This is a genomic window from Streptomyces sp. NPDC016640, assembly GCF_043076215.1.
Taxonomy (GTDB): Bacteria; Actinomycetota; Actinomycetes; order Streptomycetales; family Streptomycetaceae; genus Streptomyces.
The window spans coordinates 390,169-446,677 of record NZ_JBIBRG010000004.1; the positions used below are offsets into that span (position 1 = coordinate 390,169).

A 56,509-nucleotide genomic window follows, 5' to 3' on the forward strand; every position below is an offset into this window, starting at 1 on the left:
ACCGTGGACAGCCCCGTGTCGACCGGTTCGAAACGGGCGTCCAGCTCGTGCTCGCGCGCCTCCCGGAGCGTCTTGGACCAGAACGCGTCGAAGTCCTCGGGCGCCGTGGACGCGCTGCGGTACTCGCGTAGTTCGTCGAGGGGGAGGTCGAACAGGGCCATCGGGAACCGCCTTCGTGAGGAGACCGTGGGAAGCGATGACACCGTACGTGGATCATCGGATGAATCACCAGAGGTGATTCGGGAAACCCCAGGTGGAAGCATAGAAAGCGATTTCTGACGGTGTGTCGGCGGGCGTGTTCGACGGCCGCGGGCGGGGGCGGCCGTACGGGACGGCGACTCCGGCGGCTTCCTCTACGGCGCGGGGCGCGGGCGCAACGGCCACGGCCGGGTGCCCGGACGCATCGGTGCGGAACGAGTGTTCCGGCCCGCCGCCGGCGGGCCGGAGGCGGTCAGCCGAAGCGCTCGATGCGGATCCGGTCCACGGGCTGGCCGGCCGCCACCAGCAGCCTGGAGGCGTGTTCTGCGAAGGAGTTGGAGCCGCACACATAGGCCTCCCATCCACCGGGAGGCTGCTCGGCCATGAGTGGCGCCACATGGGCGGCCGCCATACGTCCGACCGCCACACCCTCCGGCGCAGTGCGCGTGAACACCGCCGTGGTCTCCTCGCCCAGCTCGCGCGCGTAGATCAGCTCCTCGGGGCCGCGCGCCGACACCAGCAGCCGCAGCGGCAGGGTCAGGCCCCGGGCCCGGTGGTGCCGCACCATCGACATCAGCGGGACCACACCGGAGCCGGCGCCCACCAGCAGCGCGGGCCGGTCGCCGGGCCAGGCGAAGAAGCCACTGAGCGGGCCACGCACCTCGACCCGGTCACCGGGGCGGGCCACCGTGTGGAACCAGCCCGACACCTCGCCGTCCTCCACATGGTCCAGGGTCAGTTCGATGTGCCCGGAGTCCTCGGGCGCCGACGCGATCGAGTAGTGGCGCTGGGCCACGTAACCGTCCTCGGCGGTCAGCCGCAGCATCAGATGCTGGCCGGGCACATGCCCCGGCCAGCCGGGCACCGCGAACCGGAACGTGGCCGCGCGCGGCGTCTCGGGACGGATTCCGGTCAGGGTGGCCGTCCGCCACACGGAGGCGGTCCGCTCGCTCACACCGATGCGCCCGGGTACGGCGAACCGGGTGGGCGGAGTGAAGGGCTCGGGCCCGGTCGGCGGCACCGGAGCCACCGGCGCCGTCCGCGTCGTCTGCTCAGTCACCGGAATACCGCTGCTCCTCCCAGGGGTTGCCGCGCGCGTGGTAGCCGTTGCCCTCCCAGAAGCCCGGCTCGTCGTGGTCGAGGAGCCGCAGACCCGCTATCCACTTGGCGCTCTTCCAGAAGTACAGATGGGGCACCAGCAGCCGCGCCGGACCGCCGTGCTCGGGCGGCAGCGGCCGGCCGTCGTACTCCCAGGCGATCCAGGCCCGGCCGCCGGTGACGTCGGCGAGCGGCAGGCTGGTGGTGTAACCGGTGTGTGCGTACGCCACCACATGTGTGGCCGACCCATGGGGCCGGACCACGTCCAGGAAGGCGTCCAGCGAGACACCGGCGAACCGCACGCCGAACTTCGACCAGCTCGTCACACAGTGGATGGCACCCTCGTACGCCGAGGCCGGCAGCGCGTGCGCCTGCTCCCAGTCCCAGGTGCGGGGCCGGTCCACCAGCCCGTCGATCCGGAAGGTCCAGTCGGCGGGCGCGAGGTCGGGGGTGACCTCGGCGGACAGCACGGGCCATTCGTCGCCCGCGTCGTACTGACCGGGCGGCAGACCGGGGTCGTCCACGCGGGGTCGGCCGGTGAAGCCTCGGGTGATGTTCACGTGATCGGCGATTCCGTTGCGAGTGGTGCTCAAGTGTTTCCGTGTTCAACCGTACGCGGTGCCCGTGACCGCTGCGCTCCAGGGCCGGGATCCTCCGGCGTGCGGCCGGGGCCGGAGCGGCGGCCCGGCAGCCGTCTCCCCGGCCGGAACGCACCGTACGACCGGGAGATCGTCGGGTAGTGTGGCCGTCCGGCCGGGAACGCCCCGGCCCGGGATGCCGAGGGGGGTGAGACCCATTACCGCTGTGTCAGGTCGGGTGCTCTCCTGCCGAAGCGACGCGGACCACCGGTAGCAGGTGACCGCGAGAGCGCCCTTCGGATCCCGAAAGGCCCAGGCTCTTGCCGCACATGCCGTCTCCGTCTTCCTCACCCCTTTCCGCCCCCACGTCCCGGGACGCCGTCGTGGCCGCGCTGCGCGCCGCGGGCTGTGTCTTCGCCGAGGACGAGGCCGAACTGATCCTCGCCGCCGGCGCACCCCACGAGGTCGCCTCGATGGTCGGGCGCAGGACGGCCGGCCTGCCCCTCGAACTCGTCGTCGGCTGGGCGCGGTTCGGCGGACTGCGCATCACCGTGGAACCCGGTGTCTTCGTACCCCGCCGCCGCACCGAGTTCCTCGTCGAGCAGGCTCTCGCGCAGGCGCCCTCGGCGGCCGTCGTCGTGGACCTGTGCTGCGGTTCGGGCGCCGTCGGCGCGGCCCTGGCGGCCGGACTCGGCGAGGCCGAACTGCATGCCGCCGACATCGACCCGGCCGCCGTGCGCTGCGCCCGCCGCAACGTCGCGTGCCGGGGCGGCCGGGTCCACACCGGCGACCTGTTCGAGGCGCTCCCCGGCGAGCTGCGGGGCCGTGTCGACATCCTCGCGGCCAATGTGCCGTACGTGCCCAGCGCCGAGATCGGCCTGCTGCCCCCGGAGGCCCGCGACCACGAGCCGCGTGTCGCGCTCGACGGCGGCGCCGACGGCCTCGACGTGCTGCGCCGGGTCGCCGCCGGGGCGCCCGGATGGCTGGCGCCCGGCGGCTGCCTCCTGGTGGAGGCCGGCCGCCGGCAGGCGTCCGCCGCCGTCGACGCCTTCACCGCCGCCGGGCTGCGGCCCCGCCTGGCCGTCTGCGAGGAGCGGTACGCCCACGTCGTGATCGGTGTCCGGCCGTAGGCCGAGGACGCCGGGCGTCAGGTTCCGGACGACGTCGCGCGGGCGATGAGCAGGGCCACGTCGTCCATGTTGTCGGGTTCGTGCAGGGTGCGCAGGAGCAGGTCGCAGACCTCCTCCAGGGACCCGCCGGGGTGATCCAGGAGGGCGAGCAGCCGGTCCAGGCGTTCGTCCAGCGGATGCCGGCGCGTCTCGACGAGACCGTCGGTGTAGAGCACCAGCCGGTCGCCCGGATCCAGCTCGACGGTGGTCGTGGAGAACGCGACCCCGCCCACGCCCAGCGGCACCCCGGTGGGCAGGTCGAGCAGTTCCGGGGGGTGCCCGGCACGCACCCGCACCGGCGGCAGGTGCCCGGCGTTGGCGATGGCGCACTGCCGTGCGCGGGGGTCGTGGACGACGTAGACGCAGGTGGCGATCGCCTGGTCCAGGCCGCCGGTGATCCGGTCCAGGTGCTCGAGGAGCACGGCCGGGTCGAGGCCGAGGGAGGCCAGGGTGTGGGTCGCCGTGCGCAGCCGGCCCATGGTCGCCGCCGCGGGGATGCCGCTGCCCATCACGTCGCCCACGACGAGTGCCGTCTTGCCGCCCTCCAGCGGGATCACGTCGAACCAGTCACCGCCCACCTCACTGGTGGCCCCCGCCGGCTGGTAACGGGAGGCGACCTCGAGCCCGCCCGTCACCGGCGGATGGCTCGGCAGCAGACTGCGCTGCAGGGTGAGGGCGGTGTCGCGGGCGTTCTGGTACCAGCGGGCGTTGTCGATCTGGACCGCCGCGCGGGAGGCCAGTTCCCGGGCGAGCAGCAGATCGTCCTCGTCGAACGGACGGGGGTTGCGCGTACGGACGAGGTCGAGGGCGCCGAGGACCTCCCCGCGCGCGATGAGCGGCACCGCCAGGTACGAGTGGACACCCGCCCGGGCCAGCAGCTCGGCCGCCTCCGGCGAGCGGGCGATCCGCGCCAGATCCTCGTCCTTGACCTGCGGCACCATCACGGGCGACCCGGTGCGCACGCACTCGGTGAGCAGCCGGTCCGCCGCGTACCGGGCCACCCGGCCCGGCGGATCGGCCGCCGACGGCACGTCGTCGGCGGCGTCCGTCCAGCGGACCGCGAGCGCCCGGATCACCGCCGGTTCGCCCGGGCCGAGGGTGCTGCGACGGCCCTGCACCACGGCCTCCAGCAGATCCACGGCCGCCGCGTCGGCCAGCTCGGGCACGGCCACGCCGGCCAGTTCGCCCGCCGTGCGCTCCAGGTCCAGAGCGGTGCCGATCCGGGCCGTGGCGTCGGCGATCACGGCCAGCCGGCGCCGGGCGGTCTCCGCCTCGGCACTCGCCCGGCGCTGCTCGGTGACGTCCACCACCGACACGGCCACGCCCAGCACCGTGCCGAGCGCGTTCTCCAGCCGGTAGAGCGAGACCGACCATGCGCGGTCCTCGTCCGGATCGGCCGGGGTGCGGCCGGTCAGGGGCCGGTCGACGGCGGGCCGGCCGGTGTCCAGGACCCGGCGCGCGGCGTCCTCGATCGCGTCGGCGTCCAGCAGGGGCAGCACCTCCCGGACGGTGCGGCCCAGATGGTCCTCGGCCGGGACGCCGTTGATCCGCTCCAGCGCCGGGTTGACGGAGACGTAGCGCAGATCCGCGTCGAGCACGGCCAGGCCGATGGGGGACTGGGCGACGATCCGGGCGGACAGGGCGACGTCCTGCTCCAGGCGGCGCACGGTCGACTGGTCCACCGCGAGCCCCAGGGCGTACACCTCCCCGCGGTCGTCCAGCAGCCGCATGTTGCGGAACTCCACCAGCCGGGTGCCGCCGTCCTTGCGGCGGATCGGGAAGGCACCGGCCCAGCTCCGGCCGGTGCGCATGACCTCGGAGAACAGCTCCACCACGAGGTCCAGGTGCTGTTCGTGCACCATGATCCGGGCGGCGTACCGGCCCAGGGCCTCCCGCGCGGTGTAGCCGAACAGCTCCTCGGCCTGGGGGCTCCACAGCACGATCCGTCCCTCGGCGTCCAGGACCACCGAGGCCACGCGCAGCACGTCGAGCAGCCCGCTGGGACTGACCGGCCCGCGCACCGGTCCGCCACCGTCGGCCGGGGGTGTCCCCGCTGCACTCATTCCACGCCCGCCTTCACCGATCCTCACGGCACGCCGTCACGCTGCCGGCGCCCCTTGTCGTACCGCGCCGGGTGCTGTTCCGCGCCGCTCCCGTCGTCCGGTTCCAGCTTCCCCCACCATGGTGGGGGGTGCCCGCGAAGTCGTCACCGCGGCGCCGCCGCGCGGGTCGCGCCCGCCGGCGCCCCGGTGCTTTGCCGAGTGGCGAACGGGGTAGACGGCGTGGCAACGAAAGGAGCGATCACCATGGGCAGCGAACGACCGCACCCGGAGTCCGTCTCGGTCGAGATCAGCGGATGCAGCAAGGACGACGCCCGGATCGTCTTCGACGCGCTGTGCGCGTGCTTCGCGTCCGACCGGTGCTCGGACGACGCACCCCAGGAGTTCTCCGACACCCGCCCGATGGTCTGGCTCGGCACCTTCGACGTCTCCGACCCGCGCGAGGGCGCCCGGCCGGAGGCCCGGCTGTCGTCGTCGGTCGACGCCGACGTGCACGGCGGCTACTGGGCGATCGACCGGTTCCGCACCACCCTCGACTCCCTGTTCACGGTGCACGACCTGAGCACGGTGCCGGGGGACCAGGAGGAGGAGCTGCACGTCCGTCTCGAAAGCCGGTGACGTTGCGCCGTCCGCGCATCACTGTGCCCTCCGTCACGCTTATGCAACTAGTTGCATAATGCGGTGCGCGTGCCTTACAACTACAGGCACGACACCGCGTGCACGGAGGGCCCGATGAGCCGTTACCCCCACTTGCTGACCCCGCTCGACCTGGGCTTCACCACCCTGCCCAACCGGGTCCTCATGGGCTCCATGCACGTCGGTCTGGAGGAGGCCGAGGGCGGTTTCACCCGCATGGCCGAGTTCTACGCCGCCCGCGCACGCGGGGGAGTCGGCCTCATCGTCACCGGCGGCATCGCCCCCAACGACGAGGGGCGGCCCCACGAGGGCGGCGCCAGGCTCACCACCGAGGCGGAGGCCGCGCAGCACCGGATCGTCACCGACGCCGTGCACCGCGAGGGCGGGCGCATCGCGATGCAGATCCTGCACTTCGGCCGGTACGCCTACCACCGGGACCTGGTCGCCCCCAGCCCGCTCAAGGCGCCGATCAGCCCCTTCCCGCCCCGAGAGCTCACCGACGACGAGGTCGAGCGCACCATCGACGACTACGCCCGCGCCGCCCGCCTGGCCCGCGGGGCCGGCTACGACGGCGTCGAGATCATGGGCTCCGAGGGCTACCTGGTCAACGAGTTCATCGCCACGCGGACCAACCACCGCACGGACCGCTGGGGCGGCTCCTACGACAACCGCATGCGCTTCCCGGTGGAGATCGTCCGCCGGGTGCGCGAGGCGGTCGGCGAGGACTTCATCGTCATCTACCGGCTCTCCATGCTGGACCTGGTTCCCGGCGGCTCCACCCTCGACGAGGTCGTCACGCTGGCCAAGGCGGTCGAGGCGGCCGGCGCGACCATCATCAACACCGGCATCGGCTGGCACGAGGCCCGCATCCCCACCATCGCCACCTCGGTTCCGCGCGGCGCGTACACCTGGGTGACCGGGCGGCTCATGGGCGAGGTGTCGGTCCCGCTGGTCACCACCAACCGCATCAACACCCCCGAACTCGCCGAACAGCTCCTCGCCGAGGGCCGCGCGGACATGGTGTCGATGGCCCGCCCGATGCTCGCCGACCCGGACTTCGTCGCCAAGGCCGCCGACGGCCGGCCGGAGGCGATCAACACCTGCATCGGCTGCAACCAGGCCTGCCTCGACCACACCTTCAGCGGGCAGATCACCTCCTGCCTGGTCAACCCGCGCGCCTGCCACGAGACCGAACTCGTGCTGTCCCCGACCCGGCGCCGCAAGCGCGTCGCGGTCGTCGGCGCCGGTCCGGCCGGCCTCGCCTGCGCGGTGAGCGCCGCGGAGCGAGGCCACGACGTCACCCTGTTCGAGGCGGCGGGCGAGATCGGCGGCCAGCTCAACGTCGCCCGCAAGGTCCCCGGCAAGCAGGAGTTCGACGAGACCCTGCGCTACTTCCGCACCCGGCTCGCCGAACTGGCCGTGGACGTGCGCCTGAACACGCGCGTCACCGCCGGTGACGTGGCCGGCCACGACGAGGTCGTCGTCGCCACCGGCGTCACCCCGCGCGTCCCCGACATCCCGGGCGTCGACCACAGAAGCGTCCTCGGCTACCTCGACGTGCTCCGCGACGGCGCCCCCGTCGGCGACCGGGTCGCCGTCCTCGGCGCGGGCGGCATCGGCTTCGACGTCGCCGAGTTCCTCACCGACGGCGGCGACAAGGCGCACGAGGACCCCGAGACGTACTTCCGTCACTGGGGCGTCGACCTCGACCACCGCACCCCCGGCGGCCTCGTCGCACCCGAGCGTCCCGCCCCGCCGCGCACCGTCCACCTGCTGCAGCGCAAGACCTCCAAGGTCGGCTCGGGTCTCGGCAGGACCACCGGCTGGATCCACCGCACCGAACTCAGGCACCGCGGCGTCACCATGGTCGCGGGCGTGCGCTACGACCTGATCGACGACGCCGGGCTCCACATCACTGTCGACGGCGAGAGCACCGTCCTGGAGGTCGACACGGTCGTCCTGTGCACCGGGCAGGAGCCGCGCCGCGACCTGTACGAGGCGCTGGTCGCCGCCGGCCGGGCCGTCCACCTGATCGGCGGTGCCGACGTGGCGGCCGAGCTGGACGCCAAGCGCGCCGTCAAGCAGGGCACGGAGCTGGCGGCGGCGCTGTAGGGGCGCCCCGGGGCGTCCCTAGGATGAGCCCATGTCACTCCCGCACGCGATCCTCACCGCCCTGCTCGAGAAGCCGTCGTCGGGGCTGGAGCTGACCCGCCGGTTCGACAAGTCGATCGCCTACTTCTGGTCCGCGACGCACCAGCAGATCTACCGCGAGCTGGGGAAGCTCGAGGCCGAGGGCCTGATCCGGGCCCTTCCCGCCGAGCAGCCGGCGCGGGGGCAGAAGAAGGCGTACGAGGTGCTGCCGGCGGGGCGGGAGGAACTGGCCCGCTGGACCGCCGCGTCCCAGGACCCCAAGCCGCTCCGGGACGTGATGCTGCTGCGGCTCAGGGCCGCCGCCGTGGTCGGCACCGACGGCCTGGAGGCCGATCTGCGCCGCCACCGGGAACTGCACGAGCGGCAGCTGGCGACGTACCGGGAGATCGAGCAGCGCGACTTCCCGCCCGGCAAGGACGGGCCGGAGGACCGGCTGCGGCATCTGGTGCTGCGGGCCGGCATCGATCTGGAGACCTTCTGGACCCGGTGGCTCGACCACGCCCTGTCGGAGTTCGCGCGCCTGCCGGACGCCGGGGAACCCGAGCGGCCCGGCGCGCTCGGGACATGACCCCCGCAGCGGGGTGGGGCGACGCCGGCCGCCCGGCCGGAGCGCATCGGACACGGGCGGCCGGCGCCGGGTCTAGAAGGGGCGGGGCCCGGTGCGCCGGCGCAGGTACCAGGCCGTGGCGACGAGTCCGGCGCCGACCAGACCGCCGCCCGCCACCAGCGTCACCGTGCCGTAGTCCGTCGAGCCGCCGCCGATGCCGCCCATCACCCCACGGGTCGGCGAGGCCGTGGGCGTGACCGACGGGCCGGGCGCCGGGGAGACGATGACGGACTGGGTGCCCGCGGTGCTGCCGTTCGAGCACACCACGATCACCGTGTACGTGCCCGGCCCGACGCCGGACCAGGCGGCGGACTGTCCCGCGCTCGTCCCCGACAGCGCCGCCTGACGGCCCTGGGAGAAGTTCGTCCGGCCGCTGCTCAGCAGCGAGGCGGTGCCCCAGTGACCGTTGATCCGGGTGCACGCACTGGTGGCGACCGAGACCGTCGAACCGGTCGTGTTGACGGAGATCCCGGGATCCGCGGCGGCCGGACCGGCCAGGGCGAGGCAGAACGTGGCGGCGGCCACGGTCGGACCGGAACGGAGCAGTGGCTCGGAGTTGCGCATGTCGACTGCCTTCCGGCGGCACGGCCGGCGGTACATCCCTTGCGCCGCCGAGGTCGGGGAGCGCCCGTGCTGCCACGAGGCCAGCCAAAGGGCAGCGGGCCGGGCGCGCACCCCGGCCGCATCCGGGCAGGTGACGCCCTCCTCCGGCGGCCCGGTCGGGCCGGGTCAGCGCCGCGCTCCCGTCGTCACCGTGCGCTCCGCCGACCACCCGCCCCAGGTTCCGTCCGGCAGCATCGCCCGGATCCGCACCCGGTGGGTGACCCCCGCCTCACGCCCCACGTAGAAGCGGTACGTCGCCCGGTCGCGCGGTGCGTCACCGCCGTAGACGAGCGAGGTGGCGACGCGGCCGTCCAGGCGCACCTCGTAGGTGGTGATCACCCCGTCCACGCGCGGTGGCACCCAGTCCAGGACGAGGTGGTGGGCGCCGTCGGACCGCTCGCTCCCGGCGCGGAAACCGGTGGGGGCGGTGGCCCGGCCGTCCGCGCCGCCCGTCGTGGCGAGGCGTACGGTGGCGCCGGGCGGTGAGAGGTTGTCGGCCGCGTCCCTGGCCCGGACGGTGAAGGCGTACCGGGTGCCCGGACGCAGCCCCGTGACCACGGCGGCCCGCTGGTTCCCGCCGACGCTGTGGATCTTCGTCCCGCCCTGGTACACGTCGTACGAGACCACGCCCCGGTCGTCCGTCGAGGCGGACCACGACAGCTGGGCCGCCCCGCTCCCCACCGCCCGGCCGCGCAGCTCGGCGGGACGGGTGGGCGCGGTGCCGTCGGCCGTGTCCGCTCCGGGGGTCGTCGCCCGGACCTCCCGGCTGCGCGGTCCGAGCCGTCCGTCCGCGTCCCGTGCCCGCACCGTGAACACATAGGTGGTCGCGGGACGAAGCCTGGGGACATCCACCATGTGCTTGGAACCGGGTACCTCCTTGACCTTCGTGGTGCCCCGGTACACCTCGTAGTGACTCACCTCGGTGGCGACCGTGTTCCACATGACATGCACGCTGGTGGCGCTGCCGGCCTCGGCCGTGACGCCGGTCGGCGCGCCGGGCGGCCGCTCGCCGCCCGTGTCGTCCGAGCCTCCCCAGCGGCAGGAGACGACCAGCAGGGAGATGCCGAGGAGCACGAGAAGACGACGCGGGAACACGGCTGGGGGAACGCCACGCACGACTCTGCCTCCCGGGGTGGGGCACGGGATCGATCCGGACAATGGTCCGTACCAATATGGCGTGACTGACGCGATCACATCAAGAGGGTGGACGTCGGGGTGCTGTGCGGCTTTACGTATGCTGAAGGATCGAACGGGTCGAACCGCCCCTCGTGATCGGGTGGTTGGCGCTCGTGGCGCGGACCGCTGTCGTCGCAGATCCCGCGCCGGCGCGGGCGGCCGGAGGTCCGGGCCGACACCGGCGCGGACCTCCGGCCCCTGTCGCGGCCGCTGGTGCGATCGTGCGCTGTCCGGCCCTGTCGGAACCTTCGCGCCATCAGGCCGGGGCGAAATGGGGCAAAGTGCGCCGGGTGCGCGTCAGTGTCCCCGACGAGAGGCCCCTTTCACGTGTCCCGTGTCCAGTCGCTCGCCCTGGCCGTGGCCGGCGTCGCCCTGCTGGCCCCCTCGGCGCTCCCCGTCCACGTACCCGGGCCCGAGCCCGGGCCGCGCGCCGCGCCGGTCGCGCGCCGCGCGCCCTCCGTCTCCGCCGCCGACCTGCTGGCCGAGGTGGGAGGCTGCACGCCCGTCTCCCGCGGCCGCTACCGCGAGGACCGCGGCTCCCGGGCCACCGTACCGGTGTGCGGCACCCGTGACGCCGTGTTCTGGAAGGCCGACATGGACATCGACTGCGACGGCCGCCCCGGTCGCCGCTGCAACGCCCGTACCGACCGGTACTTCTCCGCCTCCACGGCCTTCCCGCAGTCCGACGGCCGTCCGCTGAGTTCCGAGGAACTGCCCCATGTGGTCGTGCCCGTGCCCAGCGGCCTGTGGAACCACCGGTCCCACGGCGTGCGCGGCGGGTCGGCCGTCGCCGTGGTGTACCGCGACCGGGTGCGGTACGGGGTCGTCGGCGACACCGGCCCCGCCGACATCATCGGCGAGGCGTCCTACGCCATGGCCGAGGCGCTCGGCGTCGACCCGGACCCGCACGGCGGCGGCGCCTCCTCCGGCGTCACCTACATCGTGTTCAGGAACAGCCGGGTGACCCCCATCGAGGACCACCGGGCCGCCGTGACGGCCGGGGAGCGACTGGCCCGGGAGTTCGTGGACGCCGACGGCTGAACCGGCCGGCGGGGCTTCGCAGGGCCGGGGCCCGGCCCCGTGCGGAAGGGGCGGGGGCGACCGCGTCACCCCCGCCCCTCACGGCCTCGCCCCCTCACACCTTCCGGTACGCGTACGCCTCCACGGCCGCCGCCTCCACCGCGGCCAGGTCCGCCCCCGTGGACGCCGTGACCACCGCGGCCACCGCTCCCTCCACGAACGGGGCGTCCACCAGCCGGGTGCGCTCGGGCAGTTCGTCCCCCTCGGCCAGCAACGCCTTCACGGTGAGCACCGCGCTGCCCAGGTCGGCCAGCACGGCGACACCGCCCCCGCGGTCGACGGACGCGGCCGCCGCGGCGATCAGCCCGGCGCTCGTGCCGAAGCCGCCGCCCTCGGTGCCGCCCGCCGGAGCCACCGCAACCGTGTTCCCGGCCCCCGCCAGCTGCTTCGCCAGCTCCGCCACCGACGCGGCCACCGACGCGCTGTGCGAGACCAGCACGATCCCCACCGGCCCCTCGTCACTCATCGCCGGCCTCCGCTTCCGCCGAGGCGCCGACGAGCCCGGCGATCAGCAGCGCCGCCGACGTGGCCCCCGGATCCTGGTGACCGATGCTGCGCTCGCCCAGATAGCTGGCCCTGCCCTTGCGGGCCCGCAACGGCGTCGTCGCCACGGCGCCCTCCTCCGCGGCGGTGCGTGCCGCGGCGAAGGAGTCGCCGAGCGCGTCCACCGCCGGCACCAGCGCGTCGATCATCGTCTTGTCGCCCGGCGCGGCACCACCGAGCTGCATCACCGCCTCCACCCCGGCGCGCAGCGCCTCGGCCAGCTGACGGCCGTCGACCTCGGCGGCGTCCCCGAGCGCCTTGCCGGTGCGGCGCAGCAATGTCCCGTACAGCGGACCGGACGCACCGCCCACCGTCGAGATGAGCAGCCGCCCGGCCTGGACCAGCACCGCTCCCGGAGTGGCGGGCGGCTCCTTCTCCAGCGCGTCCCTCACCGCCCGGAAACCGCGCTGGAGATTGCTGCCGTGATCGGCGTCCCCGATCGGGGAGTCGAGGGCGGTGAGCCGTTCCGCCTCGCGGTCCACGGACGCGGCGGTGGCCGTCATCCAACGGCGGAAGAAGTCGGCGTCGAGCACGGGAACTCCTCGCGTGGTAGGTACTCCTGAACCATGGCCCCAGCGTCCCTCACATGCCCCAGCGCAGCCCCGGAGTGCGTACCGGCGCGTCCCACAGCCGCAGCAGCTCCTCGTCGATCCGGCACAGGGTGACCGAGGCGCCCGCCATGTCGAGGGACGTGACGTAGTTGCCGACGAGGACACGGGCCACCGGGACCCCCCGTTCGCCGAGCACGCGCTGCACCTCGGCGTTGAAGCCGTACAGCTCCAGCAGCGGGGTGGCGCCCATGCCGTTGACCAGGACCAGGACGGGGTCGCGTGGAGCGAGGTCCTCCAGGATCGCCCCGACGGCCACCTCGGCGATCTCGCCGGACGTCATCATCGGCCGGCGCTCCCGGCCGGGTTCTCCGTGGATGCCGATGCCCAGCTCCAGCTCGCCGGGCGGCAGGTCGAAGGTGGGGGAGCCCTTGGCCGGCGTGGTGCAGGCGCCCAACGCGACCCCGAAACTCCGGGAGTTCGCGTTCACCTGGCGGGCGATGGCCTCCACCCGCTCCAGCGGCAGGCCCTCCTCGGCGGCAGCGCCCGCGATCTTCTCGACGAACAGCGTCGCGCCGGTGCCGCGCCGGCCGGCCGTGTACAGGCTGTCGGTCACCGCCACGTCGTCGTCGACCAGCACCTTCGCGACCTGGATGCCCTCGTCCTCGGCCAGTTCGGCGGCCATGTCGAAGTTGAGCACGTCACCGGTGTAGTTCTTCACGACGAACAGCACCCCGGCCCCGCTGTCCACGGCCGCCGCCGCCCGCACCATCTGGTCGGGCACGGGAGAGGTGAACACCTCGCCGGGACAGGCAGCCGACAGCATCCCCGGCCCCACGAACCCGCCGTGCAACGGCTCGTGCCCGGACCCCCCGCCGGACACCAGGGCCACCTTCCCGGCCACCGGGGCGTCCTTGCGGGCGATCACCCGGTTCTCCACGTCCACCGTCAGCTCGGGATGGGCCGCGGCCATTCCGCGCAACGCGTCCGCGACCACGGTCTCCGGAACATTGATCAGCATCTTCACGGGTACCTCCTGGGAAGGTGGGCGGGTGGATCATCGACCTGCGTTTTCTGCTGTTCGGAGTAGGCAGGAACGGTTCTCGGTCCTGGCGGTCCGCAGCTGCCGGAGGCGGGCCGCGGCGGTACTGACGCCGACTTCACGCCGACTTCACGCCGGGTTCGATGACGGTGCGTCAGGCCTGCTGGGTCGTTGGATGCGTGCCGGCTGAAGTCCTCCTGCCGGAAGTATCGGCCTTGCGGCAGCGAAGGTCACGCGCGCGGGTGCCTGGGCGTGCCGGGAGACGGGGTGGTCCGCCGCCCGCGCGGTCGGCTCGTCCGCCCGGGCCCGGCGGCACCGTCGGCTTCGTCGGCGCCCCCCACGACGTCGCCGTCGGCGGCGAGGAGCCGTCCTGCTCCCACGCCGGCCCGCGCGGCGGCCCCGCACCCGCGCGCCGCTGCCTGCCCGACCTGATCGGCCGCGTCCTGAGCGGCCGGATCGACCCGGGCGAGGTCTTCGGCCTCACCCTGCCCCCGGAGCAGGTCGCCGAGGGCTACCGGGCCATGGACGAGCGCCGCGCCGTCAAGACCCTGCTCAAGCCCTGACCGCGCACCCACGGCTCACTCCGGGCACGGCGCCGCTCTCGCGTTCCCGTGGGAACGGCCCGGCCGGCTGGTCCACCGGCGCCGGGCAGAGCGGCACCGTCCGGCCCGCAGCGCGCCCGCCGGCCCCGGATCCCTTCGGTGGCGGCGAACCCGGCGGCGTCCGCCGGGCCGGCGGGGCCCGTCTTCCCGCTTCCGGCCCGCACCGGGCCCCGGGGTCCGGCGCGGGGCGGCGCGACGGCCGCGCGGCGGGCCGCGCGATGGCCAACTCCCTGATGGGCGGCCGGTCGAGGGCGGGAGAGTCGGTAGGCTGTGGCCGCTGCGGCACGCCACCGTCCACCGTGCGGACGCGGTGGGTCCGGTTTGCGGCGGTTGGGTCGTCACGACGCTCGAGGGAGCAGAAGACAAGTGCTGATAGCGGGCCGGTACCGGCTGGACGCGTCGATCGGGCGTGGCGCGATGGGAGAGGTCTGGCAGGCGTACGACGAGACGCTGGGCCGGGCCGTGGCCGTGAAGCTCCTGCTGGCCCAGGAGGCGGACCCCACCGCGGCCCACCGCTTCCGGCTCGAGGCGCAGACCGCCGGCCGGCTCAACCACCCGCACGTCGTCGGCGTCCTCGACTTCGGTGAGTACGGGGACCGGCTCTTCCTGGTGATGGAACTGGTCGCGGGCCACAGCCTCGCCCGGGTCCTGGCCGACGCCGGGACGCTGCCCGCCGAGCGCGTGGCCCGCATGGCCGCCCAGGCAGCGGCCGGACTCGCCGCCGCCCACCAGCAGGGCATCGTGCACCGGGACATCAAGCCCGCGAACCTGCTCCTCGACTCCGACGGCACCCTCAAGATCGGTGACTTCGGCATCGCCCGCTTCCTCGACGATCCGGCCGCCGCGCTCACCGCCACCGGGCAGATCGTCGGCACCAGCCTCTACCTCGCCCCCGAACGCGCCCTCGGCAGGCCCGCGGGCCCGGCGTCCGACGTCTACTCCCTGGGCTGCGTGCTCTACCAACTCCTCACCGGACTCCCGCCGTTCCAGGCCGACACCGCCCTCGCCATCCTCCACCAGCATCTGGACGCCGTGCCCGTCGCGCCGCGCGAGATGGGCGTCCCGCTCCCGCCCGCGTTCGAGAACTACCTGCTCGGCCTGCTCGCCAAGGAGCCCGAGGACCGGCCCACCGCCGAGCAGACGGCCGACTGGTTCGCCACCGGCGCCTGGCAGGGGCGCGCCGAGCCGCTGCCCCCCGCCTCACCGGCGGCCTGGCAGCAGCCCGCGGCCCCGGCCGGTGGGACCGGACCGGCCACCACCTACATGCTGCCGTCCGCGTCCACGTCCGTCTCCCCGGCCGCGCCCGGCCGCTCGCACCGCGGCGACGGACGCCGGGCGGGCGCCCGGCGACCTGTCTCACGCCGGCCCGCACTGGTGGGGGGCGTCGCCGGAGTGCTGCTCTTCGTGGGCGCCGTACTCGTCGGCATGGCGTGGTTCGGCCAGAACTCCGGCACGCCGGAGACCTCCCGGGACAGCCCCGGACGTACCACCGGTTCGGAACCGGGATCGGCTCCGTCGGCCGGGCCGGACTCCGCTCCGGCCCCCGTCGACGCGGCCGTGACCCACTCTCCCTCCGTCCTGCCGGCCGAACAGAGCCGGCAGACGCAGCCCCGGACGGAGACGGAGACGCAGACCGCGGCGGAGACGGTGGCGGAGGCGGCGAAAGCGACCGAGCAGGCGGAGTCCCCCGAGGAGGGGAAGAGGGGCGGGAAGGAGCGCGGGGACGAGGAGGACGAGGACGACTGACGCCGGTCAGCGGGACCCGGATGGGGGAGTGACGGTGAGCGCGCCGGCGGCGTCCAGGGCGATGTCCGCGTCGCTCACCCGGTCGAGCGTCTCGCGCAGCCACGCGCGCTCGTCCTCCGCGGCGGCCTCGAGCCGCATCCGCCGTGCCCGCAGGGGGACCATGCGCAGCCCCGCCGGGCGTCCGGTGTCCGTGCCGGCCGACACCAGGCGCCGCGTCCGGGCATCACGTCACCGCACAGGAACAGCGTCACCGTCCCGGCCGCACCCCACGTCCCGTCCGGGTCCGGCGTCGCCGTGACGGGCTCGGGTACGTGCGGGATCGCGGCCGGGGACGACGAGGCGGGTGCCCGGGCGACGCGCCCGCAGGCACCCCGGCACGCGGGCGAGGACGGCCTCGCCCCCGACGCCGGGGCCGCCGTGGGAGCCGGGGACACCGATGCGCGCTCCCGCCGGGGGCGGGAGCCGGGTGGGGGCGCCGGCCGGCACCGGACATCCGCGCACTCCCTCGCGTCGGAGTCGGGGCGCCGACCCCGGTAACCGCCATCGTCCCCCTTCACACGGGCGGCGCCCGTTTACGGCACGCCCAGCTCGAACAGGACGTATCCCGCGTACGACCCGGAGGCCAGGGCCGCCGTGCCCAGCACCGTGGCCAGCGAGGGCCACTCCAGCCGGCGCATGGCCAGGGCGAGCGGGACGAACAGCGGGAAGAGAGGCAGCAGGTAGCGGGAGACGTTGCCGAAGTACTGCTGGGTGGCCATCACCATCAGGTAGGACAGCACCGTGTAGACCACGAGCACGACGGGCGGGCGCAGCCGCATCAGCAGCACGGTCAGCACCGGCACCAGCAGCACCACCCCGACCCCGATCGTGTCCTCCAGCGGCATGGCGAACAGGTAGTCGAAGTGACCCACGGGAACGGAGGTGAGCACGTCGAGGGTGTGCCGGCCGTAGTCGAACTTGTGGGCCCAGGCGCCGTCCTGGAGCTTGTTGTAGCCGCCCCAGTCGCCCATGCGGTAGCCGACCCAGCCCAGGTATCCGACCGCGCCCAGCGGGGCGATCACCACCGCGATCAGCGGGCGGCGCAGGCGCTCCTCGCGGCGCCACACGGCCAGCAGTCCGGCGACGGCGAGGGCGGCGACCAGGGTGACCGCGGTGGGCCGGGCCAGTCCCGCGGTGAAGGTCAGCACCCCGGCGGTGAGCCAGTGGCGGGTCATCACGGCATAGCAGGCCCAGGCGGCCAGCGCGGCGTACACGGACTCGGAGTACACCGCCCACTCCGCGCCGGAACCGGGCCACACCGCCCACAGCCCGGCGGCGACCAGACCGGCCCGGTACCCGCCCAGCCGGGCCGTGACGGCGTGGATCCCGAGCGCGGCGACGAACGAGAAGACGACCGACACGGTCATCCCGGCGCCGTACGGGCCGAGCCCGGTGACCTCCGAGACCATCCGCATCAGGGCCGGGTACAGCGGGAAGAACGCCGCCGAGTTGCCCTTCAGGGTGATCAGGCCGGTGGCGCCGGGGACCGGCTCCAGCGCCGGGTCGTAACCGTGCACGGCGATCTGCTGGTACCACCAGCCGTCCCAGCTGCCCAGCACGTCCCAGGTGTGGGCGCCGCCGCCGAAGCGCGGATGCTTCTCGCGGAAGTCCCCCGCCGAGTCCAGCAGGAACATGAACACGGCGAAGCCGACGAGCTTCAGCACGCCGTACACGGCGAGGACCGGTCCGTACCTCGCGGCGGCGCGGCGCAGCCGCTCGGGATCCGGGAAGCGCGGGGCGGACACCCCGGGAGCGGGGGCGGGGGCGGGGGCCGGGCCGGTCCGGCTCGTGCCGAGGGTGGTCATGAGACGGAGGGTCCTGTCGTGCGGCGGGAGCGGTGACCGGGGAACACCCAGGCCCGCAGGAGGAGGAAGCGCAGCAGGGTCGCGGCGAGATTGGCGGCGACCAGCGTCACCAACTCCACCCGGGAGCCCGCCCCGGGCGCGACGCGGTGCAGCACGGCCAGCGAACCGCTGGTGAGGGCGAGTCCGACCAGAAAGGCCGCCAGGCCCTTGAGCTGATGGCGCAGCACCCCGGCGCGGCCCCGCACCCCGAAGGTGAGCCGCCGGTTGGCGGCGGTGTTGGCGACGGCGCTGGCCAGCAGGGCGAGCGCGTTGGCCGCCTGGGCGCCCGCCGCGGGCCGGAGCATGCTGTAGAGCAGCAGGTAGAAGAGCGTGCTGGCCACCCCGACGGCGGCGAAGCGGAGCATCTGGGGAACCAGGGCGGGCGGCAGCCCGGCGGCCGCGTCGAGCCCCTCGGCGCGGCGCAGCGCGGCCAGCGGCAGCCGGCCGCCCGCCAGCGCCCGCCCCAGCCGGGCCATGCCGCGCAGGTCCGCCAGTGCCGTCGCCAGGAGGTCGACCCGGCTGTCGGGGTCGTCCACCCAGTCCACCGGCACCTCGTGGATGCGCAGCCCGGCGCGCTCGGCTATCACCAGCATCTCGGTGTCGAAGAACCACTCCCGGTCCTCGACCAGCGGCAGCAGCCGCTCGGCGACGTCCCGCCGCACCGCCTTGAACCCGCACTGCGCGTCGGAGAACCCCACGGCGAGGGTGCCGCGCAGCAGCACGTTGTAGCAGCGGGAGATGATCTCCCGCTTCGGCCCGCGCACCACCCGGGAGCCGCGGGCCAGCCGGGTGCCGATCGCGATGTCCGAGTGCCCGGAGATCAGCGGGGCGACCAGCGGCAGCAGGGCCGCCAGATCGGTGGACAGGTCCACGTCCAGATAGGCGAGCACCGGCGCGGTGGACCGCGACCAGGCGGTGTGCAGGGCGCGGCCGCGCCCCTTCTCGGCGAGCCGTATCCACTCCGTTCCGGGCAGCTCCCGTGCCAGGCGCTCGGCGATCCGCGGCGTGCGGTCCGTACTGGCGTTGTCGGCGACCGTGATGCGGAAGGGGTAGGGAAAGGTTTCCGCGAGGTGCGCGTGGAGCCGCCGGACGCACGGCTCGAGGTCGTTCTCCTCGTTGTGCACCGGCACGACCACGTCCAGGACGGGTTCCGGGTGGTGCGCGGGCAGCGGTGCCCGGAGCGGCAGTGCCACCGGGGCGGCGGACGCGGCGGAGGTGCGGCGGTCGGCCGGAGCCGACCGCCTCGCGGTTGTCATGACAGGTTCACGGTCTCTTTCCGCCGTACGCGGCGTACGGCATGGCGGGAGCCCCGGGTGGGGGCATGCCTCGGGCGCCCGAGGCGGGTGGCCGGGTGAACGGCCCGGGCGGGATCGCCACGGGCGGGCCGGCGGCGCGGTCGCTAACCGCTGCCGGCCGACGTGTCGTCGGCCGGGGCGGAGGGCCCGCGCGCCGTTTCCGTCGGCGCCGTTTCCGTCGGCGGTGTGGAGGAGACCGGGGGTGTGGGCGGCGTCCATGTGGTCCGGCTGCCGGCGCCGGGCGTGGCGGACGGCGAACGGGTGGGGGACGGTGCGCCGCCGGACCCGGGCGCGGTGGTGGCGCCGCCGGTGCTCGTGGACGCGTCCGTCGGCGGCCGGGACGTGTCCGGCGCGGACGTCGTCGGGGCCGGGGACGCCGACGGCGTCGGACTGGTCGCCGGCAGGGGCCGGTGGTCGGCGGGCCGGGACCCGGAGCCGGTCACCGGCAGCAGCGCCAGCCCGACGCCGAGCCCGGTCACGGCGAGGGCCGAGCCGCCGGCCCTCCACAGCATCCGGGCCCGGCGGCGCGCCCGGATGCCCTGGTACAGACGCCGCTGGTGCTCGGGTCCGAAGGGGTTCCGCGCCCGGCTCTCGCGCATCAGGCGCGTCAGCTCCCGCTCGAAGTCGTCCATCGCTTCTCCCTTCACCCCACGGGCCTGACGGAGTCGGACAGGATCCGCCGCAGTCGCGCCACGCCGCGCGACGCGTGGGAGCGGGCGGTGCCCACCGGGCAGCCGAGGACCTGCGCCACCTGCGCCTCCGGCAGGTCCTCGCAGTAGCGCAGCACCACCGCGGCCCGCTGCCGGGGCGGCAGCAGGGCCAGTGCGGCCTCCAGCCGCGAGCGTTCGGCGACGGCCGAGGAGACGTCGTCCGGCTCGGGCCGGTCGGGCAGGTTCCCCACCGGCCGCTCCCCCCACCAGCGCCGCCGGGCCGAACGGGCCGCCATCCGCACCAGGATTTGGCGCACATACGCCTCGGGGGCCTGCTCGGCGACCTTCGGCCAGGCGAACCACAGCTTCACCAGGGCCTCCTGGAGGAGATCCTCGGCGCGCTGCCGGTCGCCACCGGTGAGCAGACGCGCGACGTGGAGCAGCGCCGACCAGCGGGCAGCCACGAACTCGTCGAAGCCCTCTGCCCCGAACCGCTCCATCCCCACCGCCCCGCGTTCGAACAACTCCTTGCACCTCAGACAAAGACTCTCGGCCCCGCGAAACGATGCACCCAAGTGCTGTGATCCACCTCACCCCGAACACGCGAAGGGGCGGGCCGGGCCCACGACCGCGTCCGGACGGTCGATGGGCCGCGGCCCGCCCCTGTGTACGGGCGGTGGCCGGTCCTGCCTACGTACGGTCACCCTTCGGCTTGCCCCGCTGGTCCGGGGTGCCGTGCGGCGGCGGACTGAACGGCTCCGGCGAGGTGGCCGGCGAGACCGGGGAACCGGTCCGGCCGGTGGCCTGTTCGGGGCGCAGCGCGTCCGGGGCGCCGGACGTCGGCTCGGCGCCCGCACGCAGCTGCTCCAGCCGGGCCGTCAGCAGCGAGGTCACCGGGACCCGGCCGGCGTGCGACCGCTCGTAGGCGAGCAGGTCCTCGACCTCGCCCGCGGACAGCGAGCGGATACGGCTCTCCAGGCCGCCGACGGGCAGATGGTCGTAGTCCGGCAGCGGCAGGGTGCGGCGGGCGGAATCTGCCATGGTTCTCACTTCCCTGTGGACGACGTGTACGCGGGTACGACGCTGCGAGGGATCCGGCGCGGCCGCCGGTCAGCGGACGGGCGGCGCCGTCAGTGGGCGCCGGGACCGCCGCTGCCGAAGCCCCCGCTGCCGCCCTGGTCCCAGCGGGGCCGCTCCTGCGAGGGGCTGGTGTGGCTGCCGGCGTTGCCGTGCCCCTTCAGCTCGTGCGGGCTCAGCCGCTCGTCGCTCCTGGGCACCTCGTCCGCCTCGCGCCGCTCCCGGACCTCGTGGACCGGGCCGCCCTCGGGCATCCTGGGCTGCTCGTCGGGGCGGGGCCGGCGCACCTTGCTGTTCCTGACCCGGCGGCTGCCGAAGACGAACATGCCGAGCAGCAGGGCCAGGACCACCACACCCGCCACCACGAGCCCGGCACCGAGGGCACCGCGGCCCGCCGCGAGATCGGCCGCTTGCATCCATGAGGTGTTCATCATGGCTCGCGAGTACCCCCTGGTCCCGGCCGTGAACCGGCTCACCTCACCGCGCCGCCGCAACTCGCGCGGGCACCGGGTTTGACCCCTGTGGCCACGGCTACCCGCGCCGTGTGACGACGACATCGCAGAAGGAGTTGTTCCGCTTCCTGGAGGACCGGTTCGCCTGTGCCCAGGCGTGCACCGAGTGCGCGCGGGCCTGCGCGCTGCGGGCGAGTCTCGTGGACCCGGACGGCACCGAGAACCAGGAACTCGTACGACGCAAGGGCATCGTGTGCGCGGAGGTGTGCGACACGACCTGCCGGGTGCTGTCCGAGCAGAACCAGGTGGACGAGGCGACCATCCGCATCCAGGTGGAGTGGTGCCGTCAGGTGTGCCTGGAGAGTGCCCAGGTGTTCGACGAGCACTCCGGGGCGGAACAGGCGGCCCAGGCGTGCCGCGACTGCGCACGGGCCTGCACCGAGTTCCTCGTCACCCTGAACTGACCGGCCCGGGAGCCGGGACGCCACGCGGCCCGGAAAGCCTCCGGCACCGTACAAAGTCGGGCGAGTTGTCGCCATACTGGACGAGCCAGGGGGCGGAGCGGACTGCGACGGGGGCGGGCGGACCAGATGGGGGACAGCGGGCTGATCCACGGCCGGTACCGGCTGCTGGACAGGATCGGGCGCGGCGGCATGGGGGAGGTGTGGCGGGCGCGGGACGAGTCACTGGGCCGGCAGGTCGCCGTGAAGTGCCTCAACCCCCTGGCCGCGCAGCACGACCGGTCCTTCGGCCGGGTGCTGCGCGAGCGGTTCCGGCGCGAGGCGCGGGTGGCCGCGGCCCTGCAGCACCGCGGGATCACCGTCGTACACGACTTCGGGGAGTCCGAGGGCGTGCTGTACCTGGTGATGGAGCTGCTCCAGGGCCGCGACCTCAGCCGGCTCCTGGAGGACAACAAACAGCATCCGCTGCCGGTCGAGGAGGTGGTGGAGATCGCCGGGCAGGTCGCCGACGCCCTCGCCTACACCCACGACCAGGGCGTCGTGCACCGGGACCTCAAGCCCGCCAACATCGTGCGGCTGGACGACGGCACGGTGAAGATCTGCGACTTCGGCATAGCCCGGCTCGGCCACGACATCGGCTTCACCTCCCGGCTGACCGGCACCGGCGTCGCGATGGGCACCCCGCACTACATGTCGCCGGAGCAGATCAGCGGCGCGGAGGTCGACCGGCGCAGCGATCTGTACTCCTTCGGATGTGTGCTCTACGAGATCGCCACCGGGGTGCCGCCGTTCGACCTCGACGACGCCTGGGCGGTCCTGGTCGGCCACCGTGACACACCGCCCCTGCCGCCGCGCGGCCACCGCGCCGATCTGCCCGAGCGGCTGGAGCGCATCATCCTGGACCTGCTGGCCAAGGAACCCGGCGCACGCCCGGACAGCGCCCGCGAACTGGCCCGCCGTCTGGGCGCCCTGCGGGCCGTGCCGGCCGCGGTGCCGGCCGCGGTGCCGGCCGCGGCGCCGGCCGTGCGGCCCGCCCGTCCCGAGCCCGCGGCCCCGCCCGCCGCGACCGGGCGCGCGGTCCGCCCGCGGGACGTCGGCGAAGCCGGGCCGGCGGGGCGCGCGGCCCGGCCGCCGTCCTGGTCCGGCGGCCTGACCGCCGGACCAGGGGCGGCCGGCACCGGAGTGCGCACCGCGCCCCCCGATGCGCCGGCCGGCCCGTCCGGCGAGCGGGGCGAGCGGATCGCACCCGCCGCGGCCGTCTCCCGCGAGCGGCCCGCCCCGTCGGCGCAGGCCCTGACCACCCTGGCCGGGCGGCACAACGCGGGCCTGGGTCTGGGACGCCTCGGCCGCTGGACGGAGGCGGGGGAGGTGCACCGCGCGGTCGCCGCCGAGCGCGAGCGGCTGCTCGGTCCGGACCACCCCGACACCCTCGCCAGCCGCTACGAGGCCGCGTTCGCCCTCAGCCGCACCGGCCGCGCCGCCGAAGCGCTGCGCGCGTACAAGCGGGTGGCCGAGGCCCGTATCCGTGCTCTCGGCGCCGACCACGCCGACACCCTCGCCGTCCGCCAGGAGATGGCGTGCGTCCTGGCCCGGCTGGGCCGCCCCTTCGACGCCCACCAGGTCTATCTGTCGGTCCTGGCCGACCGGGAGCGGACCGTGGGACCAGACCACCCCGACACCCTGCGCTGCCGTCACGACCTCGCCCTCAACCTCGGCGGGCTCGGCCGCCCGGAGGACGCGTACGGCATGGCGTGCGAGGTGGCCGCCGCCCGGGCCCGGGTGCTCGGACCCGAGCACCCGGACACCCTCGTCACCCGCTTCGAGGTCGCCTGCGCACTCGGCCGGCTCGGCCGCTGGGCGGAGGCCCTGCAGGCCTGCCGCGAGGTGGCCGAGGCCCGTGCCAGAGCCCTCGGCCCGGACCACGCCGACACCCTCGCCGCCCGCTACGAGACCGGGATCGGCCTGGGCCGGCTCGGCCTCACCGGCCAGGCCCTCGACCACTTCCGGGGCCTGGTCGAGGACCGCACCCGCGTCCAGGGGCCCGCCCACCCCGAGACCCTGCGCGCCCGGCACGGCCTCGGCGTCGGCCTCGGCCGGCTCGGCCGCTGGGCGGAGGCCCTCGCCGAGTCCCGCGAGGTGTGCGCCCTGCGCGAGCGCGTGCTCGGCGCCGACCACCCCGACACCCTGGTCAGCCGCCGCGAGGTCGCCGTCGGCCTGGGCTGGCTGGGCCGCTGGGCGGAGGCGCTCACCGAGTACCGGAGGGTCGCCGAGGCCCGGGAGCGCGTGCTCGGCGCGGACCACGCCGACACCCTCGCCGCCCGCAACGACGAGGCGCACTGCCTGGACCGGCTGGGCCGCGGCGGGGAGGCCGCCGAGCTGCACCACCGGGTGGCGGCGGTACGGCGGCAGGGGGCGGTCGGAGGCGTCTGACCGGGGACCGCGTCCGGCCGGTCCGGACCCCCGTGTGTTACGAAGGACCATGACCGCACCCCAGGTATCCCGGACATGCGACGCCGTCGTCGTCGGCGGAGGACACAACGGCCTCGTCGCCGCGGCCTACCTCGCCCGCGCCGGGCGCTCCGTGCTGGTGCTGGAGCGGCTGGACCACACCGGCGGGGCGGCGGTGTCCACCCGCCCCTTCACCGGGGTGGACGCACGGCTGTCCCGGTACTCGTACCTGGTCAGCCTGTTGCCGTCGAAGATCGTCCGGGACCTGGGGCTGGACTTCCGGGTGCGCGCCCGCACCGTCTCCTCCTACACGCCCACCGAACGCGACGGGCGGCCCACCGGACTGCTCGTCGGCGGCGGCGAGCGGCGCACCCGCGAGGCGTTCGCCCGGCTCACCGGCTCCGAGCGCGAGTACCGGGCCTGGCAGCGCTTCTACGGCATGACCGGCCGCGTCGCCCGGCGCGTCTTCCCCACCCTCACCGAACCGCTCCCCACCCGCGACGAGCTGCGCCGCGCCGTCGACGACGAGGAGGCCTGGCGGACCCTCTTCGAGGAACCCGTCGGCGTGGCCGTCGAGCGGCACTTCACCGACGACCTGGTGCGCGGAGTCGTCCTCACCGACGCCCTCATCGGCACCTTCGCCGACGCCCACGACCCCTCGCTCAAACAGAACCGCTGCTTCCTCTACCACGTCATCGGCGGCGGCACCGGCGCGTGGGACGTACCGGTCGGCGGCATGGGGGCCCTCACCGACGCGCTGGCCGGCGCCGCGCGCGCCGCCGGGGCGGTCGTCGCCACCGGCCACGAAGCGGTCCGCATCGACACCGACGGCCGCACGCGCGAGGTCACGTACCGCACGGCCGACGGCGAGGGCGTCGTCGCGGCGCGGCACGTCCTGGTGAACGCCTCCCCGCGGGAACTCGCCGCTCTCACCGGCGACACGCCCCCGCCGCCCGCCGAGGGCGCCCAGCTCAAGGTGAACATGCTGCTCGAGCGGCTGCCCCGGCTGCGCGACACCTCCGTCGACCCGCGCGAGGCGTTCGCCGGGACCTTCCACGTCGCCGAGGGGTACGGGCAACTGGCCGCCGCGCACGCCCGGGCCGCCGCCGGAGAGCTGCCCGACGCGCCGCCCTCGGAGATCTACTGCCACTCGCTCACCGACCCCACGATCCTCGGCCCCGGCCCGGCCGCGCGGGGCTGCCACACGCTCACCCTCTTCGGCCTGCACACCCCGGCGCGGCTGTTCGAGCGGGACAACGACGCCGTACGCGAGGAACTGCTGAGGTCGACGCTCGCCCAGCTCGACGCCCACCTGGCCGAACCGCTCGCCGACTGCCTCGCCACCGACGCCGACGGGCGGCCGTGCCTGGAGGCCAGGTCCCCACTGGACCTGGAGCGGGACCTCGGGCTGCCCGGCGGCCACATCTTCCACCGCGACCTGTCCTGGCCCCACAGCCAGGACGGCACCGGCCGCTGGGGGGTGGAGACCCGGCACCCGGGCGTCCTGCTGTGCGGCGCGGGCGCGGTGCGCGGCGGCGGGGTGAGCGGCGTGCCCGGACACAACGCGGCCATGGCGGTGCTGGAGGCCGGGGAGGGCTGACCGCCGGGCGCGGTGTCAGTCCGCCGACCGGACCCACCCCACCGCCCGGACACGCGCCGTGTCCGCCGGGCGCGTCTCGTCGAAGAGCACGCCGCCGGGAGCCTCCACGCGCAGCGCGTCGACATAGGCGCCGCGTCCGACGTACAGCCGGTCCGTCGTGCAGCGCCAGCGCAGGGCGAGGCCCGGCGCGGCGGGCAGGTCCGCGGAGAGCTCGTGCCAGACCCGGCCCGACCAGCCGGTGACCGTGCCCGACGGATGCGGCTCCGGCTCCCCGCCCCGGCGTCTCGTGGTGAACGGCACCGCCCGCCAGGCCGTGCCGTCGTCCGCGCGGGCCTCCAGGACGAGGACGTCGGCGCGGGGCTCGGTGTCCCACCACAGGGCGCAGCGCAGCCGTGCCCCGCCGGAGGAGGTGTCGAGTACGGGCAGGGCGAGCGTCGCCGTCGCCGGACCGGCCATCCCGGAGAACCACGCCGTCCGTCCCCGCGCGGGCCGCACCGGCACCGCGCGTGCCAGCCGGTTCGCGGCGGCCACCCGCGGAGCGGAACCCGAACGCCAACTGCGGACCGGGTGGACGGAGTTGCCCAGTACCACGAGGAACGAGTCGGTGGCCGGGTCGAGCACCAGCGAGGTTCCGGTGAAACCGGTGTGGCCCGCCGTGCGCGGGGTGGCCATCGCCCCCATGTACCAGTGCTGGTACAGCTCGAAGCCCAGACCGTGCTCGTCGCCGGGGAAGGCGGTGTTGAAGTCGGTGAACATCAGCTCCACCGACTCCGCCGTCAGGATGCGCTCCCGGCCGTAGGCTCCGCCGTTGAGCAGCGTCCGCCCGAGGACCGCCAGGTCCCAGGCGTCGGAGAACACACCCGCGTGGCCCGCGACCCCGCCCAGACTGTGGGCGTTCTCGTCGTGCACCTCGCCCCACACCAGGCCCCGGTCCAGCCCCGACCACGGCCGCCGGGCGTCCTCCGTGGCCGCGATGCGCGGCTTCCAGGAGGCGGGCGGGTTGTAGCGGGTGCGGCGCATGCCCAGCGGGCCGGTGATCTCGTCGTGCAGCAGGACGTCGAGCGTGCGGCCGGTGATCCGCTCCAGGACCAGCTGGAGCGAGATGAGGTTCAGGTCCGAGTACAGATACGCGGTCCCGGGCGCGGCGGCCGGCTTCTCGTCGTAGATCAGCCGGACCTTCTCCTCGTAGGTCGGCGCCTCGTACAACGGGATCCAGGAGCGGAAACCCGAGGTGTGGGTCAGCAGCTGGCGGATCGTCACGTCCTGCTTGCCGGCACGCCCGAAGTCCGGCAGATACGAGGCGACGGCCGCCTCCAGCCCCAGCGCGCCCCGCTCGATCTGCTGCACCGCGAGGATCGAGGTGAACAGCTTGGACACCGACGCCAGGTCGAAGACGGTGTCCTCGCGCATCGGTATCCGCCGGTCCGCCGGGAACTCGACACCGGTGTCGGTCCTCTCGTCGTACGCCTGGTAGCGCACCGCCATGCCGATGGGTTCGTGCAGCGCGACGGTGCCGCCGCGCCCGGCGAGCAGGACGGCGCCCGCGTACCAGGGGTGCGCGGGGGAGGGGCCGAGGAACGCCTCGGCGTCGGTGACGAGTTGCCGCAGCGGAGCGGAGAGCAGTCCCGCGCGCCGGGCGGACCCGTGCCGCAGGGTCGGACGGCCGCCGTGCGACGGGGCGGCCGCCGAGGCCGGGTCGGCCGGAAGGGCGGCGAAGGCCACCCCGCCACCCAACGCCAGCGCGCCCGCGGCCAGTCGGCGCCGGGTGATGCCTCTCGCCCCTTCGTCCGCCATGAGGTCCCTCCCGCGTCACGGCCCGAAGCCGGGCTGAAAGATTTCTTCGGGGTCGCCTTGCGGAGTGAAACCTTCCTGTCAGGTGCCGGATGTGTCAATGGGGCGTGCGCGGACGCCGGGGACCCGGCGGACGGGACGCCGAGGCAGAGGACTGCAACCGCAGTACTCTGACCGCGGCGGCGTGGCGGGCGTACTGCGGGCGGAGTGGTGTCAGTGGTGAGACGGAACGAACAGCGGCGCGCCGCCCTGGTGGACGCCGCGATCGAGGTGCTCGCCCGGGACGGCGCCCGGGGGCTGACCTTCCGGGCGGTCGACGCCGAGGCCGCCGTACCCGTCGGCACCGCGTCGAACTACTTCGCCTCGCGCGACGACCTGCTCACCCAGGCCGGTGCCCGGGTCTACGAGCGGCTCCGGCCCGACGAGGGGACCATCGCCCGCCAGCGGGCCGCCGGGCGGGACCGGGAGGTCTACGCCGGGCTGATGCGGGAAACGGCCGGCCGTATCGCCTCCTTCCGCACCGGCTACCTCGCACTGCTCGAACTCCGGCTGGAGGCCACCCGCCGCCCCGGACTGCGCACGGTGCTCACCGAGCGCGTCCGTGCCGACGTCGAGGCCGACATCCGCTGCCACGAGGGGTCCGGCCTGCCCGGCGACGCCACGGCCGTCAAGCTGCTGTACCTGGCGCTGAACTGGCTGATCGTCGAACAGCTCACCCTGCCGGACGTCTTCACCCCCGAGGAGCGCGAGCGGCTGGTGACGGCCGCGGTCGACCGCATCGTGGCGGCCGGGTAGGGCGGCCGGGACCCGCGGGCGCCACCCCTGTGCTATCCCCGCGACTCCCGCAGGTCCACGATCCGCCGGATCTTGCCCACCGACCGCTCCAGCGTCTCCGGATCGACGATCTCCGCCTCGGCCGAGACCCCGACACCGTCCTTCACCGCCGCCACGATGAAGCGTGCGGCCGCCTCCCGCGCCGCGGCGTCGGCGTCGGGGCGGGCCTCCGCGCGGACGGTGAGGCAGTCCAGACGGCCCCGGGTGGTGAGACGGAGCTGGAAGTGGGGTGCCACGCCGGGGGTGCGCAGCACGATCTCCTCGATCTGCGTGGGGAAGAGGTTCACCCCGCGCAGGATCACCATGTCGTCGCTGCGGCCGGTGACCCTCTCCATCCGCCGGAACACCCGGGCCGTGCCCGGCAGCAGCCGGGTCAGATCCCGCGTCCGATACCGGACGACCGGCATCGCCTCCTTGGTCAGCGAGGTGAAGACCAGCTCACCGCGCTCGCCCTCGGGCAGGACCTCGCCGGTGACCGGGTCGACGACCTCGGGGAAGAAGTGGTCCTCCCAGATGTGCAGGCCGTCCTTGGTCTCCACGCACTCCTGGGCGACACCCGGCCCGATCACCTCCGACAGCCCGTATATGTCGACCGCGTCGACCGCGAACCGCTCCTCGATCTCCTGGCGCATCCGCTCCGTCCACGGTTCGGCACCGAAGACGCCCACGCGCAGCGAGGTGCCGCGCGGATCGACGCCCTGCCGCTCGAACTCGTCGAGCAGGGTGAGCATGTAGGAGGGGGTCGCCATGATGACCGACGGCTCCAGGTCCTGGATCAGCCGTACCTGGCGGGACGTCATTCCGCCGGAGGCGGGGACCACCGTACAGCCGAGCCGCTCGGCGCCGTAGTGCGCGCCGAGGCCGCCGGTGAACAGGCCGTAGCCGTACGCCACGTGCACGGTGTCCCCGGGCCTGCCGCCCGCCGCGCGCAGGGAACGGGCCACCACGCCGGCCCACATGGACAGATCGCCCTCGGTGTAGCCGACGACCGTGGGCGCTCCGGTGGTGCCGCTGGAGGCGTGGATCCGGCGGATCCGCTCGCGGGGCACCGCGAACATGCCGTACGGGTAGTTCTCCCTCAGGTCCGCCTTGGTGGTGAAGGGGAACCGGGCCAGATCGGACAGCGAGCGGCAGTCGTCCGGACGGACGCCCGCCCGGTCGAAGGACTCCCGGTAGAACGGCACGTGGTCGTACGCGTGCCGCAGCGAGGTCCGCAGCCGCTCCAGCTGGAGCGCCCGCAGGCCCTCGGCGTCGAGCCGTTCCGCCGGGTCCGGCAGGTCCGCCGCCTCCGTCATCAGGACCTTCCCCTCGCCTGGCGCATCCATTCGGGCGACCGGTCATTCGGTCGAGGTTCCGGGATCAGTAAGTCAGGCCACCGGGTCCCGGGCAAGATCCCCGCCCGCACTTTTTCCCGTGTCGCCCCGGCCGCCCGCCCCGGGACCCGCCGCACACCGGCGCCGGCGGGCCCGGGGAGCGGCGCCGCGGCCGGCCCCCGCCGCCGCGGCCGGAACCCGGCTCGCCCCGGCGCGGTCACCGCCGGGGAGCAGGGTCCCGGGGCTGCCCGCCCCGCGGCCCGTACGCCGTCATGAAGCGGTCGCGGAACTCGTCCATGCCCCAGCGCGGGGCGTCCGGCGCCGGCTTGAGACCGTCGGTCCAGTCCCAGCCGGCCGTCCGCTCCAGCACCTTCCGGTCCCTGGCGACGATCGTGACCGGCACGTCCTTGCTGGTGCTCCCGGCGGTGACGGCGGGCACCGGCTGGTGATCGCCGAGGAAGACCAGGACCGTGTCCTCGTCGCCGTACCGCCCGACCCACTCGGTGAGGCTGCGCAGCGAGTACTCGACGGCCCGCCGGTACTCGGTGCGTATCCGCTCCGTGTCCTTCCAGACCTCCTCGGGGTCCGTGCCCTCCTTCTTGATCGCGTGGAACACCGAACCGTCGCCGAGGTCGTCCCAGTCGATCACGCGCGCGAGGGGGGACCAGGGGTTGTGGCTGGAGGCCAGGATGATCTCCGCCATGATCGGCTCGCGGTCCTTCCTGCCGTGCTCCAGGCGTTCGAAGGCCTCCAGGCTGAACTGGTCGGGCACGGGGGTCCAGCTGAAGTACGGGCCGTGGTAGCCCAGGTGCTCGGAGTCGTAGATGTGGTCCAGCCCGAAGAACTCGCCCTCCGGCCAGGCCCGCCGCACCCCGGGCACGATGCCGACGGTGCGCCAGTGGCCGGTCTTGCGGAAGTAGTTGGTGAGGGTCATGCGGTCGCTGGTGGTCAGACTGCGGTAACGCTGCTGGTTCTTGATCCACAGGCCGGACAGGAAGGTCGAGTGGGCGAGCCAGCTGCCCGCGCCCGTCACCGGGGACGTCAGCCAGCCGCTGCGCGAGGCGAAGCCGGCCTCCTCCAGCCGCCGGGTGCCGTCCTGGAGCGCCGCGCCGACCGGCCCCGCCATCGCCGGGTCGTCGATCGCGGCCCGGCCGTAGCTCTCGACGAAGGTGAACAGGACGTCCTTGCCGCGCAGCCCGGTGAGCAACCGGTCGGGCGGTGTCGTCGCGAAGGCGTCGACGGCCGCCTGCCGTTCGAAGACCCGGGCGTCGCGCAGCCCCGCGCGGACCTGCTCCACACGGTTGCCCAGCATCTCCGCGTTGCCCTTGGTGGCGACGGGCACGCCGGTGATCCGCACACCCAGTGTCACGCAGGTGATCCACACCACGCCCAGCACCAGCGTCGTCCGCACGGCGACCGGACGGTGGCGGACCATCAGGCCGGTCAGCCGCACCGTCGCCAGCGTCATGAGCACGAGCACGCCGAGGAACAGCACGATCACCCCGGCCACGGCGAGCACCTGCCCGCCCCGGCCGAACGACTCCCGGACGAAGTCCGCCGCGTCGTCGAACAGGATCCAGTCGAGCACCAGGTCGAACGGCCGGGCCAGCAGCTGGTAGAAGCCCATGTCGACCAACTTCAGGACGGTGAGCAGCCCGAGGAGGACGCCCGTGACCACCGCGGCGGTCCGCCGGAACCTCGAAGGCAGCGCGAGCAGCAGGGCCGCGAGCAGGATGCCCTCGGCGGGCAGCCGGAGGAACGCCACCGGGTCCAGACGTTCCACCCGGTTCGGCGCGAGCAGCGCGAACAGGACCAGCGCCCCGGCGAGAACGGTCGTCCCGACGGTGACGCCCCGCGCGACACCGGGCCACCGGTGCCGCCGGGCGAACCGCCCCGGCGGCACGGAGCCGGCCGCGTCGCCCGGGGCGTCCTCGGCGGAGCCCGGGGCGCCGTCCTGGTCCGCTCCGCCTTCGCTGGTGTCCGACGGCTGACGGGAGCGAATGAAGAGCGGCACCCGGAGGGTCCTTCCGTGCGGTCCTGCGATGGCATGGCGAACGGGGTCCGGTGGCGGGCCCGCCCCCACCAGTACGCGCACGGGCCGCCGCGGGTTCAGGCGCGCCCGCCGCATTCTCCGGTGCCCGCCCGCGAAGGCACCGGCCGCGCGGCCTGTCCGGGGCGGGGACCGATCGCTAGGCTGGCCGCGGACGACGGAATCGGGAGGAGCACGGACGTGGCCGAGAGCACCACCCAGCAGCGCCCGCTCAGCTGGGACAAGCCGGACCTGGACCTCAGCAACGCGCAGTGGCGGTCCAGCAGCCGAGGCATGGGCGATGTACAGATCGCCTTCGTGGAGGGCTTCATCGCGATGCGCAACAGTGGCCGCCCGCAGAGCCCTTCCCTGATCTTCACCCCCGCCGAGTGGGGGGCGTTCGTGTCGGGGGCGCGGGAGGGGGAGTTCGACCTGACGTGAGGTGCGGTGCCGTCACGGGGCGGCCGGCCGCCGGGGAGTGTGCCCCGCGTTTTTCCGGACACGCGACCCGGAGCGCCGTCTCCCGGGCCACGCCTGAGTCAGGCCGGCCCGGGAGAAGGCGAAGGCCGTACTCCGGAGGCGAGGAACCATGAACACCCAGCCGGTCGTCGCGGCGGTCGACGGTTCGGACGACGCTCTGCGCGCCCTGGAGTGGGCCCTGGACGCCGCCCGCCGGCGTGAGGCCCCGCTGCGGATCGTGCACGTACGCCAGTACGCCCGCTGGGCGCAGCCCGAGGTGCTGGCGGCCGGGCCGCCCGATCCGGACGCGGACCCGGTCCTGGACCAGGTCCGTGCCCAGCTGGCGCAGCGGGCGGGCCTTCCGGCCGTCGAGTACGTCACCCAGGAGGGCGCGCCCGGTGCGCTGCTCCCCGGGGCGGGCGCCACCGCCCGGCTGCTGGTGCTCGGCTCCCGGGGGCGCGGCGGCTTCGCCGCCCTGCTGCTCGGCTCCACCTCCCTGGCCGCGGCCCGCGACGCCGAGTGCCCCGTCGTCGTGGTGCCCCGCCCCGGACGCGGGGCCGACGGCGCCGCGCCGGCCGCGCCCGGCGGACCCGTGGTGGTCGGCCTGCACGCCGACAGCCCCGACGGGACCACGCTCGCCTTCGCCTTCGCCGAGGCCGCCCTGCGCGGCACCCGGCTGCGGATCGTCGCCGCCTATCCGTGGCCGCCGCAGACCTGGATGCTGCCCGGGGAGACACCGCCGCCCGAGATCGACCAGGACGCCGTCGAGCACGAGACGCGCACCCTGGCCGACGGCTTCCTCGCCCCGCACCGCGAACGCCACCCCGAGGTCACCTCCGTGACCGACGTGCTGCCCGGAAACGCCGCCGGTCATCTGGTCGAGGCCTCCCGGCGGGCCGAGCTGGTCGTCGTGGGCCGCCACCGCCGCCGTCTCCTGGCGCCCGCCCGGATGATGGGCTCGGTCACCCAGGCCGTCCTGCTCCACGCGGCGAGCCCGGTCGCGGTCGTCCCGCCCGCGCCCCCGCAGGAGTAGCCCGCCCGCACAGCCGCGGACGGCGGCGCCCGACCGTCCGTCCGCGGGTCCGGCCACGTACCATGGCGGCATGTCGTTCCTCCGCCGCCGCAGCGCCACCCCCGCCGGGCCCGACTTCGACGTACTGGCCATGGACCCGGGCGACTGGCCCGGCAATCTGGGTGCCGGACTGCTGCCCGCCCCCGACGGAAGCTGCCAGGGCGTCTTCCTGCGCTACGACCTCTTCGGCGGACGCGGACCCGCGATGGTCATCGGCAATCTGCCCGAGGGGTCCCCGGCCCGGGACGTCCCCGAGGGAGAGGTCCCCTTCGAAGTCGCGCAACTGCTGCTGGCACTGGAGAACGACGAGGAGATCACCGTCGTCGGCACCGAGGACGTGCCGGTGATGCAGGGCGACAACCTGCTGATCGTGCGCCGGATCAAGCTCTCCGAGGGCCGGATCTCCTGTGTGCAGTTCGACCGCAGCGACAACGTCCTGGTGACCATCGCCGCCTGGGACCGCCCCATCACCGACGACCTGTACGCCCTCCTCAAGCCGCTGCCCGCGGAACTGTTCCAGCAGGGCTGACACCGGCCCGTGGAGGGCCGGGTCCCGCATCGCGGCCCGGCCCCCCACGGCGTGCACCGTGCCGTGTCCCGCCGCTACGACCGCCGCACCGTCACGTCCGCCGCCCGCACGAAGCCCACCCGGTGCCCGAACTGGATCTCGTAGTACAGGTCCTTGCCGGTCACCACACGGTGCGAGGCCGTCTCGAACGCCACCGCGTAGTAGTACTCGCCCGGCACCGTGCCCCCGGTCACGTACTTCTGCCCCTTCGGCAGCGCGTACGGCAGCGGGGACACCGCCTGCGCGGGCACGCCCTCCGGGTAGGCCGCCTCCTCCGGGTACGCACGCCCGTACACCGGCACCGAGTCGAGGCCCTTGCGCGGGGTCACGACCAGGCCCTTCGCGGGCACCGCGGCCGGCTGGTCCGCCGGGTTGCGGAACCAGGCCTTCTGCCCCAGATACCAGATGGCGGTCCAGTCGCCCCAGCGGTCGGCGACCGCGTACTGCTGGCCCGTGGACACCCGCGAGGACAGATCGTTCACCCCGGTGGTCGGGGCCGACCCGAGGCCGGCGTCCCTGATCAGGGGCGCGTTCTCGTCGTGGTCGGAGTACAGCCGCACCGCGCTGGACCCGTGTGCCGAGCAGGGCTCGCCCGCGCTCCCGCAGCCGGTGAAGACCGGCCGGTTCGCGGCGTAGGCGGGCCGGATCGTCACCATGCCGGCGTTGTCGCCGGCCGTGGCCTCGAAGGGGCGGCCCAGCAGCTCGAAGTAGTGCGCCCAGTCCCAGTAGGGGCCGGGGTCGGTGTGCATCCCGGGGACGGCCGCCGAGGTCGGCCCCGGCACGGTGTCATGGCCGAGGACGTGCTGCCGGTCCAGCGGGATGCCGTACTTCCCGGCGAGGTACTTCACCAGCCGCGCCGAGGACCGGTACATCGCCTCGGTGTACCAGGCGTCGGGTTCCGCCAGGAAGCCCTCGTGCTCCAGGCCGATCGACCCCGCGTTGACGTACCAGTTGCCGGCGTGCCAGGCCACGTCCTTCGCCTTCACATGCTGGGCGATGTGACCGTCCGTGGAGCGCAGACTGTATTGCCACGACACGTAGGTGGGGTCCTGCACCATGTCGAGGACGCCCTCCCAGGCCCCCTCCGTGTCGTGGACCACGATGTACCGGATCGGCTGTGAGGCGGGCCGGTTCCCCAGGTCGTGGTTGCCGTAGTCGCCGTCCCCGAACTCCTCGTACGGCGCCGGGACCCACTCGCACGACACCGTCGGCGGGCACTCCGTACCGGCGGCGGAGGCGGTGCGCAGCCCCGCGCGCTCCAGCGCCGGGGTGGCGGGCGCGACGTCCGGGCGGGCGGCCAGGGCGACATGCTGTCCGGCGTCCGTGACCCGGGCCGCGCCGGTGCGGATCACCTCGTACACCTCGTCGGCGTACGCCGACGCCGACCCGGTGTCGTCCGCGCCGGAGAAGAGCGCCACCGCCGCGTACCAGTCCGCCGGGTCGTCGCTCGGCGGCTCACCCAGCCGCCGTTGCGCCTCCGCCAGCAGCGCGGCGCCGCCGGCCACGTTCGCGGCCGGGTCCTCGCGCAGCCGCTCGGGGCTCAGCCCGGTCAGCCGGGCAGCCCGCGGCAGGGTGGTGAGCCGCGCCGGCAGCCCGCCGGGGCGCGGCGCCCGCGCCCCGGGGCGCAGCGCCGGGCGGGCGTCGTCACCGCGGGGGTCCTCCGTCCCCTCGCCGTGGTGCTCCGCCGCGGCGAGCGCGGCCTCGGCGTCCGTCAGGTGCATCGGGCCGTAGCCGCCGGTCACGCTCGGCGCGCCGCCGTGCGCGTCCCAGCGGGACTGCAGATAGGACACGCCCAGCAGCACGCTGCGCGGCACGTCGTACTCGGCGGCCGCGACGGTGAACGCCTGCTGGAGCCGGGTGCCGGGGGGCCGGACCTCGGACGGAGCCGCGCCCAGCAGCGGAAGCGTCAGCGCGGCGGCGGCCAGGGCGCCGAGGGCGCCCCGGACGGCACGCCGGGGCGGCCCGGCCGCGCGGCCGGATTCCGTGGCGGGTTCTCGCAATGCAGCCTCCTGGGACGGTAGGGCGCGATGCGCCGTACAAGCCGAGCGGTGCGTCAGTGGTACCGGTCAGCCGATAATCCGTCAATCATGCCCAGGGAGACGTGATTTCCCTCGTCAATCGGGGTGCGGGGGAGTTTCGTGGCGACGGTGGCGGGGCCTGCGGCGCGTCAGTGGAGTACACCAATGGTCCCGGCCGGGAGCGGGCACACGAAGGTCCGCGGTGCGCCCGTCACCGGAGCGCACCGCGGACCGTCCGTCGCCGTCAGCGGGTGCCGACCGCCGCGCGCACGGCGCGACGGGCCAGCTGGCAGTCGTCGTGCAGCCGCCGCAGCAGCAGCCGCTGCTCCTCCCCGGACTGCACGGCGGCCGGGTGTACCGCTCCCGGTGCCGCCGGGGCCGCGTCGCGCATCGAGCGCTGCACGGCCGTCTCGTAGGTACGGATCTCCCGGGTCAGCACCAGCATCAGATTCACCAGGAAGGAGTCCCGCGAGGCGGGACCGGCGGACTGGGCGATCTGGCTGATCTGGCGCCGGGCCGCCGGCGCGTCCCCGAGCACCGACCACAGGGTCGCCAGGTCGTAGCCCGGCAGGTACCAGCCCGCGTGCTCCCAGTCCACCAGCACGGGGCCGGCCGGGGAGATCAGGATGTTCGACAGCAGGGCGTCGCCGTGGCAGAACTGGCCCATGCCCTGCCGGCCGGTCGCGAGCGCGATGCCGTGCAGCAGCTTCTGCAGGTCGCCCAGGTCCCGGTCGGTCAGCAGTCCCAGCTCGTGGTACCGCGAGATACGGGCCGCGTAGTCCAGCGGCGCGGTGAACGTCCCGGCCGGCGGCCGCCAGGAGTTCAGCCGGCAGACCGCGCCGAGTGCCGCCCTGATGTCCGCCCGCGGGGGTGCCTCGGCCGGGTGCCGCTGCAGCGCCGCCACCCGGCCGGGCAGCCGCTCGATCACCAGCGTGCAGTTGTCCGGGTCCGCCGCGATCAGCCGGGGCGCCCGCACGGGCGGGCGGTGCCGGACGAACGAGCGGTAGGCCGCTATTTCGTGGCGGATCCGCTCGCTCCACGCGGGGGAGTGGTCCAGTAAGCACTTGGCGACCGCGGTGTTCCGGCCGGCGGTGCCGGCCAGGAGGACGGACCGGCCGGTGCGGCGCAGGACCTGGACCGGGGTGAACTCCGGGCAGATCCGGTGCACCGACGCGATCGCCGTGCGCAGCTGGGCGCCCTGGGGGCCCGACAGGTCGAGCCTCCCGCTGAGCGGCTGGGTGCCCGGCCCCGCGGTGCGCCGTGCGTTGCCGGCGCCGGGCACGGGGGCCGCCGGGCGCGCGGGGGCGAGGTAGGGGCCGCTGTCCGACGGACGCGGACGCAGCGGCCGGAGCGGGGCGGACACGGAGGACGATGCTGCGTACATGGGTGATACAGATCCCTTCGTGTGCCTGCGACGTCATCGCGGCCACCCGGCCCGGCCGCCCGGGCGCACCCTGGGGAATGTCCCTGAGGCGACGGGGTCGTGGTGGCGCGTTCCTACTCGACACCCGATGTCCCCTGGCACACCATCTGGCGCACCCTGGCGAAGCCTGGCGAATAGTCGCCCGGCAACCGGCACCGGGCTACTGTCAACTCAGCCGAGAACCTGGGGGCTTGATGTGAGCGGACAACCCAACACCCGGCTCGCGGACCTGTTCGGCCTGGCCGGCTGGTCCAAGGGCGAACTCGCGAGGCTGGTCAACCGGCAGGCGGCGGCCATGGGCCACCCCCAGTTGGCGACCGACACCTCCCGGGTGCGGCGCTGGATCGACAGGGGAGAGATCCCGCGCGATCCCGTGCCGCGGGTGCTGGCGGTTCTGTTCACCGAGCGTCTCGGCCGTGTCGTGACCATCGAGGATCTCGGTCTGGTCCGGCACGGGCGCACGGGGAAACGGCAGCGCGACGGGAGTGCGGAACATCCCGACGGAGTGCCGTGGGCGCCCGAGCGGACTGCCGAGGTCCTCACCGAATTCACGGGAATGGACCTCATGCTCAACCGACGCGGCTTGGTGGGCGCGGGCGCCGCGCTCACCGCGGGATCCGCACTCAGCAGCGCCATGCACGACTGGCTGCACACCGATCCGGCCCTCACCGCCGACGCTCCCCGAATCGACAACCCCCTGCACGCCGACCCCGCCGGGTTCGACCGCTACGAGGCCGCCCCCATCGGGTCGCAGGAGATCGAGGAACTGGAGCACTCCGTGGAGGTGTTCCGCGCCTGGGACGCCGCCCGGGGCGGCGGCCTCCAGCGCAAGGCGGTGGTCGGCCAGCTCAACGAGGTGGGCGGCATGCTCGCCTACCACCACCATCCACCCCATCTCCAGCGGCGCCTGTGGGGCGTCGCCGCCAACCTCGCCGTCCTCGCCGGCTGGATGTCGCACGACGTCGGCATGGAGCCCACGGCCCAGAAGTACTTCGTCATCGCCGCCCACGCGGCCCGGGAGGGCGGCGACCGGCCGCGCGCCGGCGAGGCCCTGTCCCGGGCGGCCCGCCAGATGGTCCACCTGGGCCGGCCCGACGAGGCGCTGGACCTGATGAGACTCGCCCAGTCCGGCTCGGGCGAGGAGGTACTGCCGCGCACCCGCGCGATGTTCCACACCATCGAGGCCTGGGCGCAGGCCTCCATGGGCAGGGGCCAGGCGATGCGCCGCACGCTGGGCCGCGCCGAGGACCTCTTCGTCTCCGAGAAGTCGGCCGCGCGGCCGCCGGCCTGGATGCAGACCTTCAAGGACGAGGATCTGTACGGCATGACGGCCCTGGCCTACCGCACGCTGGCCGAGTTCGAGCCCGGCGCCGCCGCGCACGCCCGGCACTACGCGGAGAAGGCGCTGTCCCTGCGCGTCGACGGACGGGAGCGGTCGAAGATCTTCGACCATCTGTCCATGGCCTCCGCCTGCTTCATCGCGGACGACCCCGAACAGGCCGACCGCTACGCGCGGTTGGCGCTGATGGCGATGGGCTCCAACTCCTCGCGCCGCACCTGGGACCGGCTGCGCCAGATGTACCGGCTCACCGCCGCGTACGCCTCCTGTCCGAGGATCCAGGAACTCAGGGAGGAGATCAGACTGGCGCTGCCGAAGCCGAGGGGCAAGGGCGGTACCGGCGCGCGGGCATGAGGGACCCCGCTCCTCGAGGGGTCGCTACGCGGTGACCCGGGCCACGAGCACACAGGCGTCGTCCTCGCGCTCGCCCTCGCCGAACTCCCGTATGACCGCCCGGACGCAGTCCTGCGCGGTGCGGGCCCCGGCGAACCGGGGCGCCAGGCCGAGGAGCCGGTGGACGGCGGTGCCTCCGGCGTGCCCGGGAACCAGCCCGTCGGTGTGCAGCAGCAGGAGATCACCGGCCTCGAGGAGTTCCTCCGCCTGTCCGTAGGAGGCGCCCGAGGTGGCGCCGAGCAGGACGCCCCGGGGCGCGTCCAGCGCACGCCCCGTCCCGCCGCGGAACAGCAGTGGGGCGGGGTGTCCTGCCTGTGCCCACACCAGCGAGCGGGTTTCGGGGCGGTAGCGCAGGCAGACGGCACTGCTCAGGGCCGGCTGGACGGCGGTGTCCAGTAACCGGTTGAGGCAGGCCAGCATCGGGCCCGGCTCGGTGCCGGTCATCGCCATGGCGCGTACGGCGCCGAGCAGCATCGCCATGCCCGAGGCCGCGCCGACCCCGTGTCCGGTGAGGTCACCGGCGCTGAGCAGCGTCGTGCCGTCGGACAGTCCCAGGGCGTCGTACCAGTCGCCGCCGATCGGCGCGTCGGTCGACGGCGGCAGGCGGGCGGCGGAGAGGTCCAGGTTCCGCGCTCCCGCGTGCGGGAGCCGCAGGGAGCCGGGCCACGGTGGCAGCACGGCCTCCTGCAGCTCCACCGCGAGCCGGCGCTCGGTCCGCGCGGCGGCGTGCCGCCGGCGGCGCAGCGAGTCACGGGTCTCGCTCACCGCCCGCCGGCAGCGGCGCAGTTCGCTGACGTCGCGCAGGACCGCCCACATCGAGGTGGTGCTGCCGTCGGCACCCAGTACCGGTTCGCCCCTCATGTGCACGGTCCGTACGCCGTCGCCGGGGCGTACGACGCGGAACTCCCCGTCGATCGGCCGGGCGTCGACCAGAGCGCCCGTGACCATCGACGTCAGCCGGGGCCGGTCCTCGTCGAGCACCAGGGAGGGCAGTTCGTCGAGGGTGAGCGGGGGAGCGGCCGGGTCGCGGCCCAGGATGCGGTACAGCTCCCCGGACCAGCTCACCTCGTCCGTGAGCAGGTTCCACTCCGCGCTGCCGACCCGGCCGGGCAGCCGGTCGTGCCGCGGCACGGCCGGTGCCACGGGGTCCGGACCGGGCCCGGGCGGCGGGTCGTCGCGCAGCTGCGCCAAGTGCTGGCCGAGGTCCTCGAGCTGGTGCAGCGCCAGGTCGTACAGGGCGCGCCGCCAGCGTTCCCGCGGGTCCGTCCCGTCCGCCGGTGTGCCCCGCCGTACGGCGTCCACCTCGCCCTTGAGCCGCCGGGCCTGCGAGATGAGCGCGTCGACCGGGCCGTGTGCGTGCGGCTGGGCGGCTGGGCGGTCCGCGGAGAGGTGGGACGGCATGACGCACTCCGATGCGGGGACGTGACGGCCTTCGGGCGGGAAGGGGGCCATGACGACTGTCGCACAGCCCGCGACGCCCTGTGAGGGATTCGGCACCACACGATAAGGCGGTGCTCACGGCATATGCCACCGTCTCCGGACGGTTACCCGGGGATATACGCCAGAGATCCGACCGGCGTATCAACTCCCATGGTACGCAGGCGATATGACGCACCGTCGGAATCGCGCCCCCCGAAGGCCGCCGCGTTCGACGGCCGGGCGCGTGTTCGTGGATTACCGGCGAGTCGCCCCGCCTTCAGTAGCGCAGCACCCCCGCCATCCCGTCCGCGTCCCCGAGCGCGCCGTCCGGGACGAAGCGGACCTCGGCGCCGGTCTCCAGGCACTGCTCGACGATCTCGTCCACGATGTCCTCACGGGTGTCCAGGTCCCCGTCCTCGGCGACGACGAGATGGTCACCGGCGTCACGGACCGCGATCCGGTAGTTCTCCTCGACGGCCAGCAGCCGGATCCGGCCCTCCCGGGCGCTCTGCCACAGTTCGTCCACCCCGGCCGCGAACTCCTTGCGTCCCCGCGCCGACTCCAGGGACCTGGCCACGTCCTCGGTGCTTCTGCGGACCTCGGTCTCGAGCACCGGCCGCACGGCCTGCCACACCGCGTCGGGCGTGCCGTGCGCGAGCCCGCCGTGCGGGACGCGCACCGCGTCCTCGGCGGCACTCCCCGCCTCGCACAGCAGGGCCAGCGCGGCGGGCTCACCCGTGACGTACAGCGGCCGCGGGTGGTGGCGCAGGAGCCGTCCCAGCGCGGTGTCGGCCTCGCGCAGGAACCGGCGGGTGCCCTCGTCCCGCAAGCCGCTCGGCTGGTCGCCGATCCGCTCCTGCCGCTCGGGGTCGAAGTTCGGCGCCCGGTGGGTCAGCGGGAAGCCGCCGACGCGTTCCTCGACGACCCGGTCCGCGCCGCCGCTCCACAGGGTGACCCGGTCCGCGGACACGGAGAGCACCCAGAACGGCTGCTGCGCGGTGTGGGCGGAGACGAGGTTGCGGGTCAGGAAGGTGTCGGAGAGGACCACACGCTCGGGCACGGTGCGGGCCAGCGACCAGACCTGGTGCTCACCCGGGGCGGCGAAGATGACCAGGCCGTCCTCGGAGTGCGACAGGTCGACCTCGGCCAGGGCCTGGTCGAGCTGCCGGGCCACGTCGGCGCGCCGCTCCCGGGTGACCGCGGGATCGGCGTCCAGCTTCTTCTTGGCCCCGGCCACCGCGTTGCGCAGCCGCACCGCGTCCTGGGGGTCGAGGGGCCGGCGCCGGTGCGTCGGCGTCAGCACGGACACCGCGGGATAGGGGCGGGGGCGACGAAGCTCGGCAAGGGTCGCGGGACTCAGATCGTGCTCCATGACAGCACCATAGGGCGGATCGTCCGACGGGGCATTCGGGGCGGAGTGCCCGCGCGGGCGGGGCCGCGGCCCCGCCGGCCGGTCAGACGCGGTCGTCGTCCTCCGCGCCGCAGGAACTGCCGCTGCGCGGCAGGGAACCGTACAGCAGGAAGTCGTCGATCGCGCGGTGGACGCACTCGGATGCCCCGTAGCCGGTGTGGCCCTCGCCCCGGTTGTCCAGCACCACGGCGGAGGAGCCGAGCCGCTCGGCCGTCTCCACCGTCCAGCGGTACGGTGTGGCCGGGTCGCCCCGGGTGCCGACCAGCAGCATCTTCGGCGTGTCGAGGTCCTTGACCCGGTCGCGGATGTAGTCGGTGCCCCTGGGGCGGCCGTAGCACAGCACCACCTGGGCGAGCCGGTACCGCCCGAAGACCGGCGAGGCCTCCTGATAGGCGGTGCGCAGGCGGGTCAGGTCCCGGGCCAGCCGTCCGGCGGTGGGGCGGTCGGGGTCGTCCGCGCAGTTCACCGCCATCAGCGCCGCCGGGAGGTTGTCCGGGGGCACGTCCTCCGGGTCGACGAGGGGGGCGTCGGCCCGCTGTGGCGCGGGGAGCGCCACCCCGCCTGTGGCCAGGGCCTCCAGCCCGCTGGTGTCCCCGTCCTCCATCAGCTGGGCGAGGGCCCGCTGCAGCAGCGGCCACGTCTCCCGGGTGTAGAGGCCCTGCCCGATGGCGCCGGCCAGGTCCTGGCCGGTGAACTCGTAGCCGAAGTCGGTCGGGACCGGGTTCTCGTCGAGCGAGTCGACCAGCTCCACGACCTGCCGGCGGGCGTCACGCGCGTCCTGCCCGAACGGACAGGCGAGCTCCTCGGAGCACCAGGTGAGGAAGTTCTCCAGTGCGGTCTGCTGCCCCCGGGCGTTGGCCAGGCCCTGCTCGGCCGACGACTCGGTCAGCGTGTCCACGCCGTCCAGCGCCATGCGGCCCACCTTCTCAGGGAAGCGGGCGGCGTACACCGCGCCCAGCCGGGTCCCGTAGGAGAAGCCCAGGTAGTTGAGCTTCTTGTCGCCGAGCGCCTGGCGTATCACGTCGAGGTCGCGCGCGACGTTCACGGTGCCGATGTGGGCGAGGACGGGGCCCGAGTGCTCGGCGCACTCGGCGGCCACCTCGCGCAACTGCGCGAGGGTGTCGCGCGGATCGGCCGTCGCGTCGCCGTCGGTCGCCTCCAGCGCCTGGCTGATGGCATCGGCGCCGCAGCTGACCGGTGAGGAGCGGCCGACGCCACGGGGGTCGAAGGAGACCACGTCGTAGCCGTCGGTCAGGTCCAGGTAGTCCTTCCGGCCGTGGGCGAGTCCCAGCACCCCCGAACCGCCCGGCCCGCCGAAGTTCAGCAGCACCGAGCCACGCGCGTCGCCGGAGGCCCGGTAGCGGGCGAGGGCCAGCTCCAGGGTGTCCTTCCCGGGCGCCGCGTAGTCGAGGGGCACGGTGATCGTGCCGCACTGCAGGTCCTTCGGCAGGTCCGCGCCCTCGCACGCCGACCACTCGATCTCCTGGTCGTAGAACCGGCCGAGGTCCGCATCCGCGCTGCCGGCGGCCGTCAGCCCCGTGCCCAGCAGGGCCAGTCCGACCGCCCCGGCGGCCGCGCAGCGCCGGGCCGAGGGCCGCACCGCACAGCGCCGGTCCGGGGGTCGCTTCACCAGCTTGGCCAGCATCGATGCCTCCAGGGGCGCCCCGCAGCGGACCGGGAACCGGCGCCCTCGCTCACCATAAGGGGGTCTCGCGGAGCCCGCCTGTCGGCCGCCGGCCCGCCGGAACCCGCGCCCGTACCCCCCGGGGCCGGGTGCCTCGCGGTGCGCCGTCCGGGGCCGCCGCCCCCGCCCGCCCCGGGCGTTGCGCGGATCCGGGGAGAGCCCCGGGCGCGCGGGCCCCGGCGGCCCGCCGGTCAGCGGTGTCCGCGGTGGAAGCGCCGGTGCAGCTCCCTGACCTCCTCCGCCAGGCGGGGGACGGGACCGTCCACCGTCACACCCGGGGCGATGGCGGTGACGGGCAGCGTCCGCACCGGAGGGGCGGGCACCCCCAGCTCCGCGAGCCAGGACGCCAGCTGCTCGGAGGAGGCGACGTAGACGATGCGTCCGAGCCCCACCCAGGCGTGGGCGGCGGCGCACATCGGGCAGTGCTCGCCGGAGGTGTACACCGTGGCGGCGGCCCGTTCGGCGGGGGTCATACGGCCCGCCGACCAGCGTGCCAGCTCGAACTCGGGGTGCCGGGTGCGGTCCCCGGAGGCCACGCGGTTGTGGTCCTCGGCGAGCACCGTCCCCTCCCCGGACACCAGGACGGAACCGAACGGCTCGTCGCCGGAGTCCAGAGCCTGGGCCGCCAGCTCCACACAGCGGCGCAGATACGGCAGTTCCTCGTCCTTCACCACCACGGCCCGGCCTCCTCACGACGGTTCGGCCGACGGTACCCCTCATCCCGCCGCCGGGGCCCATGCCGTCCGCGATCGCTCCGTAAGCGTACCGGCCGGACCGGGGGAGCGGTGATGACCGAGGACACGCCCCGGCGGGCGACCGGCCGCAAGGGCCGGATGCGCGCGGACCTGGACGAGCGGTACCTCGCCGCGCACCGTGACGGCCGCGCCCGGGTGGTGCTGGGCCGTTCGGCCGACTTCGTCGGCCCCGGCGTGCTCAACTCCTCCCTCGGCGCCGCCGTGTTCCCCGGCGCGCTCACCGGTGGTGAGGTGCTGGGACTGGGCGACATCGGCCTGCCGCACAGCTGCACCGGCATCGGGGACGTCGCCGGCGGGCTGGCCACCCTCGGCGAACGGCCCGAGGGGGACGGCCGGGTCTGGCACCTGCCCACCGCTCCCGCGGTCAGCACCCGTGACATCCACGCCATGATCGAGAAGCGGACCGGCCGGCCCCTGAACGTCGTCGTCCTCGCGGAACCGCGCCCCTTCGGCCCGTTCGACGAGGTGTTCATGGCCGAGTACGCCGAGATGTTCTACCAGCACACCGAGCCCCAGATCCTGGACTCCTCGGTCTTCGAGCGTACCTTCGGGGTCCGGCCGACCCCGCTGGACCGGACGCTGGACGCCACGGTGACCTGGTACGAACAGTGGCTGTCCCGCCTCTGACGCGGGCCGTGCGACGCCCCCGCGCGGTCGGCGGCCGCTCCTCGCGCGGTCCGGTGCCCGCACGCGAAAGGGCCGGCCCGCGCAGTCGGCGGACCGGCGCCCGGCTCCCTTCGCGGCCGGTGTCTACGACCGTGGAGTGCTCTTGGCTGCCGTGACCGCGCAGACCGCGCCCAGGATCACCGCGAGGGTGCCGATGATGATGTTGTTCCAGATCACGCCGGCGTCGGGGCCGTCGCCGACGATCCACGGCGAGATGATCATCCACACGCCCAGTGCGCACATCGCCCAGCTGAGGCCGTACATGCGTGCCGGGGCCGCGGTGAACCCCAGGGCGAGCAGTGCGATCGCGATGCCCACGACGAGGTTGTGGGTCGCGAGCGCGGGCTGGCTCGTCGTGTAGTGGAGGATCCACGGGGACACCGCGCAGTACAGACCGAGCAGGAACACCGGGCCGTCCACGAGGGCCACATCGCGACCGCCGAGCACGCGGTCGTACCGTGCCTGCATTTCGGAGGCATCGGGGTGGCTCGTGATGTCACCGCGCGGGTGCGAGACGTTGGCCATGGGTCGTCTCCTTCGACTAGCAGGCCTGACCGCGTCTGATGCGGTGTGCGGCAAGAGACGCGCTAGTGTCATTCTGTACTTATTTTACCTTTATGTGTAGGGGGTGGAGGGGAGGCGGACGCGGGTCCCCGGCGAGCCGCCGTCCGTGCGATGTTGCGGGCCATGCCGCCGAACACGACGGCGTGGAAGGGGGAGACGCCCCACCAGTAGAGGTGTCCGAGCAGCCCGTGCGGATGGAACAGGGCCCGCTGGCGGTACCGGGTGCGGCCGGCCTCGTCCGTCTCGGCGTACATCTCCAGCCAGGCCAGACCCGGCAGCCGCATCTCGGCCCGCAGCCGGAGCAGACGGTCCGGTTCGATCTCCTCCACCCGCCAGAAGTCCAGCGAGTCGCCGGCCCGCAGCCGTGCCGCGTCCCGCCGGCCCCGGCGCAGCCCCACGCCGCCGACCATCCGGTCGAGCAGGCCGCGCGCGGCCCAGGCGAGCGGGAAGGAGTACCAGCCGTTGTCGCCGCCGATGCCCTCGATCACCCGCCACAGGGACTCGCGCGAGGCGTCCACGGTGCGTTCCCGGAGGTCGGTGTACAGGCTGCCGCCCGCCCAGTCGGGGTCGGTGGGCAGCGGATCGCTGGGTGCGCCGGGCACCGAGGCGGACGACCACCGGGTCGCCACGTCGGCTTCCCGCACGCGCTTCAGCGCCAGCCGCACCGCCTCGTCGAAGCCGATCGGATGCCCGGGCGGATCGGGCACGTACCGCGCGATGTCGTGCTCCCGGCAGACCACCTCGTGCCGCAGCGACTCGGTGAGGGGCCGCGCGATGCCCGCCGGAACCGGGGTGACCAGACCGACCCAGTGGCTGGACAGCCCCGGCGTGAGCACCGGGACCGGCACGATCAGGCGGCGCGGAAGACCGGCGACGGCGGCGTACCGCACCATCATCTCCCGGTAGGTGAGCACCTCCGGGCCGCCGATGTCGAAAGCCCGGCTGACGTCCCCGGGCATGCCCGCGCTGCCGGTCAGGGCGCGCAGCACATCGCGCACCGCCACCGGCTGGATCCGGGTGTGCACCCACTTGGGCGTGACCATCACCGGGAGCCGCTCGGTGAGATGGCGCAGCATCTCGAAGGAGGCCGAGCCCGAGCCGATCACCACCGCGGCCCGCAGCACGGTGGTGGGCACGCCCGAGTCCAGCAGGATCCTGCCCACCTCCGTCCGCGACCGCAGGTGCGGGGACAGCTCCCGCTCCGCGACGCCCGCCGGGGCGAGGCCGCCGAGGTAGACGATGCGCCGTACGCCCGCCTCCCGCGCCCGCCCGCCGAAGACCCGCGCCGCCCGGCGGTCCGTCTCCTCGAAGCCGCGGCCCGTGCCCAGCGCGTGCACCAGGTAGTACGCCACGTCCACACCGCGCAGCGCCGCGGCCACCGACGCGGGATCCGTGACATCGCCGCGGACCACCTCCACCCGGCCCGCCCACGGGTGGTCGCGCAACCGGTCCGGCGAGCGCGCCAGGCAGCGCACCCGGTACCCGGCGTCGAGGAGTTCCGGCACCAGCCGCCCCCCGATGTAGCCCGTGGCGCCGGTGACCAGGCAGAGCGGGCCCTGGCCGCTGTTGTCGTCCGGTGCCGTCACCTGGTCCTCCTCGTGTCGTCCGACGCTGTGCATCACTTCCCCGGATCGGCCGGAACCGGATGCCGGGGCCTTCTATAGGGTGACTGCGTGGCCACAGCAGACGACGCGGAGCGGCAGACGGCGGAATCCGGGAGTCCGCGCCCGGGTGAGACGGCGGACCTCCAGGCCTTCGCCGTGCACCTGCGCCGGCTGCACGGCGAGATCAACCGCATGGTCCACGGGTTCGCGGGCCGCAGTGGACTGCACGCCACCGACGTCCAGGCGCTCGCCGCCATCCTGGACGCCGAACAGCCGATGACCCCCGGCCGTCTCAGGGAGCACCTCGGGCTGACCTCGGGGGCCGTGACGGCGTGCGTGGACCGGCTGGAGCGCGCGGGACACGTCACCCGGGTCCGGGAGAGCGCCGACCGCAGGGTGGTCCATCTGCGCTACGCCGACGGCGCCAGGACCGAGGCCCGTACCTACTTCCGGCCGCTCGCGGAGGCCACGGGCGCGACCCTGTCCCGCTTCGAGGAGTCCGAACTCGCCGTCGCGCTGCGGTTTCTCGCCGCCCTGAACGAGGAACTCGCGCTCCTGGGAACTCCCGGACGGCACTGACCCCCACCGTCCGCCCGCACCGACCCCCGCACCATGTCCTGCGATCACCTTCTTATAGTTCAATCGTTAAGATTGTTTTTCATGGAGACACCACCCGCACCTGGAGCGTGATGACCGCCTCACCCCGATGGGCCCGCCGGCTCCTCCCCGTCCTGCTGCTCGTCGTCTGGCTCGGCGTCGGCGGCGCCTTCGGCTCCTACGCCGGCAAGCTCGGCGAGGTGGCCGACAACGACCGGGCCGCCTTCCTGCCGCGCAGCGCCGAGTCGACGGAGGTGATCGACGAGCAGCGGACCTTCCGGCAGGACGAGACGCTGCCCGCGATCGTGCTGTGGACCGGCGGGCCGGACGGCCCGGTCCGGGACCGGCAGCCGGAGGCCACCCGCGCCCTCGCCGCCCTCGCCGGGACCCCGGGCGTCGTCGGCCGTACCTCCCCGGCGCTCCCCTCCGGGGACGGCGAGGCGCTGCGGGGTGTCGTCCAGCTGAGGCCCGACCTCGGCGACGGACTCCCCGCCACCCTCGAACGGATCCGGGAGGCGGCGGGACGGGTACCGGGCCTCACGGTCCAGGTGGCCGGACCGGCCGCGAGCCAGGCCGACCTGTCCGACGCCTTCGCCGGCATCGACGGCCTGCTGCTCGCCGTGGCGCTGGTGGCCGTCCTGGTGATCCTCGTCCTGGTCTACCGCAGCGTTCTGCTGCCGCTGGTGATCATCGTCGCCGCCGTGCTCGCGCTCGCCCTGGCCTGCGCGGTGGTGTACGCCCTCGCCGGCCACGACGTCGTACGCGTCGACGGCCAGGTCCAGGGCATCCTGTCCATCCTCGTGATCGGCGCCGCCACCGACTACGCCCTGCTGATCACCGCCCGCTACCGCGAGGAACTCACCCGGCACGACCGCTTCACCGCGATGCGGTCCGCGCTCACCCGGTCGTGGGGCGCCGTCGTCGCCAGTGCCGCCACCGTCGCCCTGGGCCTGCTCGCCCTGCTGCTCAGCGACCTGACCAACAACCGGGCGCTCGGACCGGTCGGCGCGATCGGCATCGCCTGCGCCGTCCTCAGCACCCTGACCTTCCTGCCCGCCGCGCTCGTCCTGCTCGGCCGGACCGCCTACTGGCCCGCGAAGCCGCGCGCGGCCGAGGAGGAGAGCGGCGGCCACGGGGTGTGGCGGCGCGTCGCCGCCCTCGTCGGCCGGTCGCCGCGCAAGGTCTGGGCGCTCGCCCTGGCCGGCCTGATCGCCTGCGCGGCCTTCGCCCCCGCCCTCACCTCCAAGGGCGTCCCGCTCGAGGAGACCTTCGTGGGCGACGCGCCCTCGGTCGCCGCCCAGCGCACCCTGTCCGAGCACTTCCCCGGCGGGTCCGGCAACCCCACCGTGGTCATCGCCGACGCCGACCGCCTCGACCGTGTCGTGGCCACGGCCCGGAAGACCGCCGGCGTCGCCTCGGCGGCCGGGGTGACGGCCTCCGGGCGCCGGGGCGGTGAGCCCCTGGTGGCCGACGGCCGCGTCCGTGTCGACGTCACCCTCGACGCGGCCGCCGACAGCGACGCGGCCAAGGACACCGTGGCCCGGCTGCGCGCCTCCCTGCACGCCGTCCCCGGCGCGGACGCCCTCGTCGGCGGTTACACGGCCCAGCAGTACGACACCCTGCGCACGGCGGAACGCGACCGCACCCTCATCGTCCCCGTGGTCCTCGCCGTCATCTTCGCGGTGCTCACCGTGCTGCTGCGCTCGCTGCTCGTGCCCGCGCTGCTCGTCGCCACCGTCGCCGTCAACTTCCTGGCCACGCTGGGGGTTTCGGCCCTGGTCTTCCAGCACGTGTTCGGCTTCACCGGTACCGACCCCTCGGTGCCGCTGTACGGCTTCGTGTTCCTGGTGGCCCTCGGTGTGGACTACAACATCTTCCTGATGTCCCGGGTCAGGGAGGAGTCGCTGCGGCACGGAGCCCGCCGGGGTGTGCTCCTCGGGCTGGTCGGCACCGGCGGGGTGATCACCTCGGCCGGCGTGGTGCTGGCCGCGACCTTCGCGGCGCTCGGAGTGATCCCACTGGCCTTCCTGGCGCAGATCGCGTTCATCGTCGCCTTCGGCGTGCTGCTCGACACGCTGGTGGTGCGCTCGCTGCTGGTGCCCGCGCTGGTACTGGACCTGGGGCCGGTGGCCTGGTGGCCGGGCCGGCTCGCCCGGCGGCGCGAGGACGCGCCCGCCTGACTCCGTACGGGCGGGGCCGTTGGAGCCCGTACATGTCCGCCCGGATCCGGGGCAGGCGCACCGTACGGAGGAGAACGGCCACGGTCACTGATCGACAGGAGGTGTCCGCCCCATGCTTGCCGCAACGGGAGCGAAGGTGCTGAAGCGTTTTCCCGCGGGATCACCGCGCGGGTCCTGGCCGGCGGAGGAGTACGCGGCCCGGCGGCGTGCCGAGGGCGAGCCCGCCACGGTCGTCATGGACCTGCGGACGGACGCGTTCCTGGTCGTGGTCCCGTCGGCCGACGACGACTGACTCGACCGACGGCGTCGCGTCACCCGGCCCCGCGAGGGCCGGGTGACGGCGTTCGCGGACGAAATCCGCCGTGCCGGGGAGCCGTCGGGCCCTCATGGCCGGAACCTGTGCGGACACCGGGCGTTCACCGACGGCGGTCGCCGGGCGGGACGTGGTGCGCCGGAGCGGCCGCCTACCGGGCCGCCGTCCGCCGGGCCGTACCGGGGGGGTCACGTGTTCCGAGCCGCACCCCCGCATGGACAAAAGCGGATGACCGGTCTACACCCTTGACTGGTACAGACCAAAGCGGTTGAGTGTGCGTCACACCCCCCACCCACGGCCGCCCCCACGCCGTGACCGGCCCGGCCGGCGCGTGCGGGCGAGGCGCCGCCCAGGCGTGTCCCCGCCCGGGAGCGGCCGTGTTTCGCAGAGGAGTCCATCCCTTGTCGAGACGCCGCATCTCCGCCGTGATGACCGCCATCGTCCTCGCCGGCAGTGCGCCGGTACTGCTCCCCGCCGCGACCGCCTCCGCCGCCGCGTGCTCCAGCTACCCGAACTGGGTGGCCGGGAAGTCGTACAACGCCGGTGACATCGTGCGCTACACCGACGGCAAGGCGTACATCGCCGAGCACGCCAACCCGGGCTACGATCCGATCATCAGCACCTGGTACTGGGAGCCGTACGCCTGCGACAGCGGCCCCGGCACACCGGTCGGCAACTTCGTGGTGACCGAGGCGCAGTTCAACCAGATGTTCCCGAACAGGAACCCCTTCTACACCTACAGCGGTCTCACGGCCGCGCTGAGCGCCTACCCCGGCTTCGCCAACACCGGCAGCGACACGGTGAAGAAGCAGGAGGCCGCCGCCTTCCTGGCCAACGTGAGCCACGAGACCGGTGGCCTGGTGCACGTGGTCGAGCAGAACACCGCCAACTACCCGCACTACTGCGACTGGGGCCAGCCCTACGGCTGTCCGGCGGGGCAGGCCGCCTACTACGGGCGCGGACCCATCCAGCTGAGCTGGAACTTCAACTACAAGGCCGCGGGCGACGCGCTCGGCATCGACCTGCTGAACAACCCCTGGCTGGTGCAGAACGACGCGGCCGTCGCCTGGAAGACCGCCCTGTGGTACTGGAACACCCAGTCCGGCCCCGGCACGATGACCCCGCACAACGCCATGGTCAACCAGGCCGGGTTCGGCCAGACGATCCGCAGCATCAACGGCTCCCTGGAGTGCGACGGCCGGAACCCGGCACAGGTGCAGAGCCGGGTGACCAAGTACCAGCAGTTCACCCAGATCCTCGGAACGTCACCCGGCGGCAACCTGTACTGCTGACGGCCGTCCGCCCGGCGTGGTGTCATGCACCTGACTTGAATCCGTCGAGTCACGGCCCGCCCACGGCAGGTGCGCGGGCCTTCCTCGGACGAAGGGCAACCAGCATGCGCACCCCCCACGCCCTGCTCACCACGACCGTCACGGCCGCCGCGCTGGCCGCGGCGGTCGTGGCACCGGCGCCCGCCGCGGGCGCCGGTGCGGCTGTGCCGTCCGGCACGCACTACGTGCAGAGCGCGACCACCGGGCTGAACGCCGCCGACACCTCCGGCACGGTCGAACAGCACAGACCGCGCGGCGACGAGGACCACCAGCAGTGGAACCTGTGGGCCGACGGCGACCTGCACCTCCTGGAGAACACCGACACCCCCGGCACCTGCCTGGGCCGCGACGGCGACCTGGCCCGCACCGTCGCCTGCTCGAGCCCCGAGGCGCGCTGGGCGATCACCTCCGCCGGTGCCGACCGGTTCACGCTCGCCGTCCCCGGCACCGGCCGCCGCCTCACCGTCGCCCCCGGACCCGCCGGCGCCAACCACCCCGCGCAACTCGGCGTCACCACCGGCCCGGACGACCTGGCCACCTGGTACCTCACCCCGGTCGATCCGGTCACCGGGCCCATGCCGCCCCAGGACCGGCGCACCCTGGACCAGGTCACCTTCCTCACCGCCCACAACGCCTACGCCAACGGCGTCGACGGCGGCTTCGCCCCGCCCTTCGTCGACCTCTTCCCCAACCAGAACCGCGGCATCGAGCGTCAACTCGCCGACGGAGTGCGCGGATTCATGCTGGACATCCACCAGACGCCGGACGGCGCGATCCTCTGTCACAACAGCTGCACCCTGGTCAGCAGGCCCGTCGCGCTGTGGGTCGACCTCCAGCGGATCGTCGACTTCCTCGAGGCCCACCCCGACCAGTTCGTCACCGTCTTCCTGGAGGACTACGTCGACCCGGGCGTCCTGCGCGCCGAACTCGCCCGCGTCCAGGGGCTGTCCGACGTGCTCTACCGGCCGGACCGCACCGGCGTCCGGGAGAACGGCTGGCCGGCCATGGCGGAACTGGCCGCCGCCGGTGACCGGCTGCTGATCCTCACCGACCACAGCCGCGCCGCCGACCGGTCCGCGGGGCTGACCCGGGACACCTTCGGCGTGATGTACCAGCGCGAGTGGACCGTGGAGAACCACTGGTCGATGGGGCCGGGCGCCGGCACCTCCGACTGGTCCTGCTACAGCCGCTGGTACGACGCGGGCACCAACATCCCGCTGACCCGGACCGAGCCCGGCTTCCGCCCGCTGTTCGTCATGAACCACTTCCGGGACACCACGGTCGCCTCGACGGCCGGCACGGACAACACCAAACTCGCCGACCGCGCCCGCCGGTTCTGCGGGCCCGCCGCCCGCAAGAAGCCCAACTACCTCGCCGTGGACCGCTACGACCTCGGGGACCCGGCGGCCGCCGTCGCCGCGCTGAACACCTACACCTACCCGTAGCGAAGCCCCCGCGGCCCCACCGCGGCCGTGCGAGACTCCGCCGATGACCACGTCACGAGAGATCACGGCGGACGCCGCCGGCACCTGGGAACTGGGCGGCCTGCCCGTCCACCGCATCGGGCTCGGCACGATGCGGCTGACGGGCAGCGCCGCCTTCCACCTCGGCGCACCGAGCGACCGCGACCGGTCCGTCGCCGTACTGCGCAGGGCGGTCGAACTCGGCGTGAACCACATCGACACGGCCGCCTTCTACTTCTCCGCGCTGCGCTCCGCCAACGAACTGGTCAACACCGCGCTCGCGCCCTACCCCGACGACCTCGTCATCGCCACCAAGGTCGGCCCCCACCGGACGTACACCGGTGAATGGGGCACCGCGGCCCGGCCCGACGAGCTGCGCGGCCACGTCGAGGAGAACCTGCGCCAGCTGGGCCGCGACCACCTGGACGTCGTCAACTTCCGCCGGATGAACCAGGATTCGATAGCCGAGCACTTCGGCGCCCTCGCCGAACTGCGCACGGCCGGACTGGTCCGGCATCTCGGCGTCTCCAACGTCGGGCCGCGCCACCTGGCCGAGGCCCGGGCCATCGCGCCGGTGGTGTGCGTCCAGAACCGGTACGCACTCGACGCGCCCCGCCGCGCCGCCACCGACGACCTCCTGCGGATCTGCGGCGCACGGGGCATCGCCTTCGTGCCCTACTACGCCGTCGCGGGCGAGGGCATGGAACGGGGCGCGAGCGCCGCCGCCCACGACGAGGAGGTGCTCGCCGTCGCCCGGGCCCACGGTGCGAGCCCCGCCCAGGTCCGCATCGCCTGGACCCTGCACCAGGGCCCGCACGTGCTGGCCATCCCCGGTACGGGCGACCCCGGCCACCTCGCCGAGAACGTGGCGGCCGGCGCGCTGCGCCTCACCGGCGCGGAACTGGCCCGGCTGGCCGGGCCCCGGGATCCCGGCCGCTGACCTGGGCCGGGGGTCCGGTCGCCGCGCGTCCCGGGCTCCCGCGCGCCCGGTCGCCTCGCGCCCCGGCTCCCGCGCGCCCGGTCGCCGCGTCCCCCGGACGCGCCCGGCGGTGGACACGGGGCCGCCCGCCCGGCCCGTGACGTCCGGGCGGGCGGACTGGCGCCCGCGCGGGTTTTACGTATAACCTCACCGGTCAATCCCCCTGCGAGAGGTCATGATGCGCCGCATTGCCCTGGTCTCCCTCGTGGTCGACGACTACGACGAGGCGATCCGCTTCTACACCGAGGCCCTCGGTTTCCGGCTCGCCGAGGACTCGCCCCGCCCCGACGGCGGCCGCTGGGTCGTCGTCGAACCGGACGCCGGCCGCACCGGTACGGGACTGCTGCTCGCCCGCGCCAAGGGGGAGGCCCAACGGGCCCGGGTCGGTGACCAGACCGGCGGGCGGGTGGGCTTCTTCCTGTACACCGACGACTTCGCCCGCGACCACGCGCGCATGGCCGCGGCCGGCGTCACCTTCCTGGAGGAGCCGCGCCACGAGCCGTACGGCACGGTCGCCGTCTTCCAGGATCTGTACGGCAACCGCTGGGACCTGCTCCAGCCCGCCGAGTGACCCCGCACACCACCGGATACGAGCACCGAGGAACGCACCGCCCATGACCGCGCCCCGCATCGACACCGAGACCCTTCGCCGGCTGCCCAAGGCCGTGCTCCACGACCACCTCGACGGCGGACTGCGTCCCGCCACCGTGGTGGAGCTCGCGGACGCGGTCGGCCACACCCTGCCCACCACCGACCCCGAGGAGCTCGCCGCGTGGTACGTCGAGGCGGCCGGCTCCGGTGACCTGGTCCGCTACATAGCCACCTTCGAGCACACCCTCGCCGTCATGCAGACCCGCCAGGGCCTGCTGCGCACCGCCGAGGAGTACGTGCTCGACCTGGCCGCCGACGGTGTCGTCTACGGCGAGGTGCGCTACGCGCCGGAGCTGATGACCCGGGGCGGGCTGGCCCTGCCCGAGGTCGTCGAGACCGTGCAGGAGGGCCTCGCGGCCGGTGTGGCCAAGGCGGCCGCCGCGGGCACACCGGTGCGGGTCGGGACGCTGCTGTGCGGCATGCGGATGTTCGACCGGACCCGGGAGATCGCCGGCCTGGTCGTGGCCTTCCGGGACGCCGGCGTCGTCGGCTTCGACATCGCCGGTGCCGAGGACGGCTTCCCGCCCGCCGACCACCTGGACGCCTTCGCCCACCTGCGCCGCGAGAACGTGCCCTTCACCATCCACGCCGGTGAGGCCCACGGCCTGCCCAGCATCCACCAGGCCCTGCAGGTGTGCGGTGCCCAGCGCATCGGCCACGGCGTGCGCATCACCGACGACATCCCCGACCTCGCGGCCGGCAAGCTCGGCCGGCTCGCCGGCTGGGTGCGCGACCGCCGGATCGCCCTGGAGATGTGTCCCACCTCCAACCTGCAGACGGGCGCCGCCGACTCGATCGCCGGGCACCCGATCACCGCGCTGAAGGACCTCGGCTTCCGCGTCACCCTCAACACCGACAACCGGCTGGTGTCGGGCACCACCATGACCCGGGAGATGTCCCTGCTCGTCGAGCAGGCCGGCTGGACCACCGAGGACCTGCGCACGGTCACGGTCAACGCCCTGAAGAGCGCGTTCCTGCCGTTCGACGAACGCGCCGCCCTCATCCGGGACGTCGTACTGCCCGGTTACGCGTCCGCGGCCTGAACCAGCCCCCGCACGTAAGCGGCCTGTCCGGCGTGCTGCAGATCGTCGGACAGGACGCTGACCAGCCGCACGCCCAGGGTCACCGGAGGGTCCCAGCCCTCGTCGACGACGCGCTCCAGGTCCTCGGCGGCCAGTGTGCGCAGCGCCCCGAGGGTCTGCGCGTGCACCGCGTCGTGGTAGCCGGTCAGCAGACCGCCGGAGTCGACCCGCACCTTGGCGACCTCCGCCGGGGTGTGGCCGTAGCCGGTGTCGTGGCGGGGCAGGCCGAACGCGAGGCGCCGCGCCCAGTCCTGGGAGAGCCACACCTGGTCGAGGCCGAAGGCGTCCGCGACGTGGTCGTCCTGGACCCGGGTCAGGTGCCAGACCAGCCAGGCGACGGAGTTCGCGCCGGGAGCGGGCCGGGCGTTCAGCCCGTCGGGGCCGAGGCCCTCGACGGCGGCGTGGACTTCTTCGCGGACGCGGCCGAAACCGTCGATGAGGATGTCCTTGGCGTGCATGGTCCCACCCTCGCGCATCCGGGCCCCTCACGCGCCCCCGTCGTCCAGCAGGGCCATCAGAGCCCGGGCCGCCGGGCTGGCCGCCCGCGGCGCCGGCACCAGGGCGACGGTCTCGTACGCCGCCTCGCCGGTGTCCTTCAGCGGGAGTGCGGTGAGGGATCCCCGCTTGTGCCGGAAGTGCCGCGGTACGACGGCGATGCCCAGGTTCTCGTCGACGAGGTCGAGCAGGCTGTGCACGTCGTTCACCTCCAGCGCCACCGTGCGCCGTACGCCCGCGGCGGCGAAGGCGGCGTCGGTGGCGCGGCGCGGCCCCCAGTCGGGGTGGAAGTCGACGAAGACCTCCTCGCCCAGGTCACCCGGGGTCACCGGCGCCGCCGCCCGCGCGAGGGGGTGGCCGGGGTGGCAGAGCA

51 protein-coding genes and 2 pseudogenes (2 of these 53 running past the window's edge) are annotated in these 56,509 nt (G+C 74.3%); 24 read left to right on the forward strand and 29 right to left on the reverse strand.

The features are described from left to right. The 3 genes from ACF07S_RS11540 to ACF07S_RS11550 all read right to left on the reverse strand — a co-directional run. Positions 1–161, reverse strand: partial view of an acetylxylan esterase gene (locus ACF07S_RS11540; protein WP_391964052.1) — the 5' end (the start) only. 808 nt of this gene lie to the left of the window's left edge; 161 of the gene's 969 nt are visible here — the first part of the coding sequence; the start codon lies at positions 159–161; its stop codon lies beyond the left edge, outside the window. A 290-nt stretch (positions 162–451) separates the two neighbouring features. Then, positions 452–1,219: a ferredoxin reductase gene (locus tag ACF07S_RS11545; protein WP_391964331.1), complete on the reverse strand. Its 768-nt coding sequence runs from the start codon at positions 1,217–1,219 to the stop codon at positions 452–454. A gap of 31 nt (positions 1,220–1,250) precedes the next feature. Further along, positions 1,251–1,856 (reverse strand): sulfite oxidase-like oxidoreductase, encoded by a 606-nt coding sequence (locus ACF07S_RS11550; protein WP_391974078.1) that lies wholly within the window; start codon positions 1,854–1,856, stop codon positions 1,251–1,253. 347 nt (positions 1,857–2,203) lie between these two features. On the opposite strand from ACF07S_RS11550, the gene ACF07S_RS11555 reads away from it, so the two are divergent. Beyond that, a complete protein-coding gene (locus ACF07S_RS11555) occupies positions 2,204–3,004 on the forward strand; it encodes a putative protein N(5)-glutamine methyltransferase (protein WP_391964050.1) in 801 nt (266 codons plus the stop codon). A 17-nt stretch (positions 3,005–3,021) separates the two neighbouring features. On the opposite strand, the gene ACF07S_RS11560 is transcribed toward ACF07S_RS11555, so the two are convergent. Next, a complete protein-coding gene (locus ACF07S_RS11560; RefSeq protein ID WP_391964049.1) occupies positions 3,022–5,106 on the reverse strand; it encodes a SpoIIE family protein phosphatase in 2,085 nt (694 codons plus the stop codon). A 243-nt stretch (positions 5,107–5,349) separates the two neighbouring features. On the opposite strand from ACF07S_RS11560, the gene ACF07S_RS11565 reads away from it, so the two are divergent. From ACF07S_RS11565 to ACF07S_RS11575, 3 genes are all read left to right on the forward strand, one after another. Further along, positions 5,350–5,721, forward strand: a complete 372-nt coding sequence (locus ACF07S_RS11565) for a hypothetical protein (RefSeq protein WP_391974079.1) — start codon at positions 5,350–5,352, stop codon at positions 5,719–5,721. A 114-nt stretch (positions 5,722–5,835) separates the two neighbouring features. Then, on the forward strand, positions 5,836–7,851 hold the full coding sequence (locus ACF07S_RS11570; RefSeq protein WP_391974080.1) for an FAD-dependent oxidoreductase: 2,016 nt from the start codon (positions 5,836–5,838) through the stop codon (positions 7,849–7,851). A 31-nt stretch (positions 7,852–7,882) separates the two neighbouring features. Beyond that, positions 7,883–8,458, forward strand: a complete 576-nt coding sequence (locus ACF07S_RS11575) for a PadR family transcriptional regulator (protein WP_391964046.1) — start codon at positions 7,883–7,885, stop codon at positions 8,456–8,458. A gap of 72 nt (positions 8,459–8,530) precedes the next feature. On the opposite strand, the gene ACF07S_RS11580 is transcribed toward ACF07S_RS11575, so the two are convergent. Both ACF07S_RS11580 and ACF07S_RS11585 read right to left on the reverse strand, forming a co-directional pair. Further along, positions 8,531–9,061, reverse strand: a complete 531-nt coding sequence (locus ACF07S_RS11580) for a hypothetical protein (RefSeq protein ID WP_391964045.1) — start codon at positions 9,059–9,061, stop codon at positions 8,531–8,533. 165 nt (positions 9,062–9,226) lie between these two features. Beyond that, entirely contained in the window at positions 9,227–10,216 is a 990-nt protein-coding gene (locus tag ACF07S_RS11585; protein ID WP_391964044.1) for a fibronectin type III domain-containing protein, read from the reverse strand. A gap of 387 nt (positions 10,217–10,603) precedes the next feature. On the opposite strand from ACF07S_RS11585, the gene ACF07S_RS11590 reads away from it, so the two are divergent. Further along, the gene (locus ACF07S_RS11590; protein WP_391964043.1) at positions 10,604–11,317 is read left to right on the forward strand and encodes a glycoside hydrolase family 75 protein; all 714 of its coding nucleotides are present in this window, start codon (positions 10,604–10,606) and stop codon (positions 11,315–11,317) included. Positions 11,318–11,411: 94 nt separating this feature from the next. Here ACF07S_RS11590 and ACF07S_RS11595 read toward each other — a convergent pair whose 3' ends face one another. The 3 genes from ACF07S_RS11595 to dhaK are packed head-to-tail and all read right to left on the reverse strand — an operon-like array spanning position 11,412 to position 13,474. Next, positions 11,412–11,822: a PTS-dependent dihydroxyacetone kinase phosphotransferase subunit DhaM gene (locus ACF07S_RS11595; RefSeq protein ID WP_391964042.1), complete on the reverse strand. Its 411-nt coding sequence runs from the start codon at positions 11,820–11,822 to the stop codon at positions 11,412–11,414. Beyond that, the gene (gene dhaL, locus ACF07S_RS11600; RefSeq protein ID WP_391964041.1) at positions 11,815–12,432 is read right to left on the reverse strand and encodes a dihydroxyacetone kinase subunit DhaL; all 618 of its coding nucleotides are present in this window, start codon (positions 12,430–12,432) and stop codon (positions 11,815–11,817) included. The genes ACF07S_RS11595 and dhaL overlap by 8 nt, the downstream gene beginning before the upstream one ends. Before the next feature lie 49 nt (positions 12,433–12,481). Continuing rightward, positions 12,482–13,474 (reverse strand): dihydroxyacetone kinase subunit DhaK, encoded by a 993-nt coding sequence (gene dhaK / locus ACF07S_RS11605; protein ID WP_391964040.1) that lies wholly within the window; start codon positions 13,472–13,474, stop codon positions 12,482–12,484. Positions 13,475–13,791: 317 nt separating this feature from the next. Here dhaK and ACF07S_RS11610 point away from each other — a divergent pair. Further along, positions 13,792–14,052, forward strand: a pseudogene (locus ACF07S_RS11610) (IMP dehydrogenase); the annotation flags it as partial. A gap of 405 nt (positions 14,053–14,457) precedes the next feature. Beyond that, positions 14,458–15,837, forward strand: coding sequence for a serine/threonine-protein kinase (locus tag ACF07S_RS11615; protein WP_391964039.1), 1,380 nt, complete (start codon positions 14,458–14,460; stop codon positions 15,835–15,837). A 6-nt stretch (positions 15,838–15,843) separates the two neighbouring features. Here ACF07S_RS11615 and ACF07S_RS11620 read toward each other — a convergent pair whose 3' ends face one another. The 7 genes from ACF07S_RS11620 to ACF07S_RS11650 form a co-directional block, all read right to left on the reverse strand. Continuing rightward, positions 15,844–16,041 carry a hypothetical protein gene (locus ACF07S_RS11620; protein ID WP_391964038.1) on the reverse strand — a complete coding sequence of 66 codons (198 nt, stop codon included), beginning with the start codon at positions 16,039–16,041 and terminating at the stop codon, positions 15,844–15,846. Positions 16,042–16,409: 368 nt separating this feature from the next. Continuing rightward, positions 16,410–17,681 carry a hypothetical protein gene (locus ACF07S_RS11625; protein ID WP_391964037.1) on the reverse strand — a complete coding sequence of 424 codons (1,272 nt, stop codon included), beginning with the start codon at positions 17,679–17,681 and terminating at the stop codon, positions 16,410–16,412. Beyond that, positions 17,678–18,976: a glycosyltransferase gene (locus tag ACF07S_RS11630; RefSeq protein ID WP_391974081.1), complete on the reverse strand. Its 1,299-nt coding sequence runs from the start codon at positions 18,974–18,976 to the stop codon at positions 17,678–17,680. Before ACF07S_RS11630 ends, ACF07S_RS11625 begins: the two co-directional genes overlap by 4 nt. 143 nt (positions 18,977–19,119) lie before the next feature. Continuing rightward, on the reverse strand, positions 19,120–19,647 hold the full coding sequence (locus tag ACF07S_RS11635; RefSeq protein ID WP_391974082.1) for a cellulase: 528 nt from the start codon (positions 19,645–19,647) through the stop codon (positions 19,120–19,122). An 11-nt stretch (positions 19,648–19,658) separates the two neighbouring features. After that, the gene (locus ACF07S_RS11640; RefSeq protein WP_391964330.1) at positions 19,659–20,165 is read right to left on the reverse strand and encodes a SigE family RNA polymerase sigma factor; all 507 of its coding nucleotides are present in this window, start codon (positions 20,163–20,165) and stop codon (positions 19,659–19,661) included. Positions 20,166–20,355: 190 nt separating this feature from the next. Next, the gene (locus tag ACF07S_RS11645; RefSeq protein WP_391964034.1) at positions 20,356–20,706 is read right to left on the reverse strand and encodes a hypothetical protein; all 351 of its coding nucleotides are present in this window, start codon (positions 20,704–20,706) and stop codon (positions 20,356–20,358) included. Between the two features lie 89 nt (positions 20,707–20,795). Then, positions 20,796–21,173, reverse strand: coding sequence for a DUF6479 family protein (locus ACF07S_RS11650; RefSeq protein WP_391964329.1), 378 nt, complete (start codon positions 21,171–21,173; stop codon positions 20,796–20,798). Positions 21,174–21,286: 113 nt separating this feature from the next. On the opposite strand from ACF07S_RS11650, the gene ACF07S_RS11655 reads away from it, so the two are divergent. From ACF07S_RS11655 to ACF07S_RS11665, 3 genes are all read left to right on the forward strand, one after another. Then, complete coding sequence (locus tag ACF07S_RS11655; protein WP_391964033.1) at positions 21,287–21,658, forward strand: ferredoxin; 372 nt, start codon at positions 21,287–21,289, stop codon at positions 21,656–21,658. A gap of 126 nt (positions 21,659–21,784) precedes the next feature. After that, positions 21,785–24,085: a tetratricopeptide repeat protein gene (locus ACF07S_RS11660; protein ID WP_391974083.1), complete on the forward strand. Its 2,301-nt coding sequence runs from the start codon at positions 21,785–21,787 to the stop codon at positions 24,083–24,085. Between the two features lie 49 nt (positions 24,086–24,134). Further along, entirely contained in the window at positions 24,135–25,703 is a 1,569-nt protein-coding gene (locus ACF07S_RS11665) for a phytoene desaturase family protein (protein WP_391964031.1), read from the forward strand. Between the two features lie 15 nt (positions 25,704–25,718). On the opposite strand, the gene ACF07S_RS11670 is transcribed toward ACF07S_RS11665, so the two are convergent. Further along, entirely contained in the window at positions 25,719–27,497 is a 1,779-nt protein-coding gene (locus ACF07S_RS11670) for a serine hydrolase (RefSeq protein WP_391974084.1), read from the reverse strand. A 213-nt stretch (positions 27,498–27,710) separates the two neighbouring features. Here ACF07S_RS11670 and ACF07S_RS11675 point away from each other — a divergent pair, with 213 nt between their 5' ends. Next, positions 27,711–28,289: a TetR/AcrR family transcriptional regulator gene (locus ACF07S_RS11675; protein ID WP_391964029.1), complete on the forward strand. Its 579-nt coding sequence runs from the start codon at positions 27,711–27,713 to the stop codon at positions 28,287–28,289. A gap of 32 nt (positions 28,290–28,321) precedes the next feature. Here the strand turns inward: ACF07S_RS11675 and paaK are convergent, their stop codons facing one another. Together paaK and ACF07S_RS11685 are read right to left on the reverse strand one after the other, a co-directional pair. Then, on the reverse strand, positions 28,322–29,623 hold the full coding sequence (gene paaK, locus ACF07S_RS11680) for a phenylacetate--CoA ligase PaaK (RefSeq protein WP_391964028.1): 1,302 nt from the start codon (positions 29,621–29,623) through the stop codon (positions 28,322–28,324). Between the two features lie 235 nt (positions 29,624–29,858). Then, positions 29,859–31,655 (reverse strand): sulfatase, encoded by a 1,797-nt coding sequence (locus ACF07S_RS11685; RefSeq protein ID WP_391974085.1) that lies wholly within the window; start codon positions 31,653–31,655, stop codon positions 29,859–29,861. Between the two features lie 216 nt (positions 31,656–31,871). Here ACF07S_RS11685 and ACF07S_RS11690 point away from each other — a divergent pair, with 216 nt between their 5' ends. From ACF07S_RS11690 to ACF07S_RS11700, 3 genes are all read left to right on the forward strand, one after another. Continuing rightward, complete coding sequence (locus tag ACF07S_RS11690) at positions 31,872–32,111, forward strand: DUF397 domain-containing protein (RefSeq protein WP_391964026.1); 240 nt, start codon at positions 31,872–31,874, stop codon at positions 32,109–32,111. A 148-nt stretch (positions 32,112–32,259) separates the two neighbouring features. Further along, complete coding sequence (locus ACF07S_RS11695; RefSeq protein ID WP_391964025.1) at positions 32,260–33,162, forward strand: universal stress protein; 903 nt, start codon at positions 32,260–32,262, stop codon at positions 33,160–33,162. A 70-nt stretch (positions 33,163–33,232) separates the two neighbouring features. After that, positions 33,233–33,730, forward strand: a complete 498-nt coding sequence (locus tag ACF07S_RS11700; RefSeq protein ID WP_391964024.1) for a hypothetical protein — start codon at positions 33,233–33,235, stop codon at positions 33,728–33,730. 74 nt (positions 33,731–33,804) lie between these two features. On the opposite strand, the gene ACF07S_RS11705 is transcribed toward ACF07S_RS11700, so the two are convergent. After that, on the reverse strand, positions 33,805–35,694 hold the full coding sequence (locus ACF07S_RS11705) for an N-acetylmuramoyl-L-alanine amidase (protein WP_391974116.1): 1,890 nt from the start codon (positions 35,692–35,694) through the stop codon (positions 33,805–33,807). A 337-nt stretch (positions 35,695–36,031) separates the two neighbouring features. Beyond that, a complete protein-coding gene (locus tag ACF07S_RS11710) occupies positions 36,032–37,171 on the reverse strand; it encodes an aminoglycoside phosphotransferase family protein (RefSeq protein WP_391974086.1) in 1,140 nt (379 codons plus the stop codon). A 235-nt stretch (positions 37,172–37,406) separates the two neighbouring features. Here ACF07S_RS11710 and ACF07S_RS11715 point away from each other — a divergent pair, with 235 nt between their 5' ends. After that, positions 37,407–38,903, forward strand: a complete 1,497-nt coding sequence (locus tag ACF07S_RS11715; RefSeq protein WP_391964022.1) for a hypothetical protein — start codon at positions 37,407–37,409, stop codon at positions 38,901–38,903. A gap of 24 nt (positions 38,904–38,927) precedes the next feature. On the opposite strand, the gene ACF07S_RS11720 is transcribed toward ACF07S_RS11715, so the two are convergent. From ACF07S_RS11720 to ACF07S_RS11735, 4 genes are all read right to left on the reverse strand, one after another. Next, positions 38,928–40,343 carry a PP2C family protein-serine/threonine phosphatase gene (locus ACF07S_RS11720; RefSeq protein WP_391964021.1) on the reverse strand — a complete coding sequence of 472 codons (1,416 nt, stop codon included), beginning with the start codon at positions 40,341–40,343 and terminating at the stop codon, positions 38,928–38,930. Between the two features lie 295 nt (positions 40,344–40,638). After that, positions 40,639–41,733 (reverse strand): chemotaxis protein, encoded by a 1,095-nt coding sequence (locus tag ACF07S_RS11725; RefSeq protein ID WP_391964020.1) that lies wholly within the window; start codon positions 41,731–41,733, stop codon positions 40,639–40,641. Between the two features lie 82 nt (positions 41,734–41,815). Next, entirely contained in the window at positions 41,816–43,417 is a 1,602-nt protein-coding gene (locus tag ACF07S_RS11730; RefSeq protein WP_391974087.1) for an alpha/beta fold hydrolase, read from the reverse strand. Positions 43,418–43,647: 230 nt separating this feature from the next. Continuing rightward, positions 43,648–44,133: a nucleoside deaminase gene (locus ACF07S_RS11735; protein ID WP_391964018.1), complete on the reverse strand. Its 486-nt coding sequence runs from the start codon at positions 44,131–44,133 to the stop codon at positions 43,648–43,650. Between the two features lie 90 nt (positions 44,134–44,223). Here ACF07S_RS11735 and ACF07S_RS11740 point away from each other — a divergent pair. After that, a pseudogene (locus ACF07S_RS11740) lies at positions 44,224–44,838 on the forward strand (epimerase); the annotation flags it as partial. A 123-nt stretch (positions 44,839–44,961) separates the two neighbouring features. On the opposite strand, the gene ACF07S_RS11745 reads toward ACF07S_RS11740, so the two are convergent. Together ACF07S_RS11745 and ACF07S_RS11750 are read right to left on the reverse strand one after the other, a co-directional pair. After that, the gene (locus ACF07S_RS11745; protein ID WP_391974088.1) at positions 44,962–45,402 is read right to left on the reverse strand and encodes an SPW repeat protein; all 441 of its coding nucleotides are present in this window, start codon (positions 45,400–45,402) and stop codon (positions 44,962–44,964) included. A 68-nt stretch (positions 45,403–45,470) separates the two neighbouring features. Beyond that, positions 45,471–47,027 carry an SDR family oxidoreductase gene (locus tag ACF07S_RS11750; RefSeq protein WP_391964016.1) on the reverse strand — a complete coding sequence of 519 codons (1,557 nt, stop codon included), beginning with the start codon at positions 47,025–47,027 and terminating at the stop codon, positions 45,471–45,473. Positions 47,028–47,114: 87 nt separating this feature from the next. On the opposite strand from ACF07S_RS11750, the gene ACF07S_RS11755 reads away from it, so the two are divergent. The 8 genes from ACF07S_RS11755 (at position 47,115) to ACF07S_RS11790 (ending at position 55,602) form a co-directional block, all read left to right on the forward strand. Next, entirely contained in the window at positions 47,115–47,624 is a 510-nt protein-coding gene (locus tag ACF07S_RS11755) for a MarR family winged helix-turn-helix transcriptional regulator (RefSeq protein WP_391964015.1), read from the forward strand. A 110-nt stretch (positions 47,625–47,734) separates the two neighbouring features. Continuing rightward, a complete protein-coding gene (locus ACF07S_RS11760) occupies positions 47,735–49,822 on the forward strand; it encodes an MMPL family transporter (RefSeq protein ID WP_391974089.1) in 2,088 nt (695 codons plus the stop codon). Positions 49,823–49,934: 112 nt separating this feature from the next. Beyond that, positions 49,935–50,114: a hypothetical protein gene (locus ACF07S_RS11765; protein WP_391964013.1), complete on the forward strand. Its 180-nt coding sequence runs from the start codon at positions 49,935–49,937 to the stop codon at positions 50,112–50,114. 422 nt (positions 50,115–50,536) lie between these two features. Continuing rightward, positions 50,537–51,427 carry a glycoside hydrolase family 19 protein gene (locus ACF07S_RS11770; protein WP_391964012.1) on the forward strand — a complete coding sequence of 297 codons (891 nt, stop codon included), beginning with the start codon at positions 50,537–50,539 and terminating at the stop codon, positions 51,425–51,427. A gap of 104 nt (positions 51,428–51,531) precedes the next feature. Further along, entirely contained in the window at positions 51,532–52,911 is a 1,380-nt protein-coding gene (locus tag ACF07S_RS11775; RefSeq protein WP_391974090.1) for a phospholipase, read from the forward strand. 43 nt (positions 52,912–52,954) lie between these two features. After that, positions 52,955–53,869, forward strand: coding sequence for an aldo/keto reductase (locus ACF07S_RS11780; RefSeq protein WP_391964010.1), 915 nt, complete (start codon positions 52,955–52,957; stop codon positions 53,867–53,869). A gap of 217 nt (positions 53,870–54,086) precedes the next feature. Next, the gene (locus tag ACF07S_RS11785) at positions 54,087–54,479 is read left to right on the forward strand and encodes a VOC family protein (RefSeq protein WP_391964327.1); all 393 of its coding nucleotides are present in this window, start codon (positions 54,087–54,089) and stop codon (positions 54,477–54,479) included. Between the two features lie 43 nt (positions 54,480–54,522). After that, positions 54,523–55,602 (forward strand): adenosine deaminase, encoded by a 1,080-nt coding sequence (locus ACF07S_RS11790; protein WP_391974091.1) that lies wholly within the window; start codon positions 54,523–54,525, stop codon positions 55,600–55,602. Here ACF07S_RS11790 and ACF07S_RS11795 read toward each other — a convergent pair. Both ACF07S_RS11795 and ACF07S_RS11800 read right to left on the reverse strand, forming a co-directional pair. Continuing rightward, complete coding sequence (locus ACF07S_RS11795; protein ID WP_391964326.1) at positions 55,584–56,099, reverse strand: DinB family protein; 516 nt, start codon at positions 56,097–56,099, stop codon at positions 55,584–55,586. The two genes, ACF07S_RS11790 and ACF07S_RS11795, sit on opposite strands and share 19 nt — an antisense overlap. 27 nt (positions 56,100–56,126) lie before the next feature. Continuing rightward, on the reverse strand, positions 56,127–56,509 hold the final stretch of the coding sequence (locus tag ACF07S_RS11800) for a LysR family transcriptional regulator (RefSeq protein WP_391964008.1). It continues 502 nt past the right edge of the window; only the last 383 of its 885 coding nucleotides appear in the window; its start codon lies off the right edge, out of view; the stop codon is at positions 56,127–56,129.

Bases quoted from the DNA above. Each gene is read 5' to 3' on its own strand.
- ACF07S_RS11760 (WP_391974089.1), top strand. From the start codon at position 47,735: ATGACCGCCTCACCCCGATGGGCCCGCCGGCTCCTCCCCGTCCTGCTG.
- ACF07S_RS11700 (WP_391964024.1), top strand. From the start codon at position 33,233: ATGTCGTTCCTCCGCCGCCGCAGCGCCACCCCCGCCGGGCCCGACTTC.
- ACF07S_RS11720 (WP_391964021.1), bottom strand. From the start codon at position 40,343: ATGCCGTCCCACCTCTCCGCGGACCGCCCAGCCGCCCAGCCGCACGCA.
- ACF07S_RS11765 (WP_391964013.1), top strand. From the start codon at position 49,935: ATGCTTGCCGCAACGGGAGCGAAGGTGCTGAAGCGTTTTCCCGCGGGA.
- ACF07S_RS11775 (WP_391974090.1), top strand. From the start codon at position 51,532: ATGCGCACCCCCCACGCCCTGCTCACCACGACCGTCACGGCCGCCGCG.
- ACF07S_RS11790 (WP_391974091.1), top strand. From the start codon at position 54,523: ATGACCGCGCCCCGCATCGACACCGAGACCCTTCGCCGGCTGCCCAAG.
- ACF07S_RS11650 (WP_391964329.1), bottom strand. From the start codon at position 21,173: ATGAACACCTCATGGATGCAAGCGGCCGATCTCGCGGCGGGCCGCGGT.
- ACF07S_RS11730 (WP_391974087.1), bottom strand. From the start codon at position 43,417: ATGCTGGCCAAGCTGGTGAAGCGACCCCCGGACCGGCGCTGTGCGGTG.
- ACF07S_RS11795 (WP_391964326.1), bottom strand. From the start codon at position 56,099: ATGCACGCCAAGGACATCCTCATCGACGGTTTCGGCCGCGTCCGCGAA.
- ACF07S_RS11785 (WP_391964327.1), top strand. From the start codon at position 54,087: ATGCGCCGCATTGCCCTGGTCTCCCTCGTGGTCGACGACTACGACGAG.
- ACF07S_RS11670 (WP_391974084.1), bottom strand. From the start codon at position 27,497: ATGGCGGACGAAGGGGCGAGAGGCATCACCCGGCGCCGACTGGCCGCG.
- ACF07S_RS11640 (WP_391964330.1), bottom strand. From the start codon at position 20,165: ATGGAGCGGTTCGGGGCAGAGGGCTTCGACGAGTTCGTGGCTGCCCGC.
- ACF07S_RS11780 (WP_391964010.1), top strand. From the start codon at position 52,955: ATGACCACGTCACGAGAGATCACGGCGGACGCCGCCGGCACCTGGGAA.
- ACF07S_RS11665 (WP_391964031.1), top strand. From the start codon at position 24,135: ATGACCGCACCCCAGGTATCCCGGACATGCGACGCCGTCGTCGTCGGC.
- ACF07S_RS11580 (WP_391964045.1), bottom strand. From the start codon at position 9,061: ATGCGCAACTCCGAGCCACTGCTCCGTTCCGGTCCGACCGTGGCCGCC.
- ACF07S_RS11560 (WP_391964049.1), bottom strand. From the start codon at position 5,106: ATGAGTGCAGCGGGGACACCCCCGGCCGACGGTGGCGGACCGGTGCGC.
- ACF07S_RS11630 (WP_391974081.1), bottom strand. From the start codon at position 18,976: ATGACAACCGCGAGGCGGTCGGCTCCGGCCGACCGCCGCACCTCCGCC.
- ACF07S_RS11660 (WP_391974083.1), top strand. From the start codon at position 21,785: ATGGGGGACAGCGGGCTGATCCACGGCCGGTACCGGCTGCTGGACAGG.
- ACF07S_RS11635 (WP_391974082.1), bottom strand. From the start codon at position 19,647: ATGGACGACTTCGAGCGGGAGCTGACGCGCCTGATGCGCGAGAGCCGG.
- ACF07S_RS11575 (WP_391964046.1), top strand. From the start codon at position 7,883: ATGTCACTCCCGCACGCGATCCTCACCGCCCTGCTCGAGAAGCCGTCG.
- ACF07S_RS11570 (WP_391974080.1), top strand. From the start codon at position 5,836: ATGAGCCGTTACCCCCACTTGCTGACCCCGCTCGACCTGGGCTTCACC.
- ACF07S_RS11625 (WP_391964037.1), bottom strand. From the start codon at position 17,681: ATGACCACCCTCGGCACGAGCCGGACCGGCCCGGCCCCCGCCCCCGCC.
- ACF07S_RS11710 (WP_391974086.1), bottom strand. From the start codon at position 37,171: ATGTACGCAGCATCGTCCTCCGTGTCCGCCCCGCTCCGGCCGCTGCGT.
- ACF07S_RS11745 (WP_391974088.1), bottom strand. From the start codon at position 45,402: ATGGCCAACGTCTCGCACCCGCGCGGTGACATCACGAGCCACCCCGAT.
- ACF07S_RS11555 (WP_391964050.1), top strand. From the start codon at position 2,204: ATGCCGTCTCCGTCTTCCTCACCCCTTTCCGCCCCCACGTCCCGGGAC.
- ACF07S_RS11645 (WP_391964034.1), bottom strand. From the start codon at position 20,706: ATGGCAGATTCCGCCCGCCGCACCCTGCCGCTGCCGGACTACGACCAT.
- ACF07S_RS11565 (WP_391974079.1), top strand. From the start codon at position 5,350: ATGGGCAGCGAACGACCGCACCCGGAGTCCGTCTCGGTCGAGATCAGC.
- ACF07S_RS11595 (WP_391964042.1), bottom strand. From the start codon at position 11,822: ATGAGTGACGAGGGGCCGGTGGGGATCGTGCTGGTCTCGCACAGCGCG.
- ACF07S_RS11725 (WP_391964020.1), bottom strand. From the start codon at position 41,733: ATGGAGCACGATCTGAGTCCCGCGACCCTTGCCGAGCTTCGTCGCCCC.
- paaK (WP_391964028.1), bottom strand. From the start codon at position 29,623: ATGACGGAGGCGGCGGACCTGCCGGACCCGGCGGAACGGCTCGACGCC.
- ACF07S_RS11695 (WP_391964025.1), top strand. From the start codon at position 32,260: ATGAACACCCAGCCGGTCGTCGCGGCGGTCGACGGTTCGGACGACGCT.